The 57,671-nt window shown below is 41.7% G+C and carries 27 protein-coding genes (1 of these 27 running past the window's edge); 20 read left to right on the top strand and 7 right to left on the bottom strand.

From position 1 onward, the window contains the following. The 3 genes from BLQ87_RS29185 to BLQ87_RS29175 form a co-directional block, all read left to right on the top strand. A protein-coding gene (locus tag BLQ87_RS29185) for a DUF4194 domain-containing protein (RefSeq protein ID WP_074612441.1) crosses the window boundary here: on the top strand, positions 1-194 show its 3' portion. The gene continues 379 nt to the left of window position 1, outside the view; only the last 194 of its 573 coding nucleotides appear in the window; its start codon lies beyond the left edge, outside the window; the stop codon is at positions 192-194. A 46-nt stretch (positions 195-240) separates the two neighbouring features. Continuing rightward, positions 241-3,588, top strand: coding sequence for an ATP-binding protein (locus BLQ87_RS29180; RefSeq protein ID WP_218129468.1), 3,348 nt, complete (start codon positions 241-243; stop codon positions 3,586-3,588). Between the two features lie 237 nt (positions 3,589-3,825). Then, on the top strand, positions 3,826-4,575 hold the full coding sequence (locus BLQ87_RS29175; RefSeq protein WP_074612439.1) for a 4'-phosphopantetheinyl transferase family protein: 750 nt from the start codon (positions 3,826-3,828) through the stop codon (positions 4,573-4,575). Positions 4,576-4,641: 66 nt separating this feature from the next. Here the strand turns inward: BLQ87_RS29175 and BLQ87_RS29170 are convergent, their stop codons facing one another. Continuing rightward, positions 4,642-5,253, bottom strand: coding sequence for a hypothetical protein (locus BLQ87_RS29170; RefSeq protein ID WP_074612438.1), 612 nt, complete (start codon positions 5,251-5,253; stop codon positions 4,642-4,644). Between the two features lie 270 nt (positions 5,254-5,523). Here BLQ87_RS29170 and BLQ87_RS29165 point away from each other — a divergent pair, with 270 nt between their 5' ends. Then, the gene (locus tag BLQ87_RS29165; RefSeq protein WP_143010579.1) at positions 5,524-5,907 is read left to right on the top strand and encodes a hypothetical protein; all 384 of its coding nucleotides are present in this window, start codon (positions 5,524-5,526) and stop codon (positions 5,905-5,907) included. A gap of 279 nt (positions 5,908-6,186) precedes the next feature. Here BLQ87_RS29165 and BLQ87_RS29155 read toward each other — a convergent pair whose 3' ends face one another. Together BLQ87_RS29155 and BLQ87_RS29150 are read right to left on the bottom strand one after the other, a co-directional pair. Further along, positions 6,187-6,645 (bottom strand): cupin domain-containing protein, encoded by a 459-nt coding sequence (locus BLQ87_RS29155; protein WP_216857879.1) that lies wholly within the window; start codon positions 6,643-6,645, stop codon positions 6,187-6,189. 131 nt (positions 6,646-6,776) lie between these two features. After that, positions 6,777-7,691, bottom strand: coding sequence for a hypothetical protein (locus tag BLQ87_RS29150; protein ID WP_143010578.1), 915 nt, complete (start codon positions 7,689-7,691; stop codon positions 6,777-6,779). Between the two features lie 296 nt (positions 7,692-7,987). Here BLQ87_RS29150 and BLQ87_RS29145 point away from each other — a divergent pair, with 296 nt between their 5' ends. The 6 genes from BLQ87_RS29145 (at position 7,988) to BLQ87_RS29120 (ending at position 18,814) form a co-directional block, all read left to right on the top strand. Next, positions 7,988-9,586 carry a hypothetical protein gene (locus tag BLQ87_RS29145; RefSeq protein ID WP_143010577.1) on the top strand — a complete coding sequence of 533 codons (1,599 nt, stop codon included), beginning with the start codon at positions 7,988-7,990 and terminating at the stop codon, positions 9,584-9,586. Between the two features lie 220 nt (positions 9,587-9,806). Then, entirely contained in the window at positions 9,807-10,253 is a 447-nt protein-coding gene (locus tag BLQ87_RS29140) for a hypothetical protein (RefSeq protein WP_143010576.1), read from the top strand. 209 nt (positions 10,254-10,462) lie between these two features. Then, positions 10,463-10,837: a hypothetical protein gene (locus BLQ87_RS29135; RefSeq protein ID WP_074612432.1), complete on the top strand. Its 375-nt coding sequence runs from the start codon at positions 10,463-10,465 to the stop codon at positions 10,835-10,837. A gap of 615 nt (positions 10,838-11,452) precedes the next feature. Further along, positions 11,453-14,812: a DUF5977 domain-containing protein gene (locus tag BLQ87_RS29130; protein ID WP_143010575.1), complete on the top strand. Its 3,360-nt coding sequence runs from the start codon at positions 11,453-11,455 to the stop codon at positions 14,810-14,812. Positions 14,813-14,837: 25 nt separating this feature from the next. Further along, positions 14,838-18,371, top strand: a complete 3,534-nt coding sequence (locus BLQ87_RS29125; protein ID WP_083362117.1) for a DUF6443 domain-containing protein — start codon at positions 14,838-14,840, stop codon at positions 18,369-18,371. After that, a complete protein-coding gene (locus BLQ87_RS29120; protein WP_143010574.1) occupies positions 18,368-18,814 on the top strand; it encodes a hypothetical protein in 447 nt (148 codons plus the stop codon). The genes BLQ87_RS29125 and BLQ87_RS29120 overlap by 4 nt, the downstream gene beginning before the upstream one ends. A 171-nt stretch (positions 18,815-18,985) precedes the next feature. Here the strand turns inward: BLQ87_RS29120 and BLQ87_RS29115 are convergent, their stop codons facing one another. Next, entirely contained in the window at positions 18,986-19,378 is a 393-nt protein-coding gene (locus tag BLQ87_RS29115; protein ID WP_074612428.1) for a DUF1801 domain-containing protein, read from the bottom strand. Between the two features lie 540 nt (positions 19,379-19,918). On the opposite strand from BLQ87_RS29115, the gene BLQ87_RS29110 reads away from it, so the two are divergent. Together BLQ87_RS29110 and BLQ87_RS29105 are read left to right on the top strand one after the other, a co-directional pair. After that, positions 19,919-24,577, top strand: coding sequence for a DUF3320 domain-containing protein (locus BLQ87_RS29110; RefSeq protein ID WP_074612427.1), 4,659 nt, complete (start codon positions 19,919-19,921; stop codon positions 24,575-24,577). A gap of 56 nt (positions 24,578-24,633) precedes the next feature. Further along, positions 24,634-25,158, top strand: coding sequence for a hypothetical protein (locus BLQ87_RS29105; protein WP_074612426.1), 525 nt, complete (start codon positions 24,634-24,636; stop codon positions 25,156-25,158). Here the strand turns inward: BLQ87_RS29105 and BLQ87_RS29100 are convergent. Continuing rightward, positions 25,151-26,161, bottom strand: a complete 1,011-nt coding sequence (locus BLQ87_RS29100; protein ID WP_143010573.1) for a hypothetical protein — start codon at positions 26,159-26,161, stop codon at positions 25,151-25,153. The two genes, BLQ87_RS29105 and BLQ87_RS29100, sit on opposite strands and share 8 nt — an antisense overlap. Positions 26,162-26,632: 471 nt before the next feature. Here BLQ87_RS29100 and BLQ87_RS29095 point away from each other — a divergent pair, with 471 nt between their 5' ends. After that, complete coding sequence (locus BLQ87_RS29095) at positions 26,633-27,472, top strand: DUF6266 family protein (RefSeq protein WP_074612424.1); 840 nt, start codon at positions 26,633-26,635, stop codon at positions 27,470-27,472. Positions 27,473-27,662: 190 nt separating this feature from the next. Here BLQ87_RS29095 and BLQ87_RS29090 read toward each other — a convergent pair whose 3' ends face one another. Continuing rightward, positions 27,663-28,316 carry a DUF1349 domain-containing protein gene (locus BLQ87_RS29090; protein WP_074612423.1) on the bottom strand — a complete coding sequence of 218 codons (654 nt, stop codon included), beginning with the start codon at positions 28,314-28,316 and terminating at the stop codon, positions 27,663-27,665. A 380-nt stretch (positions 28,317-28,696) separates the two neighbouring features. On the opposite strand from BLQ87_RS29090, the gene BLQ87_RS29080 reads away from it, so the two are divergent. The 4 genes from BLQ87_RS29080 to BLQ87_RS29065 are packed head-to-tail and all read left to right on the top strand — an operon-like array spanning position 28,697 to position 36,076. Continuing rightward, positions 28,697-31,816: a SusC/RagA family TonB-linked outer membrane protein gene (locus tag BLQ87_RS29080; RefSeq protein WP_074612421.1), complete on the top strand. Its 3,120-nt coding sequence runs from the start codon at positions 28,697-28,699 to the stop codon at positions 31,814-31,816. 15 nt (positions 31,817-31,831) lie between these two features. Then, the gene (locus tag BLQ87_RS29075) at positions 31,832-33,754 is read left to right on the top strand and encodes a RagB/SusD family nutrient uptake outer membrane protein (RefSeq protein WP_074612420.1); all 1,923 of its coding nucleotides are present in this window, start codon (positions 31,832-31,834) and stop codon (positions 33,752-33,754) included. A 15-nt stretch (positions 33,755-33,769) separates the two neighbouring features. After that, positions 33,770-34,945 (top strand): DUF5000 domain-containing lipoprotein, encoded by a 1,176-nt coding sequence (locus BLQ87_RS29070; protein ID WP_074612419.1) that lies wholly within the window; start codon positions 33,770-33,772, stop codon positions 34,943-34,945. A gap of 24 nt (positions 34,946-34,969) precedes the next feature. Beyond that, complete coding sequence (locus BLQ87_RS29065) at positions 34,970-36,076, top strand: DUF4998 domain-containing protein (protein ID WP_074612418.1); 1,107 nt, start codon at positions 34,970-34,972, stop codon at positions 36,074-36,076. Between the two features lie 78 nt (positions 36,077-36,154). Here BLQ87_RS29065 and BLQ87_RS29060 read toward each other — a convergent pair whose 3' ends face one another. Then, positions 36,155-37,189 (bottom strand): GntR family transcriptional regulator, encoded by a 1,035-nt coding sequence (locus tag BLQ87_RS29060; protein ID WP_074612417.1) that lies wholly within the window; start codon positions 37,187-37,189, stop codon positions 36,155-36,157. Positions 37,190-37,690: 501 nt separating this feature from the next. Here BLQ87_RS29060 and BLQ87_RS29055 point away from each other — a divergent pair. The 3 genes from BLQ87_RS29055 to BLQ87_RS29045 all read left to right on the top strand — a co-directional run. Beyond that, positions 37,691-43,990 carry a non-ribosomal peptide synthetase gene (locus BLQ87_RS29055; RefSeq protein ID WP_083362116.1) on the top strand — a complete coding sequence of 2,100 codons (6,300 nt, stop codon included), beginning with the start codon at positions 37,691-37,693 and terminating at the stop codon, positions 43,988-43,990. 9 nt (positions 43,991-43,999) lie between these two features. Continuing rightward, positions 44,000-51,829, top strand: a complete 7,830-nt coding sequence (locus BLQ87_RS29050; RefSeq protein WP_074612415.1) for a non-ribosomal peptide synthetase — start codon at positions 44,000-44,002, stop codon at positions 51,827-51,829. Further along, a partial coding sequence (locus BLQ87_RS29045) for a non-ribosomal peptide synthetase (protein WP_143010572.1) occupies positions 51,826-57,671 on the top strand: 5,846 nt, incomplete at its 3' end. The genes BLQ87_RS29050 and BLQ87_RS29045, both read left to right, overlap by 4 nt.

Here is a 57,671-nt window from a genome sequence, read left to right as displayed (position 1 = left end):
TACCAGAGAAATACAACCGTGTTAAGCTGCTGCAGGAAATGGACAGCAGTATTAAAAAGCTAACAGAATTTGGATACCTGAAGATCGTAAAACAAGAAGCCAATCCTTTGTACCAGATTCAACGTGTAATTAAAGATAAAGTGACCTTAGATATATTAAAAGATTTTAAATTGAAGCTGGAGGAGTATGTATAGTTTGTTTAGCACAAGTTCTGACAAAGCAGGTTTCAGACTTCAATATATGGAAATATACAACTGGGGTACTTTTGACGACCAGATTTTCCGGATTTCGCCAAAAGGAAATAACTCCCTGCTGACCGGAGCAAATGCATCCGGAAAAAGTACGTTTATTGATGCGTTGCTTACTTTGCTGGTTCCCGTTAAAAATGACAGGTTTTACAATCAGTCGTCGGGTGCAGAAAAGAAAGGCGACCGTAACGAGGAAAGTTATGTATACGGTCATTATGGCAATATACAAAAAGAGGGGGAGCACAGTACCACCACCCAGAAACTGAGGGATCATACCGCGTATTCAGTTTTACTCGCTTGCTTTGAGAATACCGATGGACAGGTGGTTACCTTATTCCAATTGCGATGGTTTAGCAATAACGAGTTGAAACGCTCTTTTGGAATTGCCCGGGTACCACTTGAAATTGAAAAGAACTTTACGCCTTTTGATGGAAAAGGGAACTGGAAAAAACGTCTTGAAAAATTATACAATACCGGGATTCAGAAAAAGAGGATAGAGTTTCAGGACGGACCCGTGAAGTATGGTGAACGCATGGCGCAATTGCTGGGCATGCGCTCTGTAAAAGCATCAAGCTTATTTAATCAGGTCGTAGGGGTTAAGGTTTTAGACGATCTGGACGATTTTATCCGGGTCAATATGCTGGAGCAACTGGATGCAGAATACGAATTTCTACAGCTGAAAGATAACTTCATGACGCTGATGGATGCCAAAGTAAATATTGAAAAGGCCAAAGAGCAGATTGCTCAGCTGATTCCTATTCATGAACTGGCCATCCAGCTGGAAGAAACGGGTAAAAGGCTAAAAGTCCTGGAGTCAGATCGGGAAATAGCGGTGTATTGGTTTACCGCAAAGGGAGCTGAGCTTACTGCTATCGAATTAGAGACACTCAAAGTTAGGATGGCAGTCTTGAATGATGAGATTGCGGTACTGAAAGCGAAAGAGGAGGACTTAAAGATTCAGGAACGGGACCTGGCCATTGCGATTGCAAATGACGAAGTAGAAATACAACTTGAAAAACTTGTTGAAGAGATTACCAGGTTGGAACGCGATCGTGACCGCAGTAAATTTCGTTCAGATAGCTATAATGGCCTGGTACAGGGTCTCGAATTACCTAAAGATCCTGAACGTTCAACTTTTGAGGAGTCAAGGCTGCTGGCCGAACAAAAGAAGAAAGATTGTGACACTCAGCGACTGGCAGAAGATGATTTGATGCGGACTGCCCGCAATGAAGAAGATGAACTTAAAACCGAGGTTGAAGGGCTGGTGGCAAGGGTCCAGTCTCTTCAGAAAAGCAAGAATAACATTTCGGGGCGTGAAGCTGATATCCGTGAAGATATACTGGCACACATTGGTGCTACCGCTGATGAATTGCCTTTTATTGGTGAGCTGATCAGGGTACGTGATGAAGACAGTGAGTGGGAGCTGGCGATCGAAAAGGTGCTTCATAATTTTGCATTGCGAATTGTGGTGCCTGAAAAATATTATAAACAAGTGAATGCCTATGTAAATAGCACCAACCTGCGGGGACGCATTACCTATCAGCGTTTTCAAGGTCACACCTCTATCGGCAGTATGCGCCATCACATGCAGGAGGAAAACCTGCTGGTAAATAAGCTGGAGTTTAAAACTTCAGGTAACTACGCGGAATGGCTGGAAGAGATGGTGAGCGGGCAATTTGATTATGCCTGTGCGGAAAGTCTGGAAGAGTTTGACCATTTTTCAGAAAAAGCGCTGACCAGGGAAGGTTTGATAAAAGGGGTTAGAGGGAAGCATGAGAAAGACGACAGGGCTCATGTATCCAAACGGGAAAATTTTGTTTTAGGCTGGGACAATAAAGAAAAGATCGGATTACTTAAAAAGGAGCTGGAGCTGCTTCAGGTACAGCAGCAAAAGAATCTGGAACTCATCAAAAGACTAGCCAACGGGCTTTCGGAAATTGATTTAAAGAAAGAGAAATTGTCTTCATTTTTGTCTTTGTACCAGAGTTTCGACGACATCAACTGGGCAGTATTTGCAACAGAGATCCAACAGAAAGCGGCGATGAAACAAAGCCTGGAGAAGGCTAATGATAAAAACCGTGTTTTAAAAGATCAGCTTACCGTGGTGAAGGGATTACTCGCTGCAAATGCGCAGGGCCTGGAAGTTAAAAACAAACAAAAGTATAAGCAGGAAGATAAGCTGGAAGACTTGCAACTTGAACTGGACGGGCATAGAACAACATTGGATATGTTTCGCGATAAACAAATTGATGTGGTCACATTTGAAACGGCCCATCCCCAGCTCAAAGAGATTGAATATGCAAACTTTACCACCGCAAACACAGCTTTCAGAGAGCATATCCGAAATGAAACCAGTCGTTTGGAAAAGGAAAGAAACAGTAAAGAGCATGTGATTGTCCTCAAAATCAATGCTTTTAAACAACCCTCAGAAGAGCTTACACAGAAATTTAAGGATTGGCGTGCCGATGTAAGCATGCTCCCTGATGCTTCAAATCTGGAGTTCATTACCGAATATAACGTCTTTTTAAGGCGCCTGCAAGAGGACAACCTCCCACGACATGAGAAAAAATTTGATGAGTATTTACAGGAAACAATTACCAATAAGATTGCGGATTTCAGAATGTTTTTTGAAAACTGGTCTGATGCCATCAGGGAAAATATAAACGTGTTAAACGAAGCTTTGAGTGGCATCGACTTTAAGACCAATCCCAATACGTATATACAGCTGGTGGTTCCCACAAAACTGACGGAGGATGTTAAAGAGTTCAGGACCTTACTGCAAAAGGCCATTCCCAATGTTAAAACCATTGAAAGTGTGGCTGATGGGAAACGTATTCATTTTGACCAGCATATTGAACCGTTGATCCGCAGGCTTGAAAAAGAAGAGTGGCGTAAAAAGGTGATGGATGTGAGGGGCTGGTTTTCGTATAAAGCAGAAGAGTTCTATAAGGAAACAGGGACGAAGTTTAAGACCTATGAAAATATGGGGCAGCTATCCGGAGGTGAAAAGGCACAATTAACCTATACCATCCTGGGATCGGCCATTGCTTATCAGTTTGGCTTAACCAAAGGTGGCTTGCAAACCAATTCTTTCCGCTTTATCGCGATCGATGAAGCATTTAAGGCTCAGGATGAGGATAAAGCAAGATACCTGATCACTTTGTGTAAACAACTGCACCTTCAGCTTCTGGTGGTCACACCGAGCGACAATATACATATCGTAGAGAACGACATTTCATTTGTTCACTTTACGGAACGAAGAAATGAGCGGAGCTCATGGCTATATGATATGCCTATAGAACAGTTCTTGAATGAACGTGAACAATTTGAAGCAAGCTAAGCCTATAGCGCCCCTTAAGCAGCACTTAGGGACTCAAATCATTAAAAGCAACTTGCAGGGGAATTTAATACCCTGCAAGTTGATGTCTGCCCTTTTCATGCGTATCGAAGCGTATTTCCATCATGAGACCCTACAAAAGTGAGGCAGAGCAGCTGGAGAAACTCGCCCGGATTTTAAATTTAATCCCGGATTAGCTTGTTTTGTTTTATATATTTAGCCGAATATCCCCAAATCGAAATGAGTGATGGCCTTCTCCTCTTAAACAGAACTGACCGGACTTTTAAAGCTGGATTTTCCATTATAAAAGAAAATTTAACAGGCTTGAGTCAGTATTTTTCGCTTCTTCATCCCAATGAACGGACCTATCTGGATTCTTTGAGATTTGATCGCCGCAGGGCGAGTTATTTACTCGGCAGGGTGGCTGCAAAACATGCAATTTCAAGACTGGAAGAAGGAGTGGGGATGGATGCCGTATTTATTGATTCCGGTATTTTTCAGTTTCCTGTTGTAAAAAGTAAGCTCTTGTCGAATGTTCAGGTTAGCATTACGCATTGTGATGACCTGGGGCTTGCATTGGCATTTCCGGAAGATCATCCTTTGGCTGTCGATATTGAAAAAATTGACGCCGCTCAGGCGGAGGCCTTTGAAAGTCAGCTGACTGCTGAAGAGCTCCGGTTGATCGCTAAGGTTGAACCCGAGCCCTTGATAGGTTGTGTAACAGTCTGGACCATAAAAGAAGCCCTGTCCAAAGTCTTAAAAACCGGTTTTATGATTGATTTTAAAGTGCTGGAAATTCAGTCGCTCGAAAAATCCGGTCATTGCTATACCAGTGAATTTATACATTGCGGGCAATATAGGGCAGTCTCCTGCAGGCATGGCGATTATATTTGTTCTATTGTCCTTCCAAAGCAGACTTCCTGTGATTTAAATGATTTCTGGCTTGCTTTTAAGGAAGTCGCAGGAATGCGTTCATCAACCTCTGAATAGGGTATCTATATCAAACGGTTTCCTTTGGTCTCGGAAATGATGCAATAATACAAGTTGATTCCGAAGCTATTTTTCAATTGCAAATCCCTTAATTGTAGGAGTGGAAGGATACAACGAATTCAATTCCTGCAACTTTTGATCGTATTCTTCTTTATTGATAACTTCATTGTCCAACAACCAGGTCAGGGAATAGTATTGAGGTTCATAACTGAGATTTTTATTCATTTGTCCAAACCTTTGTAGGAGAAATATCCGGCGTCTGGATAGAATTTCATCAATGAAGTGGTCAACAGCTTCTATATTTGGCTTGTCACTAAATAACTCAATTGGGTTTAAATTAGCTGAGTTTGTAATATAACGGGCTTTTTTATAGGTGATAAAATATAGTAAGATAGATGATGGAATCAATGCAAGGAGGAACAACTGCATACTGGGTTCAATTTTTGGTTCGGTTGTGTCGAAATAAAAGATAATGGATACAACTGTGAAAAAGGCGGCAACCAACAAGTATGCATTTAAGCCATTTTTCCAATAAATGATCTTGGTTCCAATGTTTTCATATTTTATTTCGTACTCATGTACCTTTCCTGCACTACTTGAGTGGATCAAAAGCCCGTCTTCCATAAAACGGAAGTGTCTTTTATCAAGTAATCTTTGCTGAGAGAAATCATATTGCATGGTACGTTAATTTATGAGCACCAAAGATAATAAAAAAACTATTTTAATATAAATTGCGGGTTGCTGTACGGCCAAATTGCTTCAAATACTAAATTTTATTAGAAAGATATTATTCATCTTTGATCGCTTCTTTTTTCAGAGCCAAAAGTACATCATAAAGATGACAGGATAAGGAGATGAGGAGGGATTCTGAATTTAACGACAGATTTTTCTTAAATGAATAAAATAAAGACCATTAATTACATCGTAAAAACTTGTAATATTTTCAAAATGAAGCGCAGTTTAATCTGCCTGGTATTTTGCATGTTCCTGCTATTTTCATGTGCTAAAAAACTACAGCCTAAGGTCTCCTTTCGTGATATCCGAAAAGCTGAAATCACAGCACGTCAAAAGCAATCAAGACAAAGGTTAGAAAAGGCGTCGCATATAGATGAGGATGATGCTTTTCAGCTGATCCATAACGCAAATACCTCGTTTTATCCAAAAAAATCAGGAGATTTAAATTGTATGAAGGGAAAGGTTGTTATTGAGATTTTTGAAGATAGTACCCGGACTAAAAAAAGTAGTACCCGGCTCGAGACCTTATACGACAAAAACGGACTTACAAAACGATCTGTTACCTATATTGATAAAATAGTGTTTTCCACTGAATAACGCCAAAGGTTGCCCTCATATCATATACAATTATAATACTGAGGGCAAATTGATTGCAGTATACGAGTATCTCTACGAGAATTATTAATCTCCATATATAAGGAAAAAAGATGACGAATTATACAAAAGAGGAATTAGAAGAAGCGCATAGGGCCATCATTTCGACTATCGGTAAATGCGAGAAGGCAATGCTCAAATTAAAAGAAAATTCGGCCCAACACACATTGCTATCTCGCAGGATTAAAGCTTTTCGTATCTCTGTTGAGCTGATAGAAAGAGCTAAGGCACATTACTTACCATTTTGAGAACCGGTTTTCCTTTTTCCACAATATAAGTGGCAAGTTCAACTGCTTTATTACTACCAACGTTCCTCGCTGCATGAATTTTGCCTGCAGGGATAAAGAGCACATCTCCGGCTTTAAGTGTTACCGGAGGCTTACCCTCGATCTCATATTCGAAAACTCCTTCAAGGACATAGATCAGCTCTTCGCCCGGATGGGAATGTTTTCCGAATGAAGCCCCTTTTTCAAAATCTATCCGTACCTGAATGGCTTCGCGTCCAGGGACACTAAGATCTTGTCTTTGAAGTGCGGTGCGCTTTATTCCTGGCTGCTGTGCTATTGCCTCAGCTGGACCGAACGATAATGCAAGAATAAAAATAGTGATTGTACTCCATAAGAAGGTTTTATACTTTTCCATTGTTTCTAATTTCAATTGTTTAACTTTTCTGTTATTCATATGAAATCGCTTTGATTTCATAGTCAAACGTAAGGCTATATTGGCTTTAGGATAATCAACAATTAGTTGAAATGGACAAAATCAGCAATGAAGCAGACATGAAGTGTATTAAAGAATTTGCCAGTGATCAGCTATCGCGCTTTAGGTTTCTTTTTATGGGGCCTATAGGGGATACTGTCAAACTTCATTTTATAAGTTGGTTTTAGGTAAGAATACGTAGTTGTCTTAAGATTTTTATCCTGTACCGGCTTGAGTACTGCCAATAGATTATTTGCCACATCGGGATTTTGTTTTCTTTGAGTCGCACTAAAATCAAATATTCTGGCAAGGTGACGGGCTTGAGATGCCATGCTCATATCAGGTAAAGAGAGGTAGCCCTTTTCAGTCAGCTGATGGATCAGTTCCGCAAACTCCTGCTGTGGGGCGAGCCAGTTAATTTTAAATATGTCATTGCTCGCCTCGGTTAACGTTGATCCTGGATTTTGTAAGGGTTGATCCAGTGTCGGTTCGAGGGTGATCAATTCTACTTTGTCAGACAGCAGTAAGATCAGCATGTCTGTCATTACATCGGCAACGCGCTTTGGCAGCGAGATGTGATGGAAAAAATTAAGCTGGATATCCTCAGCTTCCCTCACTTCCTTATAAAATTTCAGCAGGTTTTTAATCACCAAAAGATCGTTTGGAATGCAGGCGAAAACAGGTTCTTTACGCAACTTTTTAATGATCCGGGCAAAGCCGTAAAAAACATTGTCGATCCATTCATTGATATATTCGTCGATATCAAGCAAGATGCTGTCTCGTTCGAGATCCTCCAATTCTCTGATACGCTCGCCCAGGGTATCAATAAAGTCTTCATTCCCATGATATTGACGGTAATAATGCATGAACGAACTCAGTATAGTCACTTCATCACTTTTGTCTGAAGTATACAAAGGCAGTGACTCGAAATTTTCAGCATACCAATCGTTCAGATCTTTCTTTGACAATTTGTAGTCAGATAAGCTGCTTGTGATATAGGTTGTTGCTGGCTGCTTATCTACTGTCATGAGAAGCAGACTGATAATGTTTAGGTGTTTTTGGAAACTATCTGTATGTGTAATCATGGTTTTTTTTCTCAAAGGTGTCTCCTTTTTTCGCTAAATCAAATGGTTTTTCAATTACGTAATTCGCTGATTTCATGATCTGGAAATACGGTACCAGCCATCGTAGCTTTTTTTAGTGGCTTGCATCGCAGCCTCAGCTATTGTTTCCTAATATTTTGAATTTGATCAAATAATGGCTAAATTATATAGGGCAAACAAACACCCAAATGTTTGCCGGTCATCATGTAAAAACTAAAGAGATGAAAAAGCGCGTTCTCATTAGCGTCCTATTGGTCGCCTTGTTTTTCAACCACTTAAATGCACAGGTCAAAAAAGCCGTAGCGAAACCTAAAGGAAAACCGGAAGCTGCGAAAGAACCTGTTTTCAACAAAACGGATTTCTTTAGCCAGACGCCTGATGGGGCGGTACAGATCTTCAACGATGAACTCAAAAAGCTCCAGATCGTGCTCAAAGATATACAGGAAACCATTACTTACGATTATGATGCGAAGGGCAAGAAACTCAATAGTATTGCTGCTACTTCGAGAAGACTGATCTTCGACAAAGGCCTCAACGCGTCTATTGTTGCAGATAAGAATGACTATATCACTGAAATCTCTCTCGAACTGGGTAATGGCAATGGGAGACATTTTAAGTCCATAAAAAAAATGCTGAGCCTGACTGGTTGGCCGGTGATCGCGCTGAATGAGTCTGATACTACCTTTCGGAATGGGAATCTCGTGGCGACCACTTTTTCCTATAAAACACTGAATGAAGATGGAGAGGAGACGGGTAAGAATGGATTTGCGCTTAGTATGAAGCGGATCAGTCCTTATGCCTATGTACCCAAAGAGCTCAGGCAGTTCGATCCCCAGGATATCATTGTGCATGACAATGCCGAAGATGTAGGTTATGCGCTGGTTGAATTCATGAAAAAAATAGGGGTAAACCTGCTTTATCAGGATTATGAGCAGAGCTTTGCAATGGAGGGGAAGTTGTCTGGCTACAGTCGAAATTATAATTTCTCCAATTCAGTTTTTGTGACGATCGGAACCTCGGCATTACGGAAAATGAATCGGATAGAGCTGACTTGCAAGGATCCCATCACCTTTTCTAAGCTAAAAAAAGCCCTCGGCATTCAGCAATGGGCAAAAATTGGTAACGACCCTGAACTTGCTGCAGATTATTATGAGTACAAAAATATACGTTGCAATGTTTATTCCAGTGCAAAATTTATATGGCTTGATATTAAGCCATTAGAAGAAGATATGTCTTCGAGGCTGGAGAATACAAAGACACCGGGATTCGATGACCTCGCCACTCTTTATCAATCAGGATCGCCGGAACAGGTGATAAAGACGATATCGAGTAATTATGTGAATGGAATGAATTATAACAATGATTTAAAAAAGTGGGTTGCTGATCCACAGGTCGATAAGCTAAAATTTTATTTTAAAGTTCCCAACGCCCCAGTTGCGGTATGTATCTTCAACTACAAGGTTTCATTAAATGATAACAACAGCCTTAGCATGTATCTTTACTCCAAGGATACGCAATACCTGAAGGACATCCTTTCACAATATCAGAACAGTCCTTCCGGATCGAAATATGTTTACATGTTAAAAAACGACAACAAAGTTGTTGAACAGCCTATTGATTTTGATGAGATTTGGTTCATGGACCGGGCAGTCAGATCGCAGCAGCTGGCCCAGCAGGAACGGCAACAAGCTGAAGTTGCGAGAAAAAAAGAGCAGGACAGACTTGATGCTATAGAACTAGAGAAACAAAAAGCTGCCAGATCAATGGAAACATTGAATAAGCTGGGGGATTTCTTAAAAGCACCGAGGAAGAAGCCATAGTGCTCTGTTTCTTTAAAAAATCATTTTTTTTATTTCCGTAAATTGCTAATTGCAAGCTGGTTATGCTATGTGGGCTGTTCTGCTATGTTTATTTGTTTGCTGTCTTGGTATATTTGAATACTTTAAGTAAATATTTATAAAATGGGCTCGATATTCTTTGTGTGTTACACTTATGATGGCCCATTGGGTATTATTGAGGCTGGAAGAAGTAAAATATTTTATGAGAAATGCGACTATAATATCATTAATACTCTGCAGTTTATTTTGCAAAGCGCAAAAAGAAGTGAGTATCGTTGCAAAATTTAAAGCACTTAAGACATTTGTACCGTACCCGTTTTTGCCAAATGATAGCGTCATCAGATTTCAAAAGCGAAAATATTTGGTGAAAACTAAAGCATATCTTGAAAATGGTGAATTTATAGGCGTCGATATTTGGAATGCTTTAGGGTATGTGGAGTACACAAAAAATGAACTTTCTAGATTTTCTGAACTTTTTTACACTAACAACGAAATAGACCTCGCTAAGACTGCTAAGATAATAGATGATAAAGACTTTAACATTGATAGTAAAACTTATCGGATCAGATTTTTTAATAAAAAACGGAAAGAGATCTATTTTTTTGCAGGGATTGATCCCGAATATTTGCATATTATCAGATATAAATGAGCCTTCAACGATGATATTTGATTCGCCAATTAACCTACTGACAACAGACCAATATTTAAGAGTAAAAGCTTCCGAACCGCCCTTAAAGCTTCGGACTATATAGTACTTCTAACACAGTAAAGGATACCCGGTGGACCCCACTTTCGAGATTACAAGTCTGGACACTGGAGTAAAAAAAAATTAGGTATCCAAGATAAAATTATTAAACAATGGATTTATATGAAGAATGGGAGTTAATAGCGTCTCCATTATTAGAGTTTTATTTGTACGAATTAAATGATGGGTTTGACGGGCTTAAAATTATTCTAAGAGAATCTGGCCAGTCGAACAGAAGACTTGAAATATTTTATTCTAATTTTCTAGGATACAGATTGACTGAAGAATCAGGTCGTCTCAAAACATTATATGAAAATGATACGCTTGGCCCATTTAATAAAACAAATGCTTCCGAGTTTATAAGCTGGTTTATTGAGGAAAGCAGGGGTATACCTAATGAACATCATTTGGTTCATTATAATATTCTTTCTTCAAACAAGATATTAGATGTCATTAGTAATAAAGAGCCAATTGTTAAATGGCTATAATAGCCAGTCTGGTCTTAGTATGACTCGCGAAGATCTAAATGAGCCTTTAATATTGTAAACCGGGATTGAATATTTAAATCCCGGTTTTTTTTATAGCATTTAAGGAAATGCTATCTACTACATATGAGGAAATCCCATAAGTATACCCTGGCTTAAACTAAACGTACTAATACTACTTTTCTCTTCACTGCATTTTTATAACCCCATTGTTTCACCCTTGATTTTTCAATCCAACGGGCCAGAATCATTCAAGGTAGTCTCCTCAATCGCCATGTATGCCATTCTAGCATTGCAATTTCATGAATCTAATTTAGCAATTTCCACACTAAGTTTAAGGTGGTGTATTCTTATTGTTAAATAATTTGTTATAATATTACTTTATTGAAATATTTTTTTACTTTTGAGGTAATTTAGAGGTTTTTTAAATTTTTGGTTTAAAACTTATTGTTAAACGGCTCTTTATGATCTTTTTAGGTTTTTTTTGAACTTATTTTTCAATTGTTTTCGTCAATATGTCTGTGTGTTTTATTAACGTATTACTAGGTATTGGTATGCCTTTTTATTTTTTTCACTGTTATTGAGTTTGTTTTAATTTAAAATTAGTAAATGTTGTTTATGATAAGAAAAATGTTGTCTGTGTATCTGTTATGGATTCTTGGCGCTGTTAGCTATGCCCAAGATTTAAAAAGGGTCTTGCCACCTTCACCCAGCAGTAGTGAATTTGATAAATATGTTAACCATGTCGTCTCGCTACAAAGCGGGACCCCCGAAATAAATATACCGATTTATGATATACAGGTGGGATTGATCAAAATCCCAATAGCACTTTCCTACCATGCCTCAGGAATCAAATTTGCACAGGCAAATGGTGATGTTGGTGTAGGCTGGGCGTTAAGCCCAGGGTATAGGATATCGAGAACGACTTATAGTTTTGCCGACGAACAAACTGTAATGCCTAGTCAACATGAAATAAATAACAAAGTGTATTACGAATTGGACCGACTTACCAGGGAAAGGTATCTGTCGAAATTTAATAAAAGTAGTGAATCCCATAGATTTTTTGACGGTCCGTTTGATGATCTGGATGGCCAGTATGATATATTTACTTATGGTCTTGATAATACTTCGGGCAGATTCCTGATCGACGATAGGATTAAGAAAACAACCACCTTGTTGACTGGGGAATTTGGGTCTAAAATTAATTATACCACCAAAATATTTGCTTCGAATAGTACATGTATCAACGCATTGGATTTTAAAGATACCAGAGGTGTTTTTTATGAGTTCGGGAAAACAGAGAATAGCAATGAAGATCTTTGTGAAACGACCGGTGTTAGAGGCGGGTTAGTTACTACAGCCTGGCCACTAACTAAAATTAGCTTGCCGTCTAATCAACAGATATCTTTTAAGTATAGGAAGTTTTATGAGCAAAGAGGGGCGGGAGTGACTTCGCTTTCTCTTACCTATGGCACTAGACGGGAGTCTCAAGACAATTGTTATCCTGATCAAATGGTGTACTCTAGTAGTGTAACAGGCTCTCCTGGATATTATGATACTTATAACACAATGGAGATAACAACACCTAACGAAAAGGTGACTTTTGAGCGGGCAGCTCAGGATCAGAAAATCAATGCTTTGAATATTTCTACAATAACGGGAGAATTAAAGAAAAGAGTCTTGTTCTATTATAGTTCCGGTGGAAATAGTCGTCAGTTTTTAGATTCTTTAAAAATTTATGATGCGGATTTAAAAAATTCGCTCACTTATAAATTTGATTACAATTCAAAAGGCACCAATTATAGAAATTATGATTTTTGGGGTTACTATGCAAGAGATAGCAATTCTGATTTGGGATATGAGGCGTCTTATCTTCCTGAGCTTAAGGTGAATTTCAGTTGGATCAATTCTGGAAGCACAACACCAGAAACCCCCTGCGATTTTAACCGCAATCATGCTTATAATTTTGGCGCAAATAAAAGTCAGGCTTCAATAGCTTATAGTTTAAATAAAATCACTTATCCAACTGGCGGTTTTACAGATTATGTTTTTGAGCCGAATCAGTTTAACGCGAACGGAAAGATTCAAAGCGGGGGAATTCGTATACGAGAGATTCGGTCTTATGATAAATCTGAAAAACTACTGCTTTCAAAGAGTTACTTATATGGGAAAAACTATTCTGGTTATGGAAAAGGGCAAACGTTGCCTGGTTCAGAAATAGGTATGAATATTAGTGAACGAGCTGAACTTGTCGCCATCTCAAGCGGAACGTATATGGAGGCTGTAAGGAAACTTGTTTATTCTTCTGTCCCGGACCCGGAGATTGCTGACAGTTATGTAATGCAAAATTATGGATGGTATGATGAAGTTACTGAAATAAATAAAGACGCTGCGGTTACGGGAAGAACGGTTTATAACTACGATCAAAATTACTTCCAAGCAGGATGGTATCCCCGTGATGTTCAGAATTCCGCCCCATTTGTAAGAACATACGATTACCGGACTGCGCCTCGCTTAAAGGAGAAACGCTTTTATGAGACAACAGCTACCGGAGAGAAGCTCGCAAGAAAAGAAAGTTACGAATATAGCCCAACCGCTACGAGTCAGTTTAGCGGTTTCAAAGTGAGTGGCTTTGCAAAAGCTTCTCCTGCAGAAAATCGCCACCCGGGCCTGTTTAATTTTGCTATAAACGGGCATAACTCACTTTTCAATTATGCTGAGTATGACATCGTAGGTGGTGCTAAGCAGTTGTCCTTACAGATAGATTCTACTTTTAATACGGATTCAGGAGTATTGGTAAATAGAAAAGAGTGGATGTTTAACTCCCTCGGACAAATATCCACGAACACGGAGACAACGAGTGAAGGTGAAAAGATAACTTCTAAGATGACCTATCCAATGGATTATGCCAGCACCGAATATGCCAACAATGATATTGCAAAAGGGATTCAAATCCTGAAAGATAAAAACGTTATCGATCCTGTTGTTGAGCAGTATGTTCAGAAATCTAATGCTAATGGGACTAACCTCAGAACAGTATCTTCTATTTTAACTACCTATAAAACGACAATACCTTATCCTAATGTTGTCCATAAAATGGAGAGTCGTCAGGGCATCACAAATTTCAGCCCCGCGTCTATTACCGCAGCAGCGAGTGCAATAGACAGTCGTTATAAGCCGAAGATCTCTTTTAATGAATATGATGAGCATGGTAATCTTTTAGAACAACAACAGATTAATGGCATTAAAGAAACTTACTTCTGGGGTTACAGTTCTCAGTTTCCCGTAGCCAAAATCCTAAACGGTGATTACAATCTGGCTAAACAATATGTAAACCAGGCTATACTCGACAATCCGACAAGTGACATGGAATTACGAAATGAGTTGAATAAATTAAGGTTGAATCTTACTGCTTCACATGTTACCACGTATACTTACGAGCCTTTGGTTGGAGTGACAAGTATAACAGATGAGAAAGGACAAACTTCCTATTATGAGTATGATGGATTTCAACGGCTAAAAAATATTAAAGATCAGTATACTAATATAGTAAAAAACTATACACTCAATTATGGAATGAGTCCTTATGTCGCTCCGACAATTTATAAAAGTGTCGCGATGAGCAAGATGTTCACAAAAGTTTGTACCGATGGCCTTACAGGAACTAGTATTGCTTACACCGTTCCTGCCGGAAAATATACTGCTACTGCAAGCCAGGCTGCTGCGAATCAGTTGGCAACAAATGAGCTCAACACCAAGGGGCAGGCTAATGCTAATGAGTATGGAAATTGTATTAATACCTGTACCGGTGAAGGTCAAAAGATAGTTAATGGTCATTGTGAAACAGGCAGGAGATACAATTTGTCCTCTCAGAGGACCGGAAATGGTTATAAATGCACCTATGAATACCAATGGTCTGATGGCTCAAAGAGTGAACTCCTTTATGAGTATAACGCTTATGATTGCGCAATAGACTAACCCTAATTGATTAACTGAATTTAAAATGATAGATGTTAAAAGAATAATTGTACTAGGATTGGTTCTAATGGCTGGGGTGTTTAACCCTTCAGCAGCTCAAAAACCATTGGTACTATCGAAATATAGTGGGGAAACCGAAATTAAAGGGCCAGGAAGTATAACCCTGATAGATGGATTTCATATCCCCTCGGGAAGCACAGTGCGGATTTTTACTATCCCACCTGTTCTAAACTTTCCAAATGTTGCTTCGAGGCCGAGCCGCAACCAGAACTATATGTTAACCAGGATATTTAAAATGGCTAATGTTAACAATGGAAATATAGACAGTCTGCGAAAAGTGTCTGATGAAAATCAATCAGTGCAGTATTTCGATGGTCTTGGAAGACCATCGCAGGTCATCGCGATACAGGGGAGTCCCTCATTCAGGGATATTGTGCAACCTATAGAATATGATGTTTATGGAAGGGAGCAGAAAAAATACCTGCCCTATGTTTCTGATACTTCATCAAGTGACGGACGATATAAAACCACAGCACTGGCTGATCAGTTGACTTTTTATAATAATCCGACTTTGCAGGGAGCATCAGGGATCGTTGCCATTCCAGGAGCTGCTTTTTCTGAGATAAAATTTGAACGTTCACCATTAAATAGAATGTTGGAACAGGGAGAAGCCGGCGCATCCTGGCAGCTGACTTCAGGACACACGACAAGATTTGTTTACGGAATAAATAATATGGATATCGCTGCCGGGACTACGGGATTCGCCGTAAGGTTATATACTGCTGCATATTTGCCGGGACCAGGTAATGAACATGTGAGAAGGCTTGCAGGAACAGGATATTATTTGGCGAATGAGTTAGGTCTGACCATTACTAAAAATGAAAATTGGACAGAAGCTTCTGGAAAAGCAGGAACGGTTGAATCTTATATTGACAAACAAGGCAGGACTGTTTTAAAACGTCTTTTTAATAAGAATGATACAGGAAATATGGAAATCCTCTCTACTTACTATGTGTATGATGACATGGGGAACCTGAGCTTCGTCTTGCCTCCGGGTGCAAATCCAGATGCGATAACATTACCATCGCAGGAAGTCCAAGACGATTTCTGTTATCAGTACAGATATGATGAAAGGAAACGACTGGTGGAGAAGAAAGTTCCGGGTAAAGGATGGGAAAGTATGGTTTATAACAATCGGGATCAATTGGTGCTAAGTCAGGATGCAGTTCAGGCTAAAAGTGGAAAATGGTTGTTTAATAAGTATGACGTATTTGGAAGGGTGATTATTACCGGGTTGTATTCAGATGCAAATAGAAGGCCCAGGGACCAGATGGAAACTTTGATGAATGGAGAGACCAAGTTCTTCGAAACAAAAATAACGACAGGTCAGGGATATAGCAACCAGGCTTTCCCAACAAATATAACCGCCTATCACAGCATTAATTACTATGATAATTATCAATTTCCGGGTAATGATTTTGGTGTGCCGGATACCGGAAAAGGTCAGGTGGATGGAATTCGCACTCAAGGTTTGCCGACAGGTACTAAAACTACAGTTTTAGGTACGGAAACGATGTTATTGAGCATAAATTACTACGATGACGAGGGAAGGGTTCTACAGATCAAAAGTCAAAATCATCTTGGTGGGACGGATGTCATTTCCAACAAGTATAATTTTGCCGGAGAATTGAAGGAAATCGTCAGAAATCATACTGTAAACGGGATAACAACTGTAGTGGGTAACCAATTTGAATATGATCATACCGGGCGAAAACATAAGACTGGGGAGAAGATCAATAATGGAGATGAGATTATTTTAAGTAAACTCGACTATAATGAGATTGGTCAGTTATCAATGAAAAGTCTTCATAGTACCGACAAAGGAAACTCTTATCTTCAAAATACCACATTTGGATACAATGAACGGGGATGGCTTAAAAAGAAAGTCTCAGATCAGTTTAGTCTGGAGTTACAATATGAGGATGGTACTTTTCCTCAGTTTAATGGTAATATTGCAAATCAGAAATGGGGAACAGGAACCAACTACCTGAACAACTTTACTTATGGTTATGATGGGTTGAACAGGCTAAAGAATGCCAGCAGTACCGGAATAAGAATGACAGAGGTATTGACATATGATGTGATGGGAAATATCTCCACTATGAATAGAGACGGGGAAGGATTGAGTGAGTATGATTATAAAGGTAATCGTTTGAATCAAATCAGCAGAGGGCCACTTCAAACTGGCTTGTATCAGTACGATGAAAATGGGAATGCGACAGTGGATGGACGAAATAAACTAAATGTCGGTTATAACCTTTTGAATTTGCCTGATACAGTCACTAAAATCGGACTTAATCTGGTTTATACCTACAACTCGATGGGGAATAAACTTAAAAAGTCTAGCAATGGGACAATTCGAAGTTACGTGAATGGAATTGAGTATGTAGGGAATACAATTGATATTATTCATACAGATGAAGGAGTAGCCAGAAATAATAGTGGTGTATTTAGCTATGAATATAACCTATCAGATCAGCTGGGTAATGTAAGATACAGTTTTCGCAAACATCCAATAACTGGAGCAGTTGATCGACTTCAGAGTGATGATTATTATGCCTTTGGGAAAAGAAAATCTGCGGGAAATACAGTCTCTCTAAATAATAAGTATCTTTATAATGGAAAGGAAATTCAGGACGAAATGGGCGAGCAGTACGATTACGGGGCTAGGTTCTATGATCCGGTGATTGCTAGATGGAATGCAATTGATCCTTTAGCAGAAAAAATGAGCAGGCATTCTCCATACAATTATGTGTTTAATAACCCTATCAGATTTATCGATCCTGATGGAATGGCGGCTTATCCAATTATCACCATTACAAAGGAAAAAAGAAGTTTTAAAGTTCAGCAGAGTGTTCTTGGTGTATCAAACGGACCTAAGAGAACCAATCCTGCAATTACAACAATAGACGTTTATAAAGCGGTAGTAACCGATACTGAGGATGCAAGTTTTCGAATGGAATTTAACGTGACCAGAGATGCTTTCGTTGTTACAAATTCTAGTTATATGGCGGCGGCTCAGAAAAATGGTAATGGTGACGGCCCAAGGTTGGCGTCGAATATCGCTTTTGAACCACTTGATGGAGCAAAAAACACATACAGCGGCTACATCAGAGAGGGAGGTTTTCCAAAAGGTAGCCGGGCTCTTTATTTGGGACGACTGGGGGCGGGGCCTTCTGGAGTGGAGCTTGCATCGACGAGTAGACCAGCTGCCAAGGAATTAAACGTTTCTCGTAGTGCTAATTCTGCGACTGGAGTTATGCTTCATATAGGAGGGTGGTATAATACGGTTAGTGGACTACAATTAGGAGGTTCTTTGGCTTGTTTTGGCATCGTTAACGAAGGTAATTCCAAAACACTTCCTTCAAATTCAACGGCGAAAGACCTGATCATTGCGATCTTAGAACAGGCAAACAAGAGTACAACTGATAATGGAAGAATTGATTTTATAATAGACAAGCGGGAATCTGTTCCAGGCTTTAGAATTGTTAGACCATGAGAAATACGATAATAATAATATTAATATTTTGCAGTCTGTTTTGCAAAGCGCAAAAAGAAGTTAGTATAGTTGCCAAATTTAAAGCGCTTAAGACATTTGTACCGTATGCGTTTATGCCAAATGATAGCATCATCAGATTTCAAAAGAGAAAATATTTGGTGAAAACTAAAGCATATCTTGAAAACGGTGAATTCATAGGTGTCGATATTTGGAATCCTTTGGGGTATGTAGAACATACAAAAAATGAACTTTCCAAAGTTACAGAAGTCTTTTACGACGCCTATGAAATAGACCTCGCTAAGATTGCAAGGATATTAGATGATAAACACATTAATATTGATGGCAAAACTTATCGGATCAGATTTTTTAATAAAAAACGAAAAGAGATCTATTATTTTGCAGGAATTGATCCCGAATATTTACATATCATCAGATATCAATGAACCCTCAATAATTCGCTCTGATTCACCTGTTTTTTTTAACTTATTATAAGATACTCAGGGAATCATTTGGGTGGTATTGTAAACCGGGATTGAATATTTCAATCCCGGTTTTTATATTTCCTACTTGAATAGTATACGCAATATATGAAGAAATCCCATCAGTATACCCACTTAAGTTAAACGCAGCAATACTCCTTTTCTCTTCACTACATTTTTATAATCCCATTGTATCACCTTTGATTTTTCAATCCAGCGGGCCAGATTCTTCAGGTTAACCTGTTCAATTTCCGTGTAGGTAATAGAGGCATCCTTAAATTTACCGCTGCCTGCCTTTAGCTCAGCTTCTTCAAAGTCAGCACCGCTCCAGAACATCAGGCGGATGCCTGCCTTAAGTTTACTATAGCCAACAATGGGATTGCCATCTATAAACCAGACCGGATGTGCATGCCAGATCTTACTTTCTTCTTCGTTGAGTTGAAGATTAATTCCGGCTGATAGCAGGTTACAGATTTCACGGTCTATAGCGGATTGGGTGTCATTGTAGTGCTGTATATCCTTATTCATAATCATTCGATAGCTTACAACTAAAATAAGAATAAAAGTTTGCTATACCTTACATACGGATGGTTTATGTGGATGGTGTCATAGGAAAACCGGTGGTCTGCATCCGCAGATTCACCGGTTTTTAAATTAACGCTCATAGCACCCTCTGCACTAATCTTTGCAATTGCGCACGCTTACTTAGCGCAGTAGGGTCTGGCCTGGCACTCTTACGGTTTTACCCAATTCGCATTGTCGCGCTCAAATCTGCGCTTTACTATCGCCCATTGCCAAGGGGGCCAATACGTCGTACATTACTGTACGTATCTTCAAAAGATTCAATACCAATTTTTAGAATGGATAAGAATTCAGTTCAGGATCAATGTTTAGCCTGGTTCTTCACTGGTTTATTGCCTATTTCACTATCAAGACAACGGGAGACAGAAATAGTCCTATGTGCTTATAAAAAAAATGTGCTGATCTTCAAAAGTTGAATGGGCACGTTTATTGGTATATCCAGTATATTTGGAGATATTAGAATTTTCTACCCATAACAATCGATATATGCAGGAATCCATCCTTCCCAAACTAGAAGCATCAAGAAAAGAGCTGCTGGATTTGGGTATGCGCAATACCCTAATTAATTACAAGGTACAAAAGGCGAGAGGCATCCACGTGGTGCAGGAAAAATCAACCTCAATTTTTGATATTATCGTTCGTCAGAACAAAGCGATGACTTTTCTAAGCACACCTGATAAAGAAGAGAATGATACAGGAGAGATGCCTGCGCTCAGCGAAGAGGAGCTGGAAGATGCCTACAATGATACGCGATTGCAAACAGGTGATACCGAGCAGAAACTTCAAACTAAGATGCTCAATACCTACTATTTTGCCCGTACGAGTATAGAGGAGCAAGGTGTTAATATTTTATACCTGTCGCTGGGCATGCTGAACTGGTATGAGCAGGGCAATACGACTGAGCCACATCAGGCGCCCCTGGTTTTGCTTCCGGTAACGCTCGAAAGATCCAGTGCAAGTGAGCGCTTCAGGTTGAGGTATACAGGTGGAGATATCGGGGCTAACCTTTCTCTACAGGCCAAAATGATGGCAGATTTCAACATCACCATCCCGGATTTAGGGGAGATGGAAGATTTTGACGTTAAGTCTTACATGGAAGACATTGCTACAAGAGTAAAACACCACGCGGCCTGGAGCATTGACCAGGATGCAATTGAACTTGGTTTCTTCTCTTTCGGCAAGTTTATGATCTACCATGATCTGGATAGCGGCAAATGGCCGGAAGATAGCAAACCCAATGATCATGCTATTCTTAGCTCCTTATTTGGTGCGGGTTTTACAGAGCCAGAGCCAGCGGCCAATGCCGAACACAATTTGGATAAGGAGACAAAGTCTCATGAGTTGTTTCATGTGGTTGATGCAGACAGTTCGCAGGTACTAGCGATGCTGGCTGTCCATGAAGGACGGAACCTGGTGATTCAGGGCCCTCCGGGAACAGGGAAATCCCAGACGATTACCAACCTCATTGCCAACGCAGTTGGCCATGGTAAAAAAGTGTTGTTCGTAGCAGAGAAGATGGCGGCTCTGGAGGTCGTGAAACGCCGGCTGGACTCCATTCACCTGGGAGAAGCCTGTTTGGAACTGCATAGTCATAAAGCCAATAAAAGAGAGTTACACGCGGAATTAAAACGCGTCCTGGATTTGGGAAAGCCCACTTTAACACATTTAGAAAATGAGTTGGTGGAACTGGATGCTTATCGTGGCAGACTTAATGGCTATTGCAATTCGATCAATCAGGAGATTGGTAAGAGCGGATTATCCGGACAAAAAGTAATTGGCTATCTGCAACTCATAGCGGATCAATATAAAAATATAAAACTGGCTAATGTGCCGGTTGCTGATATCGAAAGCTGGGATATGCTCCATATGAGCAAAGCGGAAAAAAGGGCAGAAGAGATTGAGGCCAGATTGAAAGAAATCGGAATCCCGGCCAGTCTATTGTTTTATGGCAGTAAACTTAAGCTCTTGCTTACACATGAGCAGGAAGCTTATCAGGCATTGATCAACACTGCACTTCAAAGCACAAAGGACTTAGCGCATATGGGAAAGGAAGTCGCCATTTCATTGCTGATGCCGGAACCGGGAACAGCTACAGAAATTGAAGATTTGCTCGCTGTGGCAAACGTGGTTGCCGAAAGTCCGGATTTAAGGGAGATCGCAGTAAAAGATATTGCCTGGACTGCTAATTATGAAGACCTGAGGGAGTTGCTGGAGACCGGAGATCGCCTGACGATATTAAAACATTCTTACGAGCAGGTGCTCTTACCGGAAGCCTGGTGTCAAAACGTTTTGCAGATCAGGCAAAACCTGCTGACCCATGGAAAGAAATGGTATAAATTCCTTATTGGCGACTATAAAAGAAGTGTAAAAGAGCTGGCTTCCTTTTCCCTGGTACCATTGCCTGATGATCTGGCCACTAAAATCAAGTACACTGATGATATATTGGAAGCCAACAGATTGGGTGCTACCTTGGCTGAACATGAGGCCTTGGCGCTAAAAGTGTTCGGTTCCAGGTGGCAGAAGCTGAAAACCCGTTGGAAGGAACTCTATGAAATACTGCAGTTCCTTTCTAAAGTGCATAGCGATATTTCCAACATGGTGTATCCGGCTACAATACTGGAGGTGCTGAGCAAAAATGAAAATTCTCTGCGTACCTCTGAGTTGCGCGGTAAATTAAGCGGAACTTCATCCAGACAGCAAGAAAGTTTTGATGCTTTATTGGGAAAACTGAATTTCGACAATAACCTTGTTGCGGAAGACAGGCGGTTGACTGACCTCAATTTCAATGCTCAAGTCGATTTGCTGCAACGCTGGTCTGATCGTTTTGTGGAACTCCATCACGCTGTGCAGTGGAATAACCTGGTAGAGACAACGGAGCAGGAAGGTTTTGTTTACCTGACTACACTTGCTGCAGAATGGGATGGAGCTGCGGCTTATTTAAAAGTTTCCTTGCAAAAGACCTGGTATGAACACCTGATCACCCGGGTCATGACTGAGCGTCCTCCTTTACGTGGCTTTGAGCGTTCTGGCCATGAAGAGACGATAGAGAAATTTAAAAAACTGGATGTACTGAACTTAGTTTACAACCGGGCACGTGTGGCATTGGCACATTATGAGTCTTTACCCAAACCTGAGGGCGGCGGACAAATGAGTGTGCTACGCACAGAGTTTAACCGGAAGGCGAGACATATGCCAATCCGTAAGCTAATGCAGGAAGCAGGCCTGGCCATTCAGGCCATTAAGCCGGTCTTTATGATGAGTCCAATGTCAATTGCCAGTTTTCTGCCTCCTGGAGATATTGAGTTTGATCTGGTGATTTTTGATGAGGCTAGTCAGGTACGCCCGGTTGAGGCATTGGGTGCGGTATTACGTGGAAAACAGCTCGTGGTAGTAGGGGATACGAAACAATTGCCACCAACGAGTTTCTTTGATAAACTAAATACCGAAACGGAAGACGAGGATAATGTAACTGCTGATATGCAAAGTATTCTTGGAATGGCGGATAGTCAGGGTGCACCGCAACGCATGTTGCGCTGGCATTACAGAAGCCGTCATGAATCATTAATCAGTCTGTCTAATCAGGAGTTTTACGAAAATAAACTGGTGATTTTCCCTAGCCCGGGTTCAAAAAACCAGATGGGATTGGCTTTTCATCACCTGCCGGATGCGGTGTACGACCGTGGTAAAACGAGGAGCAACCCCATAGAAGCGGAAACTGTAGCAGAAGCAGTTATCCAGCATGCCATGCGCAATCCAAAGCAAAGTCTTGGGGTAGTGGCTTTCAGTACTTCACAAATGCAGGCCATACAAAATGCGCTGGAGATGAAGCGTAGAAAGAATCCTGAAGCAGAGCATTTTTTCAGGAGTCATGCTGAAGAACCTTTCTTTGTGAAGAACCTGGAGAATGTACAAGGGGATGAGCGTGATGTGATCTTTATCAGTATTGGTTACGGCAGAATTGAGGATGGAAAGGTGCCGATGAGTTTCGGTCCGCTGAACAATGAAGGTGGGGAGCGGCGGTTGAATGTATTGATCACCAGAGCAAAATACCGTTGTGAGGTATTCGCGAATATTACTTCCGATGATATTGTTACCACTGCAAATACCAAATTCGGCATCAGGGTCTTAAAGAGCTTCCTGTATTTTGCGCAACATGGTAAGTTTGCGGTAGATCAGGATGTACCCATCCTTACCGAAAGGCCATTCGAACAAATGGTGTCAGACCGGTTAACAGCTGCGGGTTATACCGTTCGGAATAAAGTTGGATCTGAAGGTTTTTATCTTGATCTGGTGGTAGTTGATCCGGAACATCCGGGAAGATATTTGCTGGGGATTGATTGTGATGGCGAATCCTATGGCCAATCTAAATCGGCTCGCGACCGTGATCGCTTGCGTAAACAGGTGTTACAGGGAATTGGTTGGAAGATGTACCAGGTCTGGAGTACAGAATGGTACCGCAATCCCGAACGGGAATTTCAGCGCCTGCTGGATTTTTTAGAAAAGGTAAAAGCGCAAACATCGCTTGATGATCAGGAGGAAGAAGAGATCCATATAGAACCTGCCACACTGTTAAGAGCCGAGCCGGAAGAAATTGATCTTAGTATTCCAGTCTATGAGCAAGCCAAACTGTCTCTTGGTAAGCACACGGAAGAGCTGCACCTTTTGCCTTTTGATAAAATAGGCAATTGGATCGCAAAAGTGGTAGAAAAAGAAAGCCCGGTGCATTTTGAAGAGATGGCCAGAAGAATTGCTGAGGCTGCAGGCCTTTCGAAGATCGGTTCCAGGGCACGCTATACCTTAGAAGCGGCCACTGCTTATGCGGTAAGTTCCGGTTTGATCAATAAGAAGGACGACTTTCTTTGGCATCCTGAAATGGAAACTGCCATCATCCGCAACAGATCTGGCTTAAGTAGTACTTCGAGAAAGCTGGTGTACATTGCTCCGGAAGAAATGAGCCAGGCAGTACAGAAGGTAGTGCAGGAATCTGTGGCCATTCAGCCAGAAGTAGCAGCGCCTTTAATTGCGAGATTATTTGGTTTCAGCAGGGTTACCGAAGAGATTAAGAACGAATTGCTGTTGGTGCTGGAGCAGAACGTACATACAGGCAAAATCAGAAAAGATGGGGAGTTACTGAAGGAGATTTAGAGATTTGTTTATCTTGAAGTATTATCTATATTTATTTGACTCCTGATCATCCGAAAATGACGCCTAAATTTAACTTTCTGCAAATATTGCTTGTTTGCTTTGTGTTTCTACTATCTTCCTTCTCCGGACAGGAATGGTCTTATTATAAAATAGACGGTAATCTTTCGGCGAGGTTTCCGTCTAAACCTCAATATTTAAAGAATGGATCAAACCATATCTGGCTGAGTTACCTTAGCGATACTGTCGTTGTTGAAGTAAATAAAAGACTTGATATTGTCAATTTTGATTCCCGTAATCCGGCTAAAACCAAGAAATTCTTTACGGAGTTAAAGGAGGGATATCTTGCAAGTCAGCCGGGGGCTAAGGTAAGCAAGGAAGTCATAAAAATACTTGATAAGCGTTCTACATACTATTTTGAATTTGATGCACTGTCAAGAGACGGAAAAAGAAAGATCCATTCTTCACTCTTATATGTGATCAGGAAAGCTGACCTGTATAAGTTTGGGTTTACTGAATCCGGTGAACAGCGTCTTGGCGATAAACCGGTCAGAGACTTTATTTATAGCGGACAGTTTAATTAATGAAAATTGCATCCAGCTTCTTGTAATTCATGATAGACGCTAATGTAGTGCAAAAAAAGACGCTTACCCAAATACAGCTAATCCGGTAAAATTCAGTTTCTGTAGCAAACAACAGGCACAACAAGGGGAAGGTGAGTATCGAAACGCCAAAGCATATGCCTGCCAGATTGGAGAGAAAAGACTTTAAAAAGCCGCCGATTCTGTTGCCTGCCACACCTAGAATAACAGCTAATACTGGCATTCCAAAAAAGCTAAACAGTATGAAAGCCGTATTTTTCTCAATGTGTGATTTTACAGGAGCAAAAAATAAGAAATAATTTACGGAAATGTACATCAGAAGGAGGTAGGGTAATAAATATTTAATGGCCATAAATCCTTTTTGAGTACGGCTTTCGATAGCCAAGGTGCTGATCACCAGTGGTGTTTTAGGCTCAGCCCTTAGCTCGAACTGCTGCTGTTCATTTCTTACGGCATTTCCCAGCACGTTGATCAGATCGCCATTTTTTAGTGTTCTTTCGGTATGTCTGATATCGCTTTCGTTTTGTTTAATACTATGGATTGTTTTGACCTGTGCTGGTAAAAATGAAAGATTTAAATGGTCTGCAATTACTTTTATCCTACCTGTTTCGTTAACGAGATAAAAGTCTTGAAAATCCTGATGTTGTGTGGCGCTTGTGACATAGTCGCTCCCCTCATCATTATACGAAATGTTTGCTTTGTCATAGCTGTAGCCTATACATTGCACTTTAAAGAAGGGTGTTTCCATGATTTTTGGAGCCTCCACAGTTCCCTGTATTTTTACCAGTCCTGTCTTAAGACTGGAAATTGGTGTTTGTTTTGTTTTTAATAGCCTGCGCTGGGTCCTGGTCACATAAATGGCAAAAACAGCTGCGATAACCGGGAAAATGGGAACGATAAAATGGCTAAAAAATACCAGGGTAAAAAGGCTTAGGCCTAAAGCCACTAATAAGAGGGTTGTTATATGGGATAATACATTCTTCATTGTTGATCGGGCCTTCCCGGTGATGGTTGTTGTTTTTGGATCCTAAAGGTTTACCGCTGTTAATATAGCGTTTCCCCCTTGGTTAACCCGGAAGATTTATCTTTCTGCTTCTTTGTTTTATAACCTTCAGTTTTTTATTTGATTCATTGATCATTCGATATTGCATTTGATAGGGTTCATGTCTTCAGTGCTTATTGTATAGCTGTATTTTCCAAACAATTTACAAAGGCTCTAGAATTACGCGGATTTTATAGCGTTTTTATAGGGGAGTTGCTAGGGCCTCAACCGGCCTGTAGTCCCTTCAAAGGCTGCCATCATAATGCTTAAAATTATTTTAATTTCCATAAAATGGTATAGCCTTTATAAAGGCTATACACAGTTTCTGTCTTTTCTGTTAAAATAAATGATGTAGGGTTGTTGTTGTAACTGAAAATTAAACTTATATTTAATTACACAATTAACTTATAAATTATGGCAATCTTATCAAATAGCGCTTTTGGTCATCCCAATGGGAAAATCGGAGGCATGGTGTACTACATGCTTAAAGGACAGGCAGTCTGCCGGATGATCGGTGAACAAGGTAAACCCAGTATTAAACAAAAAGCCAATTATCAGGCGATGGAGGTAACAATGAGGCTCGTAAAACCGATGAAAGAGTTCATCAGGAATAGTTTTGAACTGGAAGCGAGGGGAACCGTGAAAAATCCACACAACCTTGCGGTCTCTTACAATAAAAAACAGGCATTGCAGGGAGAATATCCTAACATCAGCGTAGATTACAGCAAGGTGGTGCTCTGTTATGGTGAACTTCCCGGAGCAAGGGATTTCAGCATGAGTAAAACGGAAACGGGACTGATCTTAAACTGGAATCCGGAAAGCTATGCGGGTGGACATGACGGTGATGATATCCTTATGATTCAGCTCTGTTATCCCTCAAGAAAATATGGAAGATCCTTCCTAAATGCATCAAGAAGGGATTCCGGTGAGGTGATTCTCCCCTTAAGTGAAGTCGACATTCATGAGCCCATAGAGGCCTATGCCTGCTTCAAATCAGCTGATGGAAAGCAGATTTCAAACAGTATCTATCTGGGAAATATAAATGGGACTGTAAAAAGTGCCAAAGAACAAGCTGCTCAGGAAAAATATACCCTCTTAAAAACCAGGTTTGATCAGATTGAGCCCGATTATTTAACCCGGAAAAGCCAGATAGAACTATGCTTGAAGACCGAAAACAAAGCTTTTCGAACTCTGGAAACGGAATACCTTGCACTGAAGGATAAATTAGCACACCTTCCCGGAGGCCCTGGTTAAAGATTAGCGATCAGCCTCCAGCATGTTTTTGATAAATGTCACCTTTATTATAGTTATTATCATAAGTGCTGGAATTTGCTGTCCGGATAAATCAGGAATTGATCTTTCCCTGATTTATCCGGACAGCCATCATTAGCTTTGCTCCTCAAAATTGAGAAGCAAAGCTCTTTTTGTCCTATAGATGAAATCCTTATTGATTTGCATTTTTCTTTAGCCACTCTAACCTTCGCTGATCGGCCAGTTGCTTTACCGCAAAACCTTCAAATTTGGCATTAAACCCAACTCCGTCAGGACTAGCCGCCATAATGCCAACCATTACCGGTCTGTTATCCTGCAGGTACGCATTTCGCATCATGGTATAGGTTTTGTCATCATAAGAGTAAAATATTTCAACAGCATCCAGTCTTCTTACCGCTTTTATCCATATAAATTCAGGTGCTTTGTCCAGTGTAGTTACACTCCAATCACTCGTTTTATGTGTGACTACCGTGCTTAGATTGTATTTTCCATCTACAAATTCGATTCCTGCCTTGATATAATTCTCATGATCTGTACGTAACATTAATCCCATTTGGTCGAAACGGTTTTTATAATTTCCGGTGATCTTAACCTTTGCTTCGAATTCACCTCCATAGGTGCTGTAATAGAATGGTGCATCATCCACGGTAAAGCCATAGTGTGAAATTCTCCAATAATCGCTTTGAGGGGTGACAAACATATTTAAGGTATTGTCTTTAATTTCCCACTTTTCGGGCTCGTTAAACCACTGCATCTTTTCCAGGCGCTGGGCAAAACCCGCCTGCGCTATCGTGAACATCAGCACACTTAAAATAATCTTTTTCATTTGTTGTTTTGAGTTAATAAAATATTTACTCCACAAATGTAGACGGTCGTACATGACGCGCCAATACTGATTAATAACCATAAAATTCCATGTGTACTTACTCCCTTACCTCAGCGGAATGGTTGCTTTGTGTGGTCATTTGGAAGCAGAACTGTACCTGTTGCCGAACCTGGCGCTTTGGGATATCATTGTATAACCAACTAAATATAAACCAAACACGTATCCGAATGGGTAATGTAAATCTTGTCAAAGGAAGGAGTGTGTTTATGAAATAAGCAGTACTTACCCTTATTGAACCTCCCAAATCTGACAGAGCGCAAATTTTCTTCCCGATAATTTGACCTGCTCTGTAATCCACTAACGCTAAAAAAATATAAAATATGAGAATAATATTGATACTCATGGTGTCCCTTTTGCTGAGTACTCAAGTTTCAGCTAAAAGGATACCCGGTATTGGAAATACCACGCAGCGGATCATAACCGGTACCGTTTACGATGAGTCTGGACTTGGCCTCCCTGGTGTTACGGTTAAGATCGAGGGTACCCAAAGAGGTGCCGTAACCAATGTCGAAGGAAAGTATACCATCCAAAGCAACAGCAACTCAGAGGTACTGGTATTTTCTTTCATTGGTTACCTAAGCCAGAAAATCACAGCAGGAGAAAAGAAGATCATAGATGTAAAGCTCTTACCTGATCCAAAAAGTGAACTCGAAGAAGTAGCTGTTGTCGCCTTTGGTGTTCAAAAGAAAGAAAGTGTGATCGGATCCATTACCACAGTAAAGCCGGGAGATCTTAAAATACCTTCCAGCAACCTTACCGCATCTTTGGCTGGCAGGGTCGCAGGAATGATTGCCTATCAGAGAAGCGGGGAACCAGGCAGAGACAATGCCGATTTCTTTATCCGGGGGATCACCACTTTTGGCAACAATACAAAACCATTGATTTTAATTGATGCGATAGAATTAACTACGACCGATCTGGCCAGGTTACAGCCGGATGATATCGCTACATTTTCCATTATGAAAGATGCGACTGCAACGGCACTGTATGGTGCCAGAGGAGCCAATGGAGTCATACTGGTGACGACCAAACAGGGGGTCGCAGGGAAGGCAAAGATTTCATTTCGTGCGGAAAGTTCTGCTTCAACCTCGACCAGTGATGTAGAATTTGCAGATCCGGTTACTTATATGAAATTGGCAAATGAAGCGATTTCAACCAGAGATCCTTTGGGAACGCTATTGTATACGGACGAGAAAATTGCCAATACACTGGCTGGTAAAAATCCATTGGTTTATCCGGCAAACGACTGGAGAAAGCTCTTGTTTAAAGACTATGCGATTAACCAGCGTTATAACCTCAGCGTGAGCGGAGGCGGAACGGTGGCCCGATATTTTGTCTCCGGTGCCTATAATAAAGACAACGGTGTACTTAAAGTCGACAACAAGAATAATTTCAACAACAACATCGACCTTAAAAGCTATACGTTGCGTTCCAATGTAAATATCGATCTGACCAAATCTACAGAACTGATCGTTCGGCTAAGTGGCAATTTTGACGATTATAACGGCCCGCTTGAAGGAGGAGAAGAAATGTACAGAAGGGTGGTCAGGTCCAATCCCGTACTTTTTCCTGCCTACTATCCTGCGGATGATCAGAACAGATTTATAAAACACATTATGTTCGGAAACTATGGGAAGGACAATGCTTACTTAAATCCTTATGTAGATCTGGTGCGGGGATATAAGGATGAATCCAGGTCGCAAATGCTGGCGCAGTTCGAAGTTAAACAGGGATTGGATGCGATTTTAAAGGGACTATCGGTGAGATCTATGGTCAACTTAACCCGAACCGCTTCTTTCGGATATAGGAGAGGATACGATCCATTCTATTATCAGCTTGCTGGTTATGATAGCATTACGGATAAATATCAGATCTCTAAGATCAATGAAAATGGTACGGAGTACTTAGGTTTTGAACAGGGTGGCAAAGAGCTTAGATCTACTTTTGACACGCAATCTATGTTGAATTATAATGCTGCTTTCGGAGCAAGGAACAGTGTGAGCGGCCTGTTGGTTTTCATCACCAGAGAAAGCCTGAACGCCAATGCGGGAGATCTCCAGCAATCGCTGCCATTCAGAAACCTTGGGCTCTCAGGACGTGCGACCTATTCATTTGACAGGCGTTATTTTGCGGAATTTAATTTTGGGTATAATGGATCGGAACGCTTCTCTCAATCGAAAAGATATGGGTTTTTCCCTTCTGCAGGGGTAGCATGGAGCCTCTCCAATGAACGCTTTTTTGAACCCCTAAAAAAGGTCATCACTAACCTGCGCTTTCGCTACACGTATGGTCTGGTGGGGAACGATCAGATAGGGGATGAAAGAGACCGCTTTTTTTATCTGTCTAATGTAGATTTAAATAACAATGACCGTGGTGCAAGATTTGGAAAGGACCTGGACGAATTCAGGCCTGGTGTACAGATCCGGAGATATGCCAATGAGGAGATTACCTGGGAAGTGTCTAAAAAACAAAATATTGCAATGGAGTTGAGTTTGTTTGGTAAGGCCAATTTGATCCTGGAATATTATACCGAAAATAGAGATAAGATCTTAATGGATCGCTCTGCTATTCCAAGTAATGTTGGTTTATCAACCACGCCCAAGGCGAATCTTGGAAAGGCTAAAGGAAATGGAATTGACCTTTCTCTCGATATGCAGCACAGCTGGAACAAAGACATGTGGCTCTCTGTAAGGGGTAACATGACCTATGCGAAAAGCAAATTTGTCGCTTTTGAGGAACCGAATTATCCGGAATCTTACAGGTCAAGAATTGGGCAGTCTATAAGACAGGAATACGGATACATTGCAGAAAGACTGTTTATTGACGACAATGATGCGCTGAATTCCCCTAAACAAGAATTCACTGGTAAATACGGAGGTGGAGACATTAAATACCTGGATGTTAATGGTGATGGAAAGGTGAATGAAGCAGATAAGGTGCCTATCGGTAATCCGACAGTTCCGGAAATCATCTATGGATTCGGATTCTCTTTTAGCTACAAGAAATTTGACATCTCGGCTTTTGCACAGGGCTCCTCTAATCAATCATTCTGGATAGATCAGGGCGCTACCTCACCTTTTAACAATCAGACTCAGCTTTTGAAAGCGTATGCGGAGAGCCATTGGTCTGAAGACAACAGAAATATTTATGCCATATGGCCAAGGTTAAGTCCAACGCTAAATGCGAATAACAACAATCAAAGCACCTGGTTTATGAGAAACGGAGCCTTCCTGCGACTTAAACAAGTGGAATTGGGCTATACATTTTCCAAAAAGTTCCTGGAAAGAATCAGGGTCTCCAATTTTAGATTGTATGCCAGTGGAACCAATCTGTTGGTGTTGAGCAAGTTTAAAATGTGGGATGCGGAGATGTCTGGAAATGGACTGGGCTACCCGATCCAAAAGGTTTTCAATCTTGGCTTAAACATCACCTTTAATTAATTTAAATTTTTAGTCATGCGAAATATTAAAAAAGAAAGCTGGATACTCAGAATAACAGTTCTTGCTGTGCTTTTTGTGACGAGCTCCTGTAAAAAGTATCTGGATGTAATCCCCGATAACATCCCTACCATAGACCATGCCTTCGCTATGCGTACCGAAGCAGAAAAGTATTTATATACCTGCTATTCTTATATGCCGAAGGATGGGAACCTGGGTGCTGATCCTACCATACTTGGAGGAGATGAGCTTTGGGCAATTTACCAGTCCGGCCGACCGGAATTTAACCATTATATTTTTGATGGCCTGGCGAGGGGAGGACAGGCTACGGTTGATCCAATCGTAGGTTTTTATTGGGGCGATATGTACCGCGCTATCAGAGATTGTAATGTTTTCCTGGAAAATGTTGGAAAAGTACCCGACCTGACGGCATTGGAAAAATTGGAATGGATTGCGGAAGTAAAAACGCTGAAAGCATACTATCATTTTTACCTGGTAAGAATGTATGGCCCGATTCCATTGTTAAAAGAAAACTTTAAAATAGATGAAGTCATTGAAAACACCAAAGTGCCAAGAGCTCCGGCAGACAGCTGCTTTAAATATATTGTAAGCCTTTTAGATGAGGCAAAAGTAGACTTACCCAAAGCAGTTGGAAACAGGAATAAAATGCTTGGACGGATTACCCAGCCGGTAGCTTATGCGTTAAAGGCAAAAGTAATGGTTACGGCTGCAAGCCCGCTTTTTAATGGGAACACGGATATGACTTCTTTAAAAAACCTGGACGGAACACCGTTGTTTAACCCATCTGTATCTTTGGAAAAGTGGACTGAAGCAGCAGCTGCCTGTAAAGAAGCGATCGACATCTGCGAATTGGCAGGGAATAAGCTGTATAAATTTAATCCGCCAGTTCCAAGATTTAAACTTTCGGATTCCACCAGGACGGGGCTCAGCATCAGGAATGCATTTGCAGAACGATGGAATGAGGAAATCATTTGGGCCAATACACAAAGCATCTCCAACCTGACACAAAAAGTGGCTGCGGTAAAAGTAGACCACCGGTATCTGGACAATCCAAGGATTATATCTGAGCTGGCGCCTCCTGTTAAGATTGCGGAAATGTTCTACTCAGACAAAGGTGTTCCGATAAATGAAGACAAAACCTGGAATACGGGCAATTTACTTTTGCGTACCGCAACAGCCAAAGAGGAGCGGTACATCAGGAAAGATTACGTGACCTCTGCCTTGAATTTCGATAGAGAACCTCGTTTTTATGCCAATCTTGGTTTTGATGGCGGGGTATGGTATGGACAAGGATCGGAGAACGATGGTGATCCAAATTCTCTCTTTTTTGTCTCTTCAAGAAAAGGACAGCCAAATGGAAAAGTAGAGGCGGACTATGGATCGCCAACGGGCTATTATGTAAAGAAGTATGTGCATTGGGAAAATGTACAGGGAAGTAGCGTAAACGATTATAAGGTGACCGAATATCCCTGGCCAATCATCAGGCTTGCACAGTTGTTCCTGTTCTATGCTGAGGCATTAAATGAGGCCAATGGAGATAAATCCCAAATGTTCAAATACATCAATGCGGTAAGAGAACGTGCTAAACTTCCAACCGTGGAGTTTTCATGGGATAACTATTCCACAAACCCTTCAAAATATACTTCCCAGGCGGGCATGCGTCAGATTATTCATCAGGAACAACTCATCGAAATGGCTTTTGAGGGATCCCGTTTCTGGGACATCAGAAGGTGGAAAGAAGCGGTTGCCGAATATAGAAAGCCGGTACAAGGTTGGGATATAGAACAGTCTAATCCGGATTATTATTACCGCAGAAGAGTCTTGTTTGTACAAAGCTTTAGCGTGAAGGATTATTTCTGGCCAATCCGGGATCATGACCTGTTAATTAACAAAAATCTGGTACAGAATATTGGTTGGTAACGTAAAATCAGAAAAATGAAAAAACTAATGTATTTAATCGCAGGAGGGATGTGTTTGTTTCTCCTGCAATGTAAAACAGAAGACAGGCTGGATCATATCGATCCTAATGCAGCAGCGCCGGCGCAGGTTTATAACATCAAGTCTGAGGGCAAACCCGGAGGGGCAATACTTACTTATAAATTACCGGCAGACCCCAATCTTTCTTATGTAAAGGCGGTGTATGAGATCCAGCCTGGCGTATTTAGAGAGGGTAAATCGTCTTTTTATACGGATAGTCTTAAACTGGAAGGCTTTGGTGATACAAACGAGTATACCGTTAAAGTATATAGCATAGGCAAAAATGAAAAGGCTTCTTTACCGGTAGAGATTAAAGTAAGTCCGCTCACACCACCAATAGAAAGCTCATTTAAAGAGCTGACCATGGAGCCGGGCTTTGGCGGCATAAAAATTAAATTTAAGAATGAATTCGCTGCCAACATGGCCATCGTAATTATGGCAGATACAGTGGGGAATGATGTCTTATTACCCATCCAGACTTTTTATACCAAGACCATCGCAGGTACCTTCTCAGTGAGGGGCCTAACTGCTACACCAAAGAAGTTTTCGGTTTACCTGAGGGACAGGTGGAATAACAAATCAGAAAGCCTGGTCAAAACTATTGCTCCTTTATTCGAGCAGAAAGTGCCAAAACCATTTAAAGGGTTGAAACTTCCAACGGATGAATACGAGCCTGTAGAATCACAATATCCGGTGGATAGGATGTGGGATGATAAGATCGACAATGGCGTATTTGCTTCACGTCACAATACCAGCACGCCGCAATGGTTTACCTTCGATCTTGGCAGAGCTGTGGTGATCAGCAGAATGAAAATGCATCAGCGACATCCGGACTATACCTATACCGGTGCTAATGTTAAACGGTTTGAATTGTGGGGCACAAATGATCCGGGATTGGATGGTTCATTTACAAACTGGAAGCTTTTAGGGACATTTAAATCCTTCAAACCTTCGGGATTGCCATTGGGCAGAGCTACCGCTGAAGACAATAATTATGGTCATACACAGGGTGAAGATTTTGACCTCGAAGAAATTCCGCTGGCCTATCGGTATCTGCGTTTCAAAACGCTGGAAACCTATGGTGGTGGATCACAAATCACCATTGCAGAACTGAGCTTCTGGGGGAAATTATAAATGGGCCACACTTAAACGATTCAAATGAAAACGAAATTTTATTATTTATTTCTCCTAATCACTGCATATGCCTTTTCTTTTGCATGTAAAAAGATGGACAACACTTACAAACAATTTGTTGTTCCCGGTGGTAAATATTATCCGGGAAGAGCAAATGGGGCCAGGTTTCAGGCCGGGAATAAAAGAGGCCGGCTGTACTGGCTTCGAAATGCGGATCCTAAAACAGTTAAGGCAAAGATTTATTGGAACAATTATGCGGATTCGGTAGAAATTCCCATCTCTAATGAGAAGGATACGATCAGTTATATGTTCAGTAACTTGCCTGAGAACTTTTACACCTTCATCATAAAGACTTATGACCTGGCCGGAAACGCATCTGTCCCGGTAGAAGTACCAGGTGCCATCTATGGCGATAGCTATCAGGAAAGATTATTGCCGAGGCCTTTAAAAGGCGCGCTTTTAAAGACGAGTAATCAGCTGTTTACTACCTGGGAAGCGGCTGATATTGCCAGCGGTGCCTATGCTACAGAGGTCGAATACACCAACAATAGCGGGCAGCTCAGCACCAAGAGGGTTCGGGTAAACATCAGTGAGTTTAACGTAGATGATTATAAGGTGGGCACGCAGTTCAGGTACAGGACCGTGTTTCGGCCGGACTCTACGGGTATAGATTTCTTTTATACACCATACCTAAGTACGAATGAACTCTTATTGGATAAATCGGAATGGAAGATTATTGACTTTTCATCTCAGCATCCCGGAGATGAAAATAAAGTGACGAACTTTATTGATGACAATGCCGCAACCCGCTGGCATACCAATGCTGGTAGTTCCAGGTACCCCCACCACTGTACGATAGATATAGGTGCATTGCGTTCCATTAAGAAGGTCGGAATCTGGAGAATGAAAGATGACGACAGGGCTCCGGATAAGCTTCAGTTCTTTACCAGTGCCGATAATGTAAACTGGATAGATCAGGGGGTGTTTAATTTTAACCGTAAAATTAATGATCAGCAGATATTCACGATGACTGATCCCTCAGTGGCAAAGTATTTTAAAGTTGTAGGGGTATCGGGCCCTCAATCTTATACCGTTCTGGGGGAGATCACACTTTACATACCGTACAATTAGCCACCAGTGATTTCAATGCGGTATATTTAAGCTAAGAGCGTCAACTTCGAATGGAATGTTGACGCTTTTAGGTTTTGATTATAATGAATTCCTTTTGGTGTACTTAAATGGGATGGCTATTTTTTCCATTGGTCCCTCGAGCAGCATTCTCGCAGCGGTACTTCCCATAAAATTAAAGTCAGTTGAGATGGTAGTAATACCATTTAGCAAAATTTTCTTAATTGGCGTTTCGTTGTAGGAGATGACCCCCACATCTTTACCTATCTTCAAATTCATATTGACGATCCGTTCCAACAAAAGCACAAGATCGTCCTCCATCAGTACAATAAAGACATCACCGGGATGGATGGACTCCTCCATAATATCGGAAACGATCCCATGTGAAAAGGCATACTCCTGTGCGAAATTCAGGAAACCTCCCAGAATTTCATTAGGGAAATAGCTTTTTTGAGGGAAGACGATTTTTAATGTTTTATACCTGGAAAGGTCATTGAGCGCTTTTTGCAGTGCATTAAAAATGTCCTGCTCAAAGTCTTCATAAACCGCTCCGTAATTTCCGGTTACCTGAGGAACAAGCTTGTCCATTAAAATGAGTTTTTCTTTAGGGAGTGTATTGATGATCTCCATATTAAACTCATGACCATTTATAAAGTGCGGGATAATCACAAAATGTGAGTATTGTGTCAGCTGTTTTTCCGTAATCAGTCTTTTAAACAACATGAAACTGTTGTTATAGACATAGAAGTCTACGTATATGTCGGTGTCAAGTGCAGCTATGAAGGCGTCATAAATGATTTTTTTATGGGTACTTAATTTGTTGAATAACAAAAGCACTTTAAATTTACGCTTTGGCTTGATCTCCGCAACGTAAAAGCCTTTGCCAGGTACAGAAATGATCACGCCGATACTTTTTAGATATCTATAGCCTTTATCTACCGTATCTCTGGCCATGTCAAGCCTGCAGCTGATTTCATTAATAGAGGGGAGGACATTGTCTAATTTTAAAATCCCCGTTTCAATGGCATTTATAATGGCATCTGAAAGCTGTAAATATTTAGGCGTTGACGAATGTTCGTCAATTTTTATGTGGTCAAATAGTTTCGTCCTACCCATTTTATAAAATCATAATTTCATCACTATTTATTAAATCCGACCGTATAATAATGGCATGCTGGTCGTCTGATTTAAATAGATATTATTAAGGTTATATATTGGTTTCGGATGTGTTTACAATGATATCAATCTAAATCGTATCAACTGTCATGGGCAGTGCTGGTGGGATGAGATTTGCTATTTAAAGTGTTTTTGATGCCTCTTGGTGTAATTATTTAAATGTATTTTAAAATAATCGTTTTCGAATTTAAATAATCTTTACTTATGATATTGATTATTAAAATAATTATGGCTAGGTTTAATTTGTGTTTATAGAATTACGATATACTGAGAATAATTGTTCTCGTTAGGCAATGTATGAGCTGAATTGTTGAATGATTAGTGTTTTTACGAGAAGATTAGCGAAGTTGGATAATGATGTAATAAACTCTTAATAGAGATTATTATAATGAATGTTAACTACCAAACTGTTGAAAAATATTTTAAAACCCTTCTTCCTATATGATGCGCTCCAAAAGTTTATCACAAATCCAGAAATACATATGGATTGATCAGTTGAAAAATACGCTATCTCCAAAATTTAATATTGGAGGCTTTGCTAAACTTAAAGGAAATATTGGTGTTGAGAACTTCTCGGGATCGATTCAGGACACTGTTGAGCGTCAGGATATTTTAAACTGGAAATTTAGTAACGGGGATGAATTGTTTCCTGCTGTTTCTATTTTTCGCGAAAAATACAATCAGCCGATACAATTGCTGGACTTTTCATCCAGGATCAATTGCGAAGAGGAGGCTGTACACTGGATGAAAAGTGACATGGAGGTTCCATTTGATCTTTTGGAAAACCGGCTGTTCTTTACTATTTTGATTAAGTGTAAAAGCTCCACTTTCTGGTACGTTAAATTTCATCATATTATAAATGATGGCTACGGCCTTTCTATCTTTTTCAAAGATGTGCTGGGTAGTTATGATCATGCGGAGCATCATTTGAGTAAATATGATTATCAGGAGTTTGTTGATCATCAGATGAAAGAAACTGAGGGAAAGGCTTATCATGCATCAAAATCCTTTTGGCAAAATAAGTATACGACCATCCCGCCGGCCACGTTTGAAGGTAAAACCGATTTGGATCAGCCCTCTTCGAAACTGTTTTCTTTTGTTGTCGGTAAGGATGTTTTGAATAGAAACAAACAGTTTTGCGCCGAACATGGCCTTTCCTACCTTCACTTATTTTTAGGGAGCTTTCTCGTTTATATTTACAAGGTTTATTCCTTTAAAGCGTTTCCGGTTATACTTCCTGTTCAAAACAGATCGAATCGTAAGTTTAAGGCTATTCTTGGACCATTTGTGAACCTGATGCCGATTTATTTGCAATACGATGGCGGTCAGCAGGTTTTAGATTTTTTATATGGCATAAAGAAAGAAATAATGACCTGTCTGAGGCATCAGGAATATCAGTTGGGGGAGCTTCTTGCGGACTCAGATGTATTGCTGAATTCCGGAAAGCATTTCACAGGATTCAGGATTTCTTATGAAAAACATGATTATAACTATTCGTTCAATGATGAAAATGTAACGGTCTTTCCCTTATCTAATAACTATGAGGACGCCAATCTCTCGATACATATCAGGGAATATTCAAATAGTGCTGAGGAACTGATTGTTGATTTGGATTACAATACTAACGTTTTTTCTGACAGTAGTATCGCATCCTTATCGAAGGGCCTGCAGTCCATATTACAAGATTTAATTGCCCGACCGCTGGACCTGCTTGAAAGCTTAAATGCCGTCGATAGTGAAGAACGTGCCAGCCAGTTAGACGCTTTTTTTGATGCCGCGCGTTTTAGCGCTAAAAGCCCTTTAAGTTCCAGGCTGAGAAATGCCCTGGGTTTAAATGCCGACAAGCACTTTTTATTTAGCCCGCAAAGGAGGCTATCCAATGCGCAGATAAATGAAGCTTCTGATGTGATTGCCGCTCATCTCGTTGTCGGCATTAATGTGTTAAATGGTCAGCGAATCGGATTATATCTTAAGGATAAATCAAAATACATCGAAGCGTTATTTGGCATCATAAAAACAGGAGCAGTCTATGTACCTATTGATACCGCTTATCCTGAAGGACGGGTGATGAGTATCCTGAATTCTGCCTCCTGTGATTTTGTCATCAGCGACCATGATACCGTAAACGAATTTATCAGAACAGGAGGCTTTAGATTATTGCTTATTGAGGAGCTGAAACAAGCCCTCAAAAGCCCTGAAGAAAGCTTGATCAGGGTGAAGGATCCCTTATATTTAATTTGTACTTCCGGTTCTACAGGAGTTCCTAAAGGGGCTGTTTGTAATCACATGGGTTTTAATAACCTCTTAGATTGGTATGTGGAAGAACTGTCTTTAACGGCATTGGATAAAACCCTGATTGTTTCCTCATTAGGCTTTGATCTGACGCAGAAAAATCTTTTTGCTGCGGCATTAACCGGTGCTGAACTTCACCTGATTGACGACGAATTTTATAATCCTGGCGCTATTTTAGAAGCCATTGGCGCAAGGAAAATAACATGGATAAATTGTACGCCAAGTACCTTTTACCCAATTCTGGAGCTGGATGCTCCAAATGGATTTCGCAACTTACACTCGCTCAGGTATGTGGTTTTAGGGGGAGAATCTATAAATATGAACCTGCTTTCTGAGTGGTACAATGGCGCAGGTTGTCATACCAGACTGCTGAATACCTATGGACCTACAGAATGTACAGATGTGACCAATTATTATCTGGTTCCTAAACTGGCAGATTATACTGATTTTGTATTGCCCATAGGTAAACCGATACCTAACGTAACCAGCCTGATTCTTAACCCGGAAAGATCTTTAATCCCGGCAGGGGCTAAAGGTGAAATTTGTATTGGCGGAATTGCCTTGGGAAACGGCTATCTGAATGATCCGGAGAAGACGAAGGAGAAATTCATTCCTCATCCATATATAGCGGCTGAAAAATTATACTGTACAGGAGATTTGGGTCGCCTGCTTCCCGATGGAAATCTGGAGTTCCTCGGAAGAATAGACAACCAGGTGAAAATAAGGGGCTACCGGATAGAGTTGGGTGAAATTGAAAGTCACCTGATGAATATGAAAAATATCAGGGAAGCAGCTGTCGTTGTTGTTGAGAATGAACATATCGGTAAATGTTTGCTTGCTTATGTCATCGTTGACGGCGATTTAAACGTAAAGCAGGTAAAGAACCATCTAACTGGACTTTTACCTGATTTTATGGTTCCCGCTGACTTTGTTAAGATGGATAAATTTCCGGTTTCAGCAAACGGAAAAGTAGATAAGAACGCTTTACCTGATCCCGGAACCGTTGATTTAACAGAAAGCACCGTTTATCTGGCGCCAAATACCGAAGTTGAAAGACATTTAATCCGGATCTGGGAGGAAATTCTGGGGAAAGAAAACATAGGAATCCGCGATGATTTCTTTGACCTCGGAGGACATAGTTTAAAAATAAGCCGGCTTATGGGCCGGATCAATAAAGAATTTGAAATCAGGATTGGCCCGAAAGAACTTTTTGGACATCCGGTACTGGAAGATCAGGCAGGTCTGATCACACATGCCACGCAGTCAGCATACCATGCGATCCCGGTAGCAGCGTCTCAGATTTGCTATCCTTTATCTTCGTCACAACGCAGGCTATGGATTCTGAGCCAGTTTGAAGATGGGAATGCTGCTTACAATATTCCCAGAGTATATGTGTTTCAGGGTAGTTTAAGCCAGGAATCGCTGACCGCTGCTTTCAGGATGCTGATCGCGCGTCATGAAATTCTGCGGACCGTATTCAGGGAAGATGAAGAGGGGGAAATCAGGCAATTCATCAATGATGTTCAGGATACCAGATTTGAAATCGATTACCGTGACCTGAGCCTTTCTGAAGATCAGGAAACCGTTATCAGGGAGCTGGTTAAGGCAGATGCCACTACACCGTTTGATTTATCTTTGGGCCCTTTACTTCGTGCCAGTCTGTATCAGACGGGGGAAGACCGTTGGCTATTCAGTTATACCATGCACCACATCATCAGCGACGGCTGGTCTATGGGAGTCCTGGTAGGGGAGCTTTTGTTGTTTTATAATGCCCATCTTAAAGGAGAAGAAAACAGGCTGGCACCATTGCAAATCCAGTATAAGGATTATGCCTGCTGGCAGCAAAAGGAATTGAAAGGCAGTACATTAAATGCCTCCCGCTCTTATTGGCTGAAGCAGTTTGAGGGGGAATTGCCTGTCCTGGAGCTGAGGGGAGACCATATCCGTCCGGCAATAAAAACCTATAACGGGGCAGCTGTGGAGCTGAGAATCAGTGCTGAAGCTGGTAAAAAGCTTCGGGATTTGAGCCAAAGCCAGGGTTGTACCCTTTTTATGGGTTTACTGGCAGTGGTGAATACTTTATTGTACAGGTATACCGGCCAGCAGGACCTGATTGTAGGAAGTCCGATTGCAGGCAGGGAATATGCTGACCTGGAGGGACAGATTGGTTTTTATGTCAACACGCTGGCCTTAAGAAGCCGGTTTAGAGGAGAAGATAGTTTTATTGACCTGCTGAATCACATCAGGCAGGTGACGTTGGACGGCTATGAACACCAGGCTTATCCATTTGATGAATTGGTGGATGAGCTGGACATCCCGCGCGACCTGAGCCGTAATGCTTTGTTTGATGTAATGGTGGTATTGGAGCATAACCAACTCCTCGAGGCCGGGGGATTGGGCGGTATAAAAGCAAGTCTTTATCAGGGCGTTGAAACTGAGGGTAGCAAGTTCGACCTGACCTTTAGCTTTGAAGAAATTGGGGAGGAGATCGAAACGGTCATCTCCTATAATAGTGATATCTATGACCGGGCAGGCATCGTACAGTTATCGGATCATTTGATCCGGCTGATGGAGGCGGTTACTGCCGGACCTTCGGTTGCTATCGCTGATTTACATTACCTGTCGGAGGAGGAACATCAGCAGCTTTTACATGGATTCAATGCCACAGCTGTCTGGTATCCTAAAGATAAAACAGTGGTGAATTTATTTGAAGAACAGGTATTGAATACGCCTGATCATATTGCCCTGGTTTTTGAAAAAGAGCAGCTGAGTTACCGCGATCTGAATGAAAAGGCCAATCAGTTTTCCGATTATCTGGTCAGGAATTACGGTGTAAAAAGATGTGATTTTGTGGCCATCATGCTGGAGCGGAGTGAATGGGTATTGATTGCCATCCTTGGCATATTAAAGTCCGGAGGGGCTTATGTGCCTTTAGAGGTATCGTCTCCGGCGGCCCGTAAGGAGTATATGCTGGAGGAATGCGGGAGCAGGGTGCTGATTGATGATCAGGAACTGGAAAAGTTTAGGCAGGAAGCTTCATCTTATAACGGCGATAATTCCGGTATAACGATGGGCCCGGCAGATCTGGCCTATGTGATGTATACCTCCGGTTCCAGTGGAAAACCCAAAGGGGTGATGGTGGAACATGGTAACGTCGTGCGTCTGGTTAAATCGGCGAATTATGTGACGTTAACCGACGAAGAGGTGTTGTTGTCGACGGGAGCAGTTTCCTTTGACGCGACGACTTTCGAATACTGGGCGATGTTGCTAAATGGCGGGCGGCTGGTGTTGTGTAGTCAGGAAGTTTTGCTCAACCCCAAAGTACTTGCCAGCCAGATACAAGCCCAATCGGTTACGATGATGTGGTTTACTTCCGGCTGGTTAAACCAGCTGGCAGATGAAGATATTGAAATATTTGAGGGATTAAAAACCCTGCTGGCCGGAGGGGATGCATTGTCGCCGGTCCACATCAAAGCTTTAAGACTTCGTTATCCGGATTTAAAAATCCTGAACGGCTATGGTCCAACAGAAAATACGACCTTTTCTTTAACCTATCCGATATTAAATCCGGGCTTGAATATTCCGGTAGGCAGACCGATCAGTAACAGCAGGGTTTACATTCTGGATTCCCGGGATCAGTTATTGCCCATCGGTGTTGTGGGAGAGATTTGTCTGGCCGGAGCGGGTTTGTCCAGAGGATACCTGAACCAGCCTGAACTGAGCCGGGATAAATTTGTGCCGGATCCTTTTGTGAGCGGAGAGCGGATGTACAAAAGCGGTGACCTGGGCAGGTGGCTGCCGGATGGCAATGTAGAATTTACCGGCCGGAAGGATGATCAGATTAAAATCAGAGGGTATCGCATAGAACCTGGGGAAATAGAGGAGGTGCTGCAACGCTATGCAGCCATTTCATCTGCCGTGGTCCTGGTAAAAGAAAATGTTTCCGGAGAAAAAGAACTCGTGGCCTATGTGCATACTGAACAGGAAATAAGTGTGCCTGATCTTCAGCTGTATTTAGCCAGACACCTGCCGGTGTATATGATTCCGGGCCATTTTATTCAGATAGATCAATTGCCTTTAAGTCCGAATGGTAAAGTCGATAAAAGGGCCTTGCTTGCGATGAATACAGGCCGTCAAAGCCTGATGGGAGCAGTGGCTTATGAGGCGCCAGGAACTGAAATAGAAGCACAGCTGGTCGGGATTTGGGAAGAGGTATTGGGCATTGATAAAATCGGAATAAAGGATAATTTCTTTGCACTCGGCGGACACAGTTTAAAGGCCATACAGCTCCTTTCGAGAGTGAGCAAGAACATGGGGACAAAAATACCGCTAAAGGATCTCTTTTCAGAACCTACGATAGAAGCAATGGCGAATGTGATCATGAATGACCGCTGGCTCAAGGCGGTTACGGATGAAGATCATGCCGGTTATCAGAAAATTAAAATATAAGTGTTGATTATGAGAGACTTTATTACCCTTTTAAGAAAGAACGATATACACATCAGAATTGAAGACGGAGAATTAACACTTAAATACCCTAAAGGTGACCTTGATTTAAACTTATTGGCGAAAATTAAGGAAAACAAATTTTTGCTGATTGATTATTTAAATAAGGTCAGTGATGATGCCTATGTGAGAATCCCTGCAGCTTTACCAGCAGAAAGTTATGTTTTATCTTCTTCACAGCGACGTTTATGGCTTCTGAGTCAGCTTGATGCCGGAAATACAGCCTATAACATGCCTGGGGTATATACTTTCGAAGGAGAACTGAACGATGCCGGACTGGATTCTGCTTTTTTCAGGTTGATCGCGCGTCATGAGATTCTGCGTACTGTTTTTCGTGAGGATGTACATGGCGATATCCGTCAGTATATTCTTTCTTCAGAGGAACTGGACTTTCATTTGCTTCGTAAAGATTTAAGGGCTGCCGGGAATCCGGATTTGCTGGTTAAGAATTTAATCAGGGAAGCGTTTCAGCATCCTTTTGATTTAGAGAATGGTCCATTATTACGCGCCTGTTTATATCAGCTGGAGGATCATCGCTGGATTTTTACCTATGAGATGCACCACATCATCAGTGACGGATGGTCTATGGGGGTACTGATTGAGGAGCTGTTTTTCTTTTATAATACGCACCTGAAATCAGACCATAGTGCGCTGCTTCCTTTGAAACTTCAGTATAAGGATTATGCGTCCTGGCAACAGACGCAATTGAATGACGGGAGCTTGTCTGCCCATAAAACCTATTGGCTGGAACAGTTTTCGGGCGTCCTTCCTGTACTTGAACTTGCGGGCGATAAAGTTCGTCCTGCAGTAAAAACATACCATGGGGATATCCTGATTAAGCCGCTGGCAGAGGGGCTAACCAAAGCACTTCATGCGCTGGTTCAGGAGCAGGGTGCAACACTTTTTATGGGGCTTATGGCTGCGTTAAACGGGTTGTTATTTCGTTATACCGGGCAGGAGGATCAGGTGATCGGCAGCCCTATCGTTGGTCGTGAACACGCGGATCTGGAAGATCAGATTGGCTTTTATGTAAATACCCTGGCTTTAAGAAGCCGCTTTAGCGGCAAAGACAGTTTTACAAAGCTGCTAAACCAGGTAAAGCAGGTGACACTTGCAGCCTATGAGCATCAGGTTTATCCCTTTGATGAATTGGTGGAGGCCCTGGAGTTAAAACGGGACATGAGCAGAAACCCTTTGTTCGACGTTGGGCTGGTATTACAAAATGGTGTCCTGGCTCAGGATAAATTAAGATATGCCGAAATAGGTCAGCTGACGGTAAAGCGTGCCGCTGAGGCAGGTCAGGAAATTAGCAAATTTGACCTGAGCTTTGGTTTTACGGAAGTTGGATCGGCTTTAGAATTGAGCTTAGAATACAATATTGATATTTATACCAAAGAAACTGCGGAGCAGTTGTGCCGTCATTTTGAACAATTGTTGTCGGCCATGCTTGCGGCACCTGATACTTCCATTGATGCCCTGGTTTATCTGGATGTGTCGGAGCAGAATAAGGTATTACATGATTTTAATGCCGGAGCAGGAGTTCATTCCGAAGAGAAAACTGTGCTCGCGCTGTTTGAGGCGCAGGTGAAGAAAACTCCTGAAGCCATCGCATTGACCTTTGAAAATACCAGTTTGACTTATCTTGAACTGAGCCATCTTTCCAGTCAGTTTGCCGCTTATTTAAGCAGGACTTACCATCCTGTACCGAATGACCTGATTGCGCTGAAACTTCCACGTACCGAGTGGATGGTAATTGGCATGCTGGGTATTTTGAAAACCGGGGCTGCTTACCTGCCCATAGATCCGGATTACCCGCAGGAACGGCTGGATTATATCATCGCCGACAGTTCCTGTAAGGTGCTGGTCGATGAAGAAGAACTGAGGCGGTTTCAGCAGGCCTTAGATCAGCCCGATGACACTGAGTTTTTAGTGGAGGCGAAACCTTCAGATCTGGCTTATCTGATTTATACTTCAGGATCAACAGGGCATCCCAAAGGGGTGATGGTGAGCCATGGCAACCTGAGCAATTTTTTAGGTCATGTAAAACGTAATTATGCTCCGGACGCTCCGCTATCCCTGCCTTTTGTGGCTTCAAATTCATTTGACATATCGGTTTTTCAGCTGTTCTGTTCCCTGCTTAGCGGCGGAAGAAGCGTCCTTCTGACTAAGGATCAGGTTCAGGATCCTGCACAGTTTGTGGAAGTCCTGAAAGGTGTGAATGCCATTGATACTGTTCCCGGCGTTTACCAGGGGTTGGTCAGTTACCTTACCGATCAGGGCCTGTCGGCAGATTTCGCGCATATCAGTCATTTGTTTATTGGCGGAGATTCCATTGCCAATGCTTTATTACATCAGTTGTCAAAGATATTCAGTCATGCTAAGCTGACCGTAACTTACGGTCCAACGGAAGGGACGATTTTTTGTACACACCTGATTTATAATCCCGGGGAGATCAACGGGGAGAGTAAAGGTTCAATTATTGGCAAACCGATAGATGGAGCGAAAATTTATCTTACAGATCAGCAGGGATTGTTGTGCCCTGTGGGCGTTATCGGAGAGCTCTGTATTGGCGGAAAGGGTTTGTCGCAGGGTTACTTAAACCGCCCGGAGCTAACCTCTGCACAATTCGTAGACTGTTTGTTTGAGCCGGGTCAGCAAATGTATAAAACCGGTGATCTGGGCCGCTGGCTGCCTGATGGTGAGATTGAATTTATGGGCAGGAAAGATAATCAGGTTAAAATCCGCGGTTACCGGATTGAACTGGGGGAGATTGATGCCAGTCTGAGAAAATATGCTAAAATAACATCGGCAGTGGTACTGGCTAAATTAAATCAATCGGGAACTAAAGACCTTGTGGCCTATGTGACCGGTAAAGAAGAGCTGAATGTTGCTGAAATCAGGTCTTACCTGGGCAATCATCTGCCGGCGTACATGGTTCCTTCACAGTATATCCAGGTGGATCATATTCCGCTGACTGAAAATGGGAAGATTGCGACAGCAGTGCTACTCGAAAATGTAGATATATTGGGTGGGGTCCATTATCAGGAAGCGGGAAACAGGATTGAAAAGGAGCTTACAGAGATTTGGCAGGAGGTACTTGGGCCTAAGATCATCGGCATTAAAGATAACTTCTTTGAACTGGGTGGAGATTCAATTAAGGCCATACAGGTCATCTCCAGACTGAAAAAGAAAGGATATTTACTCAGCATTCAGGAAATCCTGAAGCATCCGGTCATAGCAGACCTTTCCATTCTGGTGAAAACCGATCGGTTCTCTGTAGTTCAGGAAATCATACAGGGAGAAAGCACATTAAGTCCAGCTCAGAAGTCTTTTTTTGAGGACGACAATGTGGACAAACACCATTTTAATCAATCTGTCCTATTAAGAACTTCAAGCCCTGTTGATGAAGATGGTCTGAAAAAAGTATTGAATAAAATAGTTCAGCACCATGATGCACTGCGGATGATTTTTATTTTCAGGGAAGGCCATTGGATTCAGCGAAATCTGGGAATCGAACAAGGGTATGATTTCGAGGTGATAGAAAATGCAGATGATGAATTATTTGAACAACGCTGTAATGATATCCAGTCAAGCTTTAATATGACGACGGGGCCGTTGCTAAAGGTTTGCTTATTTAAGGGTAAAACTACAGCGAAACTGTTAATTGTTATTCACCATATGGTGGTGGATGGGGTTTCCTGGCGGATTTTTTTAGAAGATCTGGCCAATCTGTACCAGCAACACCTGTTGGGAAAGGCTTTAATTCTTCCCTTGAAAACCCATTCTTTCCTTCACTGGCAAGCTAAAATGCTGGAATATTCAAAAACTGAACTGTTGAAGAAAGAGCAAGTGTACTGGAACAGTGAAAGGCAGGGGCAGAAACTGGTCCCGGATCAGGTCTCTGGCACTAATTTGATGAAGGACGCTGCTACGTTATCATTTTTACTAACTAAAGAAGCAACCGGGGCATTGACGACAAAATGTTATAAGCCTTATCGTACAGGTACAAATGAAATTTTAATCACGGCTTTAAGTTTAGCCATTCATGAAAAGTTCCGGTTGGAAAATATAGCCATTATGTTGGAGGGACATGGAAGAGAGGCGATAGACACGAATATAGACGTAACGAGGACCATAGGATGTTTTACAAGTTTGTACCCTGTATGGATAGATTTGAAACATTCAAATGATAACATCAGGCAATTAATTGAAGTAAAAGAGCATTTAAACAGAATCCCTGGCAAGGGGATAGGCTTCGGCATTTTACAGCTGCTCTCTGGAAATAATGAGCTGCCGAATCCGGAAATTTCCTTTAATTATCTGGGAGACATTACTTCAGGAATTACCCCCGATATGGGGAACGGGGTCTTTGAATTGTCGGCGGAAGAGCGGGGAAGAGAAATTTCAGCGGAAAGATACTCGGAATTTCTGTTAAACATTACCGCGATCATCACAGACGGGCAGCTCAAATTGTCCATTGGTTACAGCAATAAACAATTTATGGAGTCCTCGATAAATGAATTGCTGTCTCTTTATCAAAAATATTTATTGGAATTAATCGCTGAGCTTTCTGCTGAAGAAAGATTACGACTCACGCCCATTGATTTGAGCTATAGTGGTTTGAGTTTAGAGGAGGTCGACCGGTTAAATCAAACCGGTGATTTGGAAGATGTGTATGCATTAAGCCCACTACAGGAAGGAATGTATTTCCATTGGTCAAACGGACTGACGTCATCAGCCTATTTTTCACAAATGACTTATCGCCTGAAAGGGAAACTCAATGTTCCTGTTTTAGAAGAAAGTTACCATCGCTTGGTTTCGCGCCATGCTGTCCTGCGTACTTGTTTTATGGAGCATGCAGCAGGGAAACTTTTACAATTGGTCAGAAAGGAGGTAAAGCATGAGTTTGTTTATGTAGGAGACATTTCTGATCATGAAACTATTGCGGAATACAAGCTGCTGGATAGGGCGAAGGGATTCGACCTGAACTCGGGGGCACAGATGAGATTGGCAGTAATGAAGTCAGATCATGATGTTTTTGAACTGATCTGGAGCCACCATCATATCTTAATGGACGGTTGGTGTATGTCCATATTGACTAAAGAATTCTTTCATATTTATTATAGTTTGCTGCAAGGGCAGGCGCCGGCTCTTGCCAGGGTTTCCAGCTATTCCGATTACATCAATTGGCTGGGAGCGCTTGATAGGGACAAGAGCATTGCGTATTGGAAAAATTATTTATCCGGTTATCTGCATACCACTACGATACCGGGGAAAATCTCTATGGAACAGGCCGTTGCTTATCAGGAGGCAGAATGTGCGGTGCAGCTGTCCGGAGCTTTAAGAGAACAGATCAATACGGTCTGCAGGAAGCTTGGGGTGACAGAACAGACCCTTATTCGATGTGCATGGGCATGTTTACTGGGCAAGTACAACAATTCGGATGATATCGTATTTGGTTCCGTCGTTTCCGGAAGGCCGGCAGGAATTGACGGTATTGAGCAAATGGTGGGTTTATTTATCAATACCATTCCTGTAAGGATAAAAGTAGCGGCAGAGGGCACATTTGAATCGCTGATTACAGCAATTCATCATGATTTTATTGAAGGTGCAGATCACCATTATCTTCAACTGGCGGAAATACAGACCAGATGTTCCGGCACGATATTGTTCGATCATATTCTTGTTTTCGAAAATTATCCCTCCAAAAATATACAGGAGAACAGAGCGGAGGGCATTGATCAGGATGAGGTCCTGACTGTTCTTAAGTCTGAAACTGTGGAAAGAACGAATTATGGTTTTACAGTAACCGTCATTCCTGGCGATGCTTTAACGCTAAAGTTCAATTATAATGGAAATCTGTATGATTCCAGAGTCGTCAAACAGCTGCAGGGACACTTCCTTGCAACTTTAAAATTCATTGCTGCGAACTTAAGTCAACCGGCAAAGAGCTTGGATTTTCTATCTGAAGGAGAAAAACAACAGCTGATTTATGAATTTAATGACACTGCGGTTGTGTATCCGGAAACAAGTTCCATCATAGCATTATTTGAGGAGCAGGTTAAAAAGAGCCCGGCTGCAGTTGCCCTGGCTTTTGAAGACACCATTTTAACCTATGAGGAATTAGATATCAGGTCTGGTCAACTGGCAAATTACCTGAAGGATACCTATCATATAGGGCGGAATGACCTGATCGGTATCAAGCTGAATGTAAGCGAACTCATGGTCATCTCTATACTTGCCATACTAAAAACTGGTGGAGCTTATGTGCCAATAGATATTGCCTATCCTCAACACCGGATTGACTTTATCCTGTCAGAAATCGGCTGCAAGGTCTTAATAGATGAAGATGAGCTGCAAAAATTCAATGAATTTATTCCGAAAAAAAACACCAGCATTCATTTAATCAGGGATGCCCATGACCTCGCTTATGTGATGTATACTTCTGGTTCTTCCGGAAAGCCGAAGGGGGTGATGATCGAAAATTTAAGTGTGATTCGCCTGGTGAAATCAGCTAATTACGTGAAATTAAATGAGGACACCGTGATTTTGTCCTCCGGGTCGGTTTCCTTTGATGCAGTGACATTTGATTATTGGGGAGCGTTATTAAATGGAGGAAAAGTGGTTTTATGCAAACAGGACGTCTTGTTAAACGTAAATCTTCTGACTGCAGAGATTGAAAAAAAGGAGGTCAATGTGATCTTTTTTACGACCGGTTTATTTAACCAGCTGATCGATACGGACATCAATATTTTTAAAGGGTTAAAATCAATACTAACGGGAGGAGAAAGGGTTTCTCCGGTTCATGTTCACAAATTACAGCAAACCTATCCTTTGCTGGAGATCATACATTGTTATGGTCCTACTGAAAACACCACTTTCTCGCTGACTTATCCCGTTGAATCCGGTTCAACGGAGATTCCAATAGGTAAGCCGATCAGCAATACTGAAGTTTATATTATTGACCGTAACGGAGCACTGTCTCCAATTGCCGCGGTTGGAGAGCTATATCTCGCCGGTCCGGGGCTGGCAAGAGGATACCTGAATAATGCCGGGTTGACGGATGAAAAGTTTATTGATCACCTCTTTAAGCCGGAAGGGAAAATGTATAAAACCGGAGATCTGGGCAGATGGCTTCCGGATGGCAATATTGATTTTGTAGGCAGAGCAGATGATCAGGTGAAGATCAGGGGATATCGCATTGAGTTGGGGGAAATTGAGAAATGTCTTGAGGGGTATCCCGACATTACCTCCGCAGTTGTAATTGCCAAATCATATGGCACCAGGACCAAAGAACTGATCGGATATTTTACGGGGTCGGAAACATTAAATATCCCGGACCTGAGGAGGCATATGGCTGATTTCCTCCCCTTATATATGATCCCTGCTCATTTTGTTTGCCTGGAAAAGATGCCTTTAAATATCAATGGGAAAGTAGACCTGGAAGCTTTACCGATAGCAGATCATTTTGAGATGAAGGCGGAGAGCGAATATCTGGCGCCCAGGAATGAAATTGAAAGTAAGCTAATGCTATTGTGGCAGGAGGTCTTACAAAGAGAAGACATCGGTGTCAGGGATAATTTTTTTCTATTGGGAGGGCATAGCCTGAAAGCTTTGAATCTGCTTCATAAAATCAGAAATGAGTATGAGATTAATATTTCTATTCAGGAGGTTTTTATGAATCCGACAGTTGAATTTCTCGCAGCAGAGATCAATAGAAAAAAATGGATTGAAACGGATGTAGATTTTAATGCAGAAGAAAATATAACGGTTACCATATGAAGCTGAATGCAATATTAGATGAGCTGATCAGGCTTAACATAAAAATTAGAATTGAAAATGCTCAGCTTAAGATAGAGGGGCACCCTAGTCAGGTAACACCAGAGATTGTCAGCCTGATCAGAAGCCATAAAGCAGAGATCTTAAGCTATCTGGAAGCGAGCAATTCTGCGAAATCATTATTGTTGAACATCCCGGTTATACCAGAGCGTGATGGCTATCTCTTATCTTCTTCACAGCGGCGTTTGTGGCTTTTGACTCAGTTTGATACTGAAAACACAGCTTATAACATGCCTGGGGTATATGCTTTTGAAGGAGCGCTGGATGATGTCGGACTGGAGGCTGCTTTTTTTAGTTTGATTGCGCGTCATGAGATTTTACGCACTGTTTTTCGGGAGGATGAATCAGGCGATATCCGCCAGTATATTCTTTCCCCGGCGCAGCTGGGTTTTCATCTGATTCGCAAAGATTTAAGAGCAGCGGAAAATCAGGATTTATTGGTAGCTGATTTAATCCGGGAGGCTTTTCAACATCCTTTTGATTTGCGGACCGGGCCTTTACTGCGGGCCTGTTTGTATCAACTGGAAGATCAGCGCTGGATTTTCACCTATGTGATGCACCACATCATTAGCGACGGATGGTCTATGGGTATACTGATTAAAGAGTTGCTGTTGTTTTACAATGCGCAGCTCAATTCAGTGCCGCTTTCCATTGCCCCTTTGAATATTCAGTATAAAGATTATGCTTCCTGGCAACAGTCACAACTGAGTGAAGGTGCGTTGTCCGGACATAAAAGCTATTGGCTGGAACAGTTTTCGGGCGTTCTTCCTATTCTTGAACTTACGGGAGATAAAGTTCGTCCCGCTGTAAAAACATACCATGGGGGCGCGGTCAGGGTACTGTTGTCTGTGGAATTAAGTCATGCGCTTCGTTTGCTGGCTCAGGAGCAGGGTGCGACGGTCTTTATTGGCTTGCTGGCCGCAGTGAATGGACTTTTATACCGTTATACCGGGCAGGAGGATCAGGTGATCGGCAGCCCCATCGCTGGTCGTGAACATGCTGATCTGGAAGGTCAGATTGGTTTTTATGTAAATATGCTGGCTTTAAGAAGCCGTTTTAGTGGCAAGGATAGTTTTAGGGAATTGCTGAACCAGGTAAAGCAGGTTACACTTGAAGCCTATGAGCATCAGATTTATCCCTTTGATGAATTGGTGGAAGCCCTGGAGTTAAAGCGGGACATGAGCCGAAATCCTTTGTTCGACGTCGGGCTGGTATTACAAAATGCAGCTTCAGTTCAGGATAAAGAAACCTATGCGGCAGTAGGTCAGCTGACGGTGAAGCGTTCCGATCAGGCAGATCATGGAATCAGCAAATTTGACCTGACCTTTGGTTTTACGGAAGTTGGATCGGCTTTAGAATTGAGCTTAGAATACAATATTGATATTTATACCAAAGAAACTGCGGAGCAGTTGTGCCGTCATTTTGACCAATTGTTGTCGGCCATGCTTGCGGCACCTGATACTTCCATTGATGCTCTGGTTTATCTGGATGTATCAGAACAGCATAAGCTATTACACGATTTTAATGCCAGAGCCGGAGTTCATTCCGAAGAGAAAACTGTGCTCGCCTTGTTTGAGGCGCAGGTGAAGAAAACTCCTGAAGCCATTGCATTGACCTTTGAAAATACCAGTTTGACTTATCTTGAACTGAGCTGTATTTCCGGTCAGTTTGCTGCTTATTTAAGCAGGATTTACCATCCTGTACCGAATGACCTGATTGGCTTGAAACTTCCACGTACCGAGTGGATGGTAATTGGCATGCTGGGTATTTTGAAAACCGGGGCTGCTTACCTGCCCATAGATCCGGATTACCCGCAGGAGCGATTGGATTATATCATCGCCGACAGTGCCTGTAAGGTGCTGGTCGATGAAGAAGAACTGAAGCGGTTTCAGCAGGCCATAGATCAGCCCGATGGCGCTGAGTTTTTAGTGGAGGCGAAACCTTCAGATCTGGCTTATCTGATCTATACTTCAGGATCAACGGGTTATCCCAAAGGGGTGATGGTAAGCCATGGTAACCTGAGCAATTTTTTGGGTCATGTAAAACGTAATTATGCTCCGGACGCTCCGCTGTCCCTGCCTTTTGTGGCATCAAACTCATTTGACATATCGGTTTTTCAGCTGTTCTGTTCCCTGCTTAGCGGCGGAAGAAGCGTCCTTCTGACCAAGGATCAGGTTCAGGACCCTGCACAGTTTGTGGAGGTACTGAAAGGTGTGAATGCCATTGATACTGTTCCCGGTGTTTACCAGGGGCTGGTCAGTTACCTTACCGATCAGGGCCTGTCGGCAGATTTCGCGCATATCAGTCATTTGTTTATTGGCGGAGATTCCATCCCTGATGCTTTATTACATCAGTTGTCAAAGATATTCAGTCATGCTAAGCTGACCGTAACTTATGGTCCGACGGAAGGGACAATCTTCTGTACACACCTGATTTATAATCCCGGGGAGATCAACCGGGGGATTAAAGGTTCAATTATTGGTAAACCGATAGATGGAGCGAAAATCTACCTTACAGATCAGCAGGGATTGTTGTGCCCTGTGGGCGTTATCGGAGAAATCTGTATTGGCGGAAAGGGTTTGTCGCAGGGTTATTTAAACCGTCCACAGCTAACCTCTGCACAATTCGTAGACTGTTTGTTTGAGCCGGGTCAGCAAATGTATAAAACCGGTGATCTGGGCCGTTGGCTGGTTGATGGTGAGATTGAATTTATGGGCAGGAAAGATAATCAGGTTAAAATCCGCGGTTACCGGATTGAACTGGGAGAGATTGAACATGTACTCCGGAATCATGAGGAGGTGAACGATGTCGTGGTATTGCCTAAGAAAGATCAGGACGGCAATAGTTTTTTAGCTGCTTTTATTGAAAAAAAGAAGCGTGTTTTTCTGACGCCTTCGACTTCTGAGTATTTTGTTTATGACGATTTACTGTATTATGCTTTAACCAGCAATGACAAAAGAAACTTTCATTATAAGGAGGTATTTAAGCAGTTGCTGAAGGATAAAGTGGTTTTGGATCTGGGCGCCGGAGGAGATGCGATCCTGTCGCAATTCTGTATTGAAGCAGGGGCAAAAAAAGTTTATTCAGTTGAAATTCTTTTAGAAACGTTTAACAAGGCCAAAAAGGTCATTGAAGATTTAGGTTTACAGGATAAAATTATCCTGATCCACGGAGACATTTCAAATATTCAGCTTCCGGAAGAAGTAGATTATTGCGTTTCTGAAATTGTCGGATCAATTGGCGGCTCTGAGGGGGCTTCGAAACTGATTAACGAAACAAGGAGGTTGCTGAAAACACCTTCCAATATGATTCCTAAAAGAAGTCTGACAAAAATCGCTGCCGTAAATTTCCCGGATTCCCTTCATAACTATGTTTTCGATGAGATTGGCAAACATTATGTGAAACGGGTTTTCGATTATGTCGGATATCAGTTTGACATGAGGATGTGCGTGGAGAATTTTCCTTTGGAAAATGTGCTCAGCGACGACGGCCCATTTGAAGATCTGGATTTTACAAATCCTATCGCATTGGAAGAAACACATGAGATACACTTAAAATTCCATAAAAGGGGTGTGGTAAATGGTTTTGTGGTTTGGCTAAACTTATACGTAGATGAAGAACACATCATCGATACTTTGAATGAAAAATATAACTGGCTTCCAATATATCTGCCTGTTTTTTATGATAATACTTTAGTTGAAGCGGATGATTACATCAAGGCAAAAATAACGAGAACCCTGGCGGCAAATGGTTTGAATCCAGATTTTACGATCTCAGGGACATTATTCAGACAACATGACGTTCCGGTTAGCTTTGATTTTAAATCATTTAACAATGGAACTGAATTCAGGGGAAATCCATTTTATAAAAAGTTGTTTGAGAAGGAGGAAGTTCAGGTCAGGGAAACTATTTCAGCAGGGGCATTAAAGCTTTATCTGAAGAACAAGTTACCAGATCATATGTTGCCATCGGTGATTACCCTGCTGGATAAGATGCCTTTGACAGCTCATGGAAAAATTGATCGTAAAGGGCTGATTGAATTGGAGCATGTTCCTCAGGTCATAGACCCTGAGCGAATTAAGCCCAGGAACGACATTGAAAAAGAATTAGTTGAAGTCTGGAAATTTGTTCTGGGAGACATTGCTATAGGGCCAAAAGATGATTTTTTTGCTTTAGGTGGACATAGCTTAAGGGCAACCCGCCTGGCGGGCCAGATTTTAAAGAAATTCGATGTAAAGATCAGCTTAAGGGAATTATTTGTACATACCTTACTTGAAGAACAAGCGCGTTTAATACAAAATCTTGGGAAAAGTCCTTATCGCCCGATTCCTAAACTGTTGCCTGCAGATGGCTATTCCTTGTCTTCTTCACAACGGCGCTTATGGATTTTAAGCCAGTTTGAAGGAGGGAATAATGCGTATAATACTCCGGGTATTCATGTTTTTGAGGGAGAACTGGATGTGGTAGGTTTGGAATCTTCCTTTCTAAGTCTGATTGAAAGACACGAGATTTTGCGCACCGTTTTTTCTGAGCATGGGGAGGGAGATCTTCTTCAGTATGTGCTTGCTACGGAGGAGCTTGGGTTTCAGCTGGTATGTCAGGATCTGAGAGGGCTGCAAGATCAGGACCTCAAAGTTGCTGATCTGGTACGTGGGGATTTTGAACGTCCTTTTGATTTGGAAAAAGGTCCTTTACTGCGTGCCGGTTTGTACCAGCTGGCAGATAACCGCTGGATTTTCACCTATGTAATGCACCACATCATCAGTGATGGCTGGTCGATGGGGATATTGATCAAAGAATTGTTCTTGTTTTACAATGCCTATGTCAACTCAGCGCCCGATTCCCTGCTTCCTTTGAACATTCAATATAAAGATTATGCGGCCTGGCAGCAGGAACAGCTGCGGGGGGATACCTTGTTGTTACATCAGAATTACTGGATGGAACAATTTTCCGGTGTGCTTCCTGTACTGGAGCTTGCCGGAGAAAAGACCCGCCCTGCTGTAAAAAGCTATCGTGGCGGAAATATCCGTGCAGCGTTGCCGGTGGAGTTGAGTAATGGCCTTCGTTCCTTAACCCTGGAACATGGGGCGACTTTGTTTATGGGGCTTCTGACTGCTTTAAATGCCTTGTTGTACCGTTATACGGGGCAGGAGGACATCATTGTCGGCAGTCCGATTGCCGGTCGTGAACATGCCGATCTGGAGGATCAGATTGGTTTCTATGTGAATACGCTGGCTTTAAGAAGCCGTTTTAGCGGTAAGGATAGTTATCGTGAATTGCTGGCCCAGACCAGACAGGTGACGCTGGCTGCCTATGAACACCAGGTTTACCCTTTTGATGAACTTGTTGATGTACTGGACTTAAAGCGGGACATGAGCCGGAACCCCTTGTTTGACGTACTGATTGTTTTGCAAAATGCAGCAACGGCAGCGGAACTGGGAGCGGCACCTTCAATGGACGGATTGACGGTCAAAAATTACCTGGAAATTGATCATGAGGTGAGCAAGTTTGACCTGACCTTTACTTTCAGTGAGTCGGGGGCTGAGATTAACCTGGGAATTGAATACAATAGTGATGTGTTCAACCGAAATGAGGTGCTGCAGTTGTCCGCTCATTTTACACAATTGCTGGAGGCAATGATTGCTGCTCCGGATGTTTCAATCAGTCAGCTGGATTACCTGAGCGCTGCGGAGCAGAAAATAATATTAGCAGACTTTAATGCGACGGAGGTTCGCTATGCGGAAGATAAAACGGTGATCGATTTATTTGAAGCGCAGGTCAGGAA

The sequence above is a fragment of the Pedobacter steynii genome (assembly GCF_900103665.1).
Lineage (GTDB): Bacteria > Bacteroidota > Bacteroidia > Sphingobacteriales > Sphingobacteriaceae > Pedobacter > Pedobacter steynii.
This window is presented reverse-complemented; position numbering and strand designations above follow the sequence as displayed.

Coding starts and splice junctions, on each gene's coding strand:
- BLQ87_RS29180 (WP_218129468.1), top strand. CDS start 241: ATGGAAATATACAACTGGGGTACTTTTGACGACCAGATTTTCCGGATT.
- BLQ87_RS29175 (WP_074612439.1), top strand. CDS start 3,826: ATGAGTGATGGCCTTCTCCTCTTAAACAGAACTGACCGGACTTTTAAA.
- BLQ87_RS29145 (WP_143010577.1), top strand. CDS start 7,988: ATGAAAAAGCGCGTTCTCATTAGCGTCCTATTGGTCGCCTTGTTTTTC.
- BLQ87_RS29110 (WP_074612427.1), top strand. CDS start 19,919: ATGCAGGAATCCATCCTTCCCAAACTAGAAGCATCAAGAAAAGAGCTG.
- BLQ87_RS29075 (WP_074612420.1), top strand. CDS start 31,832: ATGCGAAATATTAAAAAAGAAAGCTGGATACTCAGAATAACAGTTCTT.
- BLQ87_RS29115 (WP_074612428.1), bottom strand. CDS start 19,378: ATGAATAAGGATATACAGCACTACAATGACACCCAATCCGCTATAGAC.
- BLQ87_RS29165 (WP_143010579.1), top strand. CDS start 5,524: ATGAAGCGCAGTTTAATCTGCCTGGTATTTTGCATGTTCCTGCTATTT.
- BLQ87_RS29150 (WP_143010578.1), bottom strand. CDS start 7,691: ATGACAGTAGATAAGCAGCCAGCAACAACCTATATCACAAGCAGCTTA.
- BLQ87_RS29140 (WP_143010576.1), top strand. CDS start 9,807: ATGAGAAATGCGACTATAATATCATTAATACTCTGCAGTTTATTTTGC.
- BLQ87_RS29135 (WP_074612432.1), top strand. CDS start 10,463: ATGGATTTATATGAAGAATGGGAGTTAATAGCGTCTCCATTATTAGAG.
- BLQ87_RS29105 (WP_074612426.1), top strand. CDS start 24,634: ATGACGCCTAAATTTAACTTTCTGCAAATATTGCTTGTTTGCTTTGTG.
- BLQ87_RS29055 (WP_083362116.1), top strand. CDS start 37,691: ATGATGCGCTCCAAAAGTTTATCACAAATCCAGAAATACATATGGATT.
- BLQ87_RS29120 (WP_143010574.1), top strand. CDS start 18,368: ATGAGAAATACGATAATAATAATATTAATATTTTGCAGTCTGTTTTGC.
- BLQ87_RS29125 (WP_083362117.1), top strand. CDS start 14,838: ATGATAGATGTTAAAAGAATAATTGTACTAGGATTGGTTCTAATGGCT.
- BLQ87_RS29080 (WP_074612421.1), top strand. CDS start 28,697: ATGAGAATAATATTGATACTCATGGTGTCCCTTTTGCTGAGTACTCAA.
- BLQ87_RS29130 (WP_143010575.1), top strand. CDS start 11,453: ATGATAAGAAAAATGTTGTCTGTGTATCTGTTATGGATTCTTGGCGCT.
- BLQ87_RS29090 (WP_074612423.1), bottom strand. CDS start 28,316: ATGAAAAAGATTATTTTAAGTGTGCTGATGTTCACGATAGCGCAGGCG.
- BLQ87_RS29095 (WP_074612424.1), top strand. CDS start 26,633: ATGGCAATCTTATCAAATAGCGCTTTTGGTCATCCCAATGGGAAAATC.
- BLQ87_RS29050 (WP_074612415.1), top strand. CDS start 44,000: ATGAGAGACTTTATTACCCTTTTAAGAAAGAACGATATACACATCAGA.
- BLQ87_RS29170 (WP_074612438.1), bottom strand. CDS start 5,253: ATGCAATATGATTTCTCTCAGCAAAGATTACTTGATAAAAGACACTTC.
- BLQ87_RS29070 (WP_074612419.1), top strand. CDS start 33,770: ATGAAAAAACTAATGTATTTAATCGCAGGAGGGATGTGTTTGTTTCTC.
- BLQ87_RS29100 (WP_143010573.1), bottom strand. CDS start 26,161: ATGAAGAATGTATTATCCCATATAACAACCCTCTTATTAGTGGCTTTA.
- BLQ87_RS29065 (WP_074612418.1), top strand. CDS start 34,970: ATGAAAACGAAATTTTATTATTTATTTCTCCTAATCACTGCATATGCC.
- BLQ87_RS29155 (WP_216857879.1), bottom strand. CDS start 6,645: ATGAATAACAGAAAAGTTAAACAATTGAAATTAGAAACAATGGAAAAG.
- BLQ87_RS29060 (WP_074612417.1), bottom strand. CDS start 37,189: ATGGGTAGGACGAAACTATTTGACCACATAAAAATTGACGAACATTCG.